The sequence below is a fragment of the Bradyrhizobium sp. Bra78 genome, from assembly GCF_024519855.1.
In the GTDB taxonomy this organism is placed as follows: Bacteria; Pseudomonadota; Alphaproteobacteria; order Rhizobiales; family Xanthobacteraceae; genus Bradyrhizobium; species Bradyrhizobium japonicum_G.
This window is the reverse complement of sequence record NZ_JALJRE010000009.1, coordinates 1-54,619: the sequence shown is the minus strand read 5'-3', so window position 1 is coordinate 54,619 and position 54,619 is coordinate 1. Positions and strand designations below refer to the sequence as shown.

The following is a 54,619-nucleotide window of genomic DNA, read 5'->3' as shown; positions in this document are numbered from 1 at the left end:
CCGCCGAGCTTGGGATCGGCGTTCGGCAGATGGCTGGGCAGGGTACGCAAATCGCCCTCGGCGGTGACGATCTCGTTCAGCCCCGACACCTCGGAAGCCTCGACCGGGACCCGGCGAAGCGCGGGCTCCGCGGCCAGCAGCGCGGCGATCGCCTGCTCGCCCTCTTCGGGTTCCAGCGAACAGGTGCAGTAGACCAGCGTCCCGCCCGGCTTGAGCAGCGAGACGGATTTCTTCAGCAGCCGCTGCTGCAGCGTGGTCAGGGCGGCGATGTCGGACTCCTGCCGTAGCCAGGCCACGTCGGGATGACGGCGGATCGTGCCGGTCGAGGTGCAGGGCGCGTCGATCAGGATACCATCAAAACCTTCGGCAGGGCCGGCCCATTCCGCGGCGTCGGCGACGACGGTCTCGGCCTGGAGCGACAAACGCGCCAGATTCTCGCGCAGCCGCGCCACCCGGGCGGGCGAGCGGTCGATCGCCGTGACATGCGCGCCGGCCTGCGCCAGTTGCGCGGCCTTGCCGCCGGGGGCGGCGCAGAGATCGGCAATGGACTTGCCCTTGATGTCGCCGAACAGCCGGGCCGGCAGCGCGGCGGCGGCGTCCTGCACCCACCATTGTCCTTCGGCAAAGCCGGGCAGCATGGTCACCGACCCATGCAGCAGCATCCGCACCGTCCCGGTCGGCAGTGTCTCGCCGTGCAGGCGGCTCGCCCATTGCGCGGGGTCCGATTTCACGGTGAGATCGAGCGACGGCTCGTGGCCGAGCGCCAGCGCCATGTCCCTTGCGGTCGCCTCGCCATAATGCGCGCTCCAGCGCGCAAGCAGCCATGGCGGCAGGTCCAGCGATTGCGCGGCGACTTCTTCGACCAGCGCCTGGCCCTCGCGCGCGCAGCGGCGCAGCACGGCATTGACGAGGCCAGCATAGCGCGCGGCGCGCCGGTCGGATTGCACGAGGCGAACGGAGAGATCGACGGCGGCGTGATCGGGGACGTCCATCCAGAGGATCTGCGCGGCTCCGATCAGCAGTGCGCTCTGCGCCCGCGGCGCGTCGGAGGGAATGCCCTTGTCGAGCAGGCGGGACAGCACATGGCCGAGCGTGCCGAGCCGGCGCAGCACAGTCGCAACCAGGCGGCGCATCAGCGCACGGTCGCGATCGGCGAGCGTCTTCAATCCGGGATGGGCGCCAGCGCCGTCGAGCTGCTCATCGAGCGTGCGGTGCTTGTGCAGCACGCTGTCGACGATATCGGCGGCGATCCGCCGCGCCGCAAGACCAGGCACTTCGGACGGAGGGGCGAAACGTTGAGATGGCATGCGGCTTAAGGTTCTTAGCGAGCGGCAGTTCCGCCGAAGGGGCGCATGCCTAGACAAATCGATCTCTGGCACGCGAATATGCCAAATGTAAGAATGGTCTCTGGCGTTTACATCCCGTCACGACCATTTCAGCAATTCTTTATTGGACGTCGCGCGCGTTCCGATCCTGCGCTAGGAATCCACACGATGAGTGACCAGCCCTCCGTTCCCGATCGCAAGCAGCTCACGCCGGCCGCCCAGCGCGCGCTGGCCGAAGCCGAGGCGCGCCGGCAGGCCGCGGCTGCGCATGCCAGGGACGGCGCCAAGTCGGCGCCGAAGGAATTGCAGGGACCGAAGGGACCCGAACCGACCCGCTACGGCGATTGGGAGCGCAAAGGCATCGCCTCGGATTTCTGAAGCTTGCTGTTGAGCTGTCTTGCCGGACTGCCCGACTCAGCCCTAGCGTGCGCGGATGTCGCGTTTCGACCCCAGCCATCCCTATCGGCCTTCGTATAGCGGCTCGCCGTTTGGCCGCCGGTTCTCAGGGCTGTTGCCGTGGATGTTCGTGGTCGGAATCGTGGTGGCCGTGGTGTTCGCGTTCCGGCACGGGATGAACTGGCCCTTCCCGCATGCGACCGATGGTCAATCGCGGGATGCCGAAATCATTCTGCAGGCCGATCCGAAAATTCGTCAGCCGGTTGATGTCATTCGCACGATCGACGGCGATACCTTCCTTGCCCGCGTGCGCCAGCGCGATGGACGCGTTCTTGCCGCGCGCGTTCGCCTGCGCGGCATCGATGCGCCGGAAATGAAGGCCTCATGCCGGGAAGAACTCGACAAGGCCGAAGCGGCGAGCGCTGCGCTGCGCGATCTGCTCCGCCAGGGCGATGTCACGATCACCAACCTCGGCCCCGACAAATATGGGCGCATCCTCGCTAACGTCGCAACGAAGCGTACGGCCGACGTATCTGCGGCGATGCTCGCCGGCGGTTACGCGCGGAGCTACAATGGCGGCCACCGCGATGGCTGGTGCGCGCGCAGCTGGCGCTTCTGGTAACGAAAAAGCCGCGTCGAAAGACGCGGCTCTGGTGTCTCGGCTTGTTGATTCCAAAGATCAGCGCGTCACGACCACCGTGGTGCCGACGGAGACGCGGCCATAGAGATCGGTGATGTCGTCGTTGAGCATGCGGATGCAGCCATAGGAGACGAAGCCGCCGATCGAGCCCGGCACGTTGGTGCCGTGAATCGCGTATTCGCCGCCGGCCAGCGTCATCGCCGCAACACCCATCGGATTGCGCGGCGAGCCGCCCGGAATGACGTCGGGGATGGTCGGCTTGTCGCGCTTCACCTCGGCGGGCGGCGACCAGGCCGGATTGCGGTACTTGCCGTCGATGCGGGTGGTGCCGGCCCATTGCTTGCCGGACTTGCCGACACCAACCGGATAGCGCACGGCGTGGCCGTTATCGAGGATCAGATAGAGCCGACGCTCGTTGGTTTTGACCACGATGGTGCCCGGCGAATAATCGGCCAGGTGCGCCCCCACCATTTCCGGCCGCGCCTGCGCCGCCGTCGACATCAAGACCCCAGCCGAAACGGTGGCGGCGACCGCCACAGCAATCCTCATTGACATCGATTTTCCCCTTGCCCCGAACGGACCGTCCAAAATTACGCAAAACCCGGCAATTGGCGCCGCGCCCCGACATTCTTAACCGCGCCTGTTAACCGGATGGTTTCCACGCACGGCCGCCAAGGGCCAGCCAGCAGAGGGAACAAAGGAAATGTTCGAAATAAAGTAAATGACAAGAAAACAACACTCGGCCGGAAAGATGCAGGCGTGCCGCAGAGCGCTCTGACGAATGCGTGAGGATGTGAACGGCCGTTGTCTCGGGGGCTTTGGCGGGGATGCGATTTCGTGTCCCGGACGCGGGGCAGCGCCGTAGGCGCGTTTACGCGAGTCTTCGACGCGCAAGGCAGGTGCAGCGCACCGCTCAAGGAGCGCTGCGCTGCGTCCGGGGCACGAGAGTCCTGCTACGCCGACTTCTTGTTCTGCCGGTTCTTGACGAGATCATCGACCACGGCGGGATCGGCGAGCGTCGAGGTGTCGCCGAGGCTGCCCGGTTCGTCCTCGGCGATCTTGCGCAGGATGCGGCGCATGATCTTGCCGGAGCGGGTCTTTGGCAGACCGGGCGCGAACTGGATCTGGTCGGGAGAAGCGATCGGGCCGATCTCCTTGCGCACCCAGGTGACGAGCTCCTTGCGTAGCTCCTCACTCGGCTCGATGCCGGCCATCAGGGTGACATAGGCGTAGATGCCCTGGCCCTTGATGTCGTGTGGGAACCCGACCACCGCGGCCTCCGACACTTTCTCGTGCGCCACCAGCGCGCTCTCGACCTCGGCCGTACCCATGCGGTGGCCGGAGACGTTGATGACGTCGTCGACGCGGCCGGTGATCCAGTAATAGCCGTCGGCGTCGCGCCGGCAGCCGTCACCGGTGAAATATTTGCCCTTGTAGGTCGAGAAATAGGTCTGCTCGAAGCGGGCGTGATCGCCATAGACCGTGCGCATCTGGCCGGGCCATGACCGCGTCAGGCAGAGATTGCCCGTGGTCTCGCCGTCCAGCACCTTGCCGTCGGCATCGACGATCTCGGGCACCACGCCGAAGAACGGCTGCGTCGCCGAGCCCGGCTTCAATCTGGTCGCGCCCGGCAGCGGCGTGATCAGGATGCCGCCGGTCTCGGTCTGCCACCAGGTGTCGACGATCGGGCAGCGGTCGTCACCGACGACGCGGTGATACCATTCCCAGGCTTCCGGGTTGATCGGCTCGCCGACCGAGCCGAGCAGGCGGAGCGAAGCGCGCGAAGTCTTCTTCACCGGCTCGTCGCCGCTCTGCATCAGCGCGCGGATCGCGGTTGGCGCGGTGTAGAAGATGTTGACCTTGTGCTTGTCGATGACGTTCCAGAACCTCGAATTATCCGGATAATTCGGCACGCCCTCGAACATCAGCGTGGTCGCGCCGTTGGCGAGCGGCCCGTAGAGAATGTAGCTGTGGCCGGTGACCCAGCCGACGTCGGCGGTGCACCAGTAGATGTCGCCGTCGTGATAGTCGAAGACGTATTGATGCGTCATCGCGGCGAACACGAGATAGCCGGCGGAGGTGTGCAACACGCCCTTGGGCTGGCCGGTCGAGCCGGAGGTGTAGAGGATGAAGAGCGGATCCTCGGCATGCATGTGCTCGACCGGGCATTCCGTCGTCACCATCGCCGCCGCCTCGTGATACCAGAGGTCGCGCGTCGGGTTCATGTCGATCTTGCCGCCGGTGCGCTTGACCACGACGACCCAGTCGACGCCGTCGGCCTTGGCGAGCGCCGCGTCGACATTGGCCTTGAGCGGCACCTTCTTGCCGCCGCGCAGGCCTTCGTCGGCGGTGATGATCACCCTGGATTGGCAGTCGTTGATGCGTTGGGCGAGACTGTCGGGCGAGAAGCCGGCGAACACCACGGAGTGGATCGCGCCGATCCGCGCGCAGGCCAGCATCGCATAGGCCGCTTCCGGAATCATCGGCAGGTAGATGGTGACGCGGTCGCCCTTCTTGACGTTGCGGGTGCGCAGGATGTTCGCCATCCGGCAGACCTCGTCGTGCAGCTCCTTGTAGGTGATGTGCTTCGACTGCGAGGGATCGTCACCTTCCCAGATGATCGCGGTCTGGTTGGCGCGCTTGTGGAGATGCCGGTCGATGCAATTGTGGGCGACGTTGAGGACGCCGTCCTCGAACCATTTGATCGAGATGTTACCGGGCGCGAAAGAGACGTTCTCGATCTTCGTCGGCGCGTGCATCCAGTCGATGCGCTTGGCCTGCTCCGCCCAGAACGCATTCGGGTCCGAGATCGAGCGGGCGTACATGTCCTTGTACTTGGCCTGGTCGACCCAGGCACGCTTGGCCCATTCCGCGGGGACGTCGTAGATCTTCTCGGACATGTTTCCCTCCAGATACGGCAAGCCGAGCGCAGGTCACCGGCGAGCCGACTTGATCGTTGATCGATTATGCGTCGGGCTAACCGGGCCCGACAAGGTGCACAAGCTGGACCTTCGGCGAGCCGCCGGCCATGCGGAGGATCAAGGTGCAAAGGCTGGCTGTCGCAAATCTGAAACAGGCTGGGAGGCGGTCTTCGGCTCTTTACCCAGATCTTGGGAATAGGCCTGTGCAGGGCGCCCATGCATCGCAGGCGGTATTTAGAAACCGCTTCTCACCGATTCGGGACTCGCAATGCGGTTCGGAACACCCTAAGTGGCTAACCCGGGTCCCAAGAGACCGTCCAAGCGACCCCTTGGAACAAAAATCAGAACAGCGGCATTGAACGGTAACAGACAGGGCCAAGGCTTAAGACTATGATGGATCAGCAGAATCTCGGGACGATGCGGCCCGCTTCGGCCGATCCTGCTGCCGTCGCGCTGGCCAAGGCCCTCGGACAATGGCCGAAACGGGCCGGTTCCGGCCGTTCCAGCCCGAAAAAACTGTTCGATACGGCGCCTGCGGCGACGGTCGAGGCCCTTGCCAAGGAGCTGGGCCTGCGGCTCGGCGACCAGAACGAGCTGACCATCCGCCGCATCAGGCGCGGCAAGGGCTATTCCTTCGTGCGGCCCAACGGCGCCCACATCCGCGATGCCCGCACCATCCGCCGGCTGCACGCCATGGCGGTACCGCCGGCCTATCGCGAGGTGCGCTATTCGGCTGATCCGAGCTCGCATCTCCAGGCGGTGGGACGCGATGCCGCGGGCCGGCTGCAATACCGCTATCACGCCGATTGGGAGAAGGTCCGCGAGCACCGCAAGGCGCATCGGCTGGAAAAGCTCGTCGGCGCACTGCCAAAGATCCGGCGCAAGGTCTCGGCGTTCCTGTCGGGCGACGAGCCGACGCGTGAATTCGCGCTTTCGGCGGTGATCGAATTGATCGCGCGCACCGCGATCCGTCCCGGCAACGAGTCCTATGCCCGCCTCAATGGCACCCGCGGCGCCACCACGCTGCACAAGTCCAACGTCACGCTGGAAGACGATTGCTTCGTGCTGACGTTCAAGGCCAAGGGCGGCAAGGCGGTGCGCAAGGAATGCGACGCGGCCAAGCTCGTCCGCGCCATCGGCATCCTCAACGGCGTTCCCGGCAAGCGCATGTTCCAGTATCGCGATGCCTACGGCATCGTGCGCGCGGTCAGCACCACGCAGGTGAACGCGTTCCTGCGCGAGATCGCCGGCATCAAGATCTCGCTGAAGGATTTCCGCACGCTGATGGCGTCTGCCGTCGTCGTGGAATCGCTGTCGCGGATCACGCCGGCGACCAGCCAGCGTGGCCGCAAGAAGCAGGTGCTGGAGGCGATCCGCGCCGCGGCCGATCAGCTCTCCAACACGCCGGCGATCTGCCGCAAGAGCTACGTCCACGACACCATCGTCACCGCCTTCGAGGACGGTATCCTCGAGCGCTTCGCCGCGACCATGAAGGGCCAGCGTTCGCAGGCCAGGCGCGAGCAGCTCTTGCAGCAGGTGGTGGCGACCGCGGCGGTTTAGCCTGGGCGTCGTTGCGCCTTGGTGGAAACGCCGTTGTCGGGACCGGGATCGCCGCCTGCGGCTGCAGTCGTGAGCCGTCCCAGATAATGCGCCCATCCCGTTGCGTGCGCGGCAGCCTGCTCCACGGTTGGCAGCCCGCTATGGGTCATGCGCAGCAGCGTGCCGCCGTCGCGTTCGATCAGGTCGATCTCGATCAGGCTCGAGCCGGGCGGCACTTCCTGGCCGCCCTCCCAGCCGAACGTGTAGGCCAGACGATGCACGGGCACGACTTCGCGGAATGCGCCGCGGGCGTCGCCGCCGCGCGGGCCGATGCCCTTGAGCAGATACAGCCCGCCCGGATGCGGCTCCGTGGTGGCGTCGGAGCCCATCCAGCTCAGAATCTTCTCGGGATCGGTCAAATACGCGAAGACGGTGGCGCGCGGGGCTGCGATCTGGGTCTCGCGACGCACTACGAACGGCTCGGTCATTGGCGATCATTCCTGGGCTGACACTGGCACATGGCGGCCCCAAAGCAGCCCGTCAAGGATTGCCCGTGACAAAGACGGCCCATCTTCGCCATCATCGGACAATGCAACTCTCCCCGACCCTCGCCTGGCTTGTCGACGCTGCCTCGGACAGCCCCGGCGCCGACCGCCTGCTCGCGGACCTCGGCGCGCACCTGCTCGCCGACGGCGTGCCGCTTGCGGCAGGCAGCCTGACGCTGGAGGTGCCGCACCCGCTGATCGCGAAGCGGACCTGGCTGTGGCGCGCAGACGGCGGCCGCGTGATCGAGGCGCTCGGCTTCGCGCCGGGGGGCCTTGCGCCCGATCCGCCCAACGATGCCGGCCGCCGCTGGCTGCGCGACATCGCGGACGGCAAGGTGCACGAAGACGCGGTCGGACGGCCCGATGGTCCGTTGCTCGGCTGGATCGGGCCGCGTCCGTTCACCGCGGACGAGATCGAGCAATTGCGCCAGGCCGCGCGTTTCGCCGCGACGCCTCTTGCGGTGCTTGCCGCGCGTGCCACGTTGCGCGCGACGCTCGATGCCTATCTCGGCAAGCGCAGCGCGGAGCGTGTGCTCGCGGCACCCCTGCGGCGCGATCTCGGCGAGACCATTCAGGCCGCGCTGCTCTATGCCGATTTGCGCAACTTCACGCTGCTGTCGGAAACCACACCGCCCGCCGATGTCATCGCGTCGCTCGACGCCTGGTTCGATCGCATCGCCGGCGCGGTCCACGCCTTCGGCGGCGAGGTGCTGAAATTCATCGGCGACGGCGTGCTCGCGATCTTTCCGGTGGTCGAGGCTTCACCGCGCCGCGCCTGCGATTCGGCCCTGCGCGCCGCGGGCGCGGCCGAAGCCGGAATGGTGTATCTCAACGCGGAGCGCCGTGCCCAGGGACTGCCGCCGCTCGCGTTCGGCGCCGCCCTTCATCTCGGCGAGATGCTGTGGGGCAATATCGGCGCTGCCAACCGACTCGATTTCACGGCGATCGGCCCCGCCGTCAATCTCGCCAGCCGGCTCGAAGGATTGTGCAAGCCGCTCGGCAGGACCGTGCTGGTGTCGGGCGCGCTCGCCGCCGAGACCGACATGCCGCTCGTCGCGCTCGGTCCGCATCCGCTGCGCGGCATCGCCGCGCCATGCGAGGTCTTTGCGCTGCCGGAGCCGCAGGCCCGGATAGCGTAGCGAAGATGGAGCGAATTACATTCCGCCCATCTTGCAGACGAGCTTCCACTCCTCCGCCGTCACCGGTTGCACCGAAAGGCGCGAATATTTCACCAGCGCCATGTCGGCCAGCTTCTTCTCGGCCTTGATCGCCGCCATCGTCACCGGTGTCTTCAACGGCTTGTCGGCCTTGATATCGACGCAGACGAATTTGTCGGTCTTGTCGGTCGGGTCGGGGTAGGCTTCCTTGATGATCTCGGCGATGCCGACGATCTCCTTGCCCTCGTTGGAATGATAGAAGAACGCCTTGTCGCCCTTCTTCATGTTCACGAGGTTGATGCGCGCGGTGTAATTGCGCACGCCGGTCCAGGCTTCGCCCTTGGCGCCCTTCGCCACCTGCTGGTCCCAGGACCACACCGACGGTTCGGATTTCACCAGCCAGTACGCCATGTTCATTCCTCTGCCTTGAAGGGGCGCGTCAGCAGCCCCGAGATCGCGGCGTCGATCGTGCTCTTTCCGCTCAGGATCGCCGCGACCGCCTCTGACACCGGCATCTCGATGTTTTGCGAAGCTGCGAGTTCGATTAGCACCGGCGCTGTGAACTCGCCCTCGGCGAGCTTGCCGGCGGGCGGTTGCTCGCCGCGGCCGAGCGCCAGCCCGAGTGCAAAGTTGCGCGACTGCAGGCTCGAACAGGTCAGGATCAAATCGCCGAGGCCGGAAAGACCCATGAGCGTCTCACCGCGCCCACCGAGCGCGCGGCCAAGGCGCGTCAGCTCGGCAAAGCCGCGGGTCGTGAGCGCAGCCTGGGCAGAAGCACCGAGCTTGCGCCCGACCGCGATGCCAACCGCAATCGCCAGCACGTTCTTGGCCGCGCCGCCGATCTCGACGCCGCGCACATCCGTCGTGTGATAGGGCCGGAACGTCGCCGAGCCCAGTGCCTGCACCAGGCGGCTGGCGATGGCTTCGTCCTTCGCCGCCAGCGTCACCGCCGTCGGCAGGCCGCGCGCGACATCGTCGGCAAAGCTTGGGCCCGACAGGATCGCCGGCTGCGCGTGCGGCGCGGCTTCAGCGATGACGTCGGTCATGAACTTATGGGTGCCGTGCTCGATGCCCTTGGCGCAGGCGACGATCGGCACCGGTTTCGCCAGATGCGAGGCCAGCATGTTGACGGCGCCGCGCAGATGCTGCGCCGGCGTCGCAATCAGCAGCATGTCCGCGCGCGCTGCGAGGGACAGGTCGCTCGTGACCATGATCTCCGGTGCGAGCATCACGCCCGGCAGCCGCGGATTGTCGCGGGTCGATGCGATCCGCGTCGCGTGCTCGGCGTTACGCGCCCACAGCGTCACGTTCCGTCCGGCCCGCGCGGCGACCGTCGCCAGCGCCGTGCCCCAGGCGCCGGCCCCGATCACCGCGACGGAGTGGAACGCGGTCATTGCTAGTATCCCGCTCGCGTGTTGCCGTAGCCGGCCGGCGCCGTGGCGTTGGCATCGAGCAGCCAGCGCGCGCGGGGCTGCGCTTCCATCGTGTCGGTCATGCCGAGCGCAAGGCGCTCGGCGCCGGCCCAGGCGATCATCGCGCCGTTGTCGGTGCAGAGTGCGGGCGGCGGCATGATGAGCTGCGTCTTGGCCTGTCGCGCGACGTCATGCAAGGCACCGCGGATCGCCAGATTGGCGGCGACGCCGCCGGCCGCAACGAGCGCGCGCGGGGGACCGAACTTTTCGCGGAAAAGCTTCAGGCCGACGCCCAGCCGGTCGGCCGTCGAGTCCATCACCGCGGCCTGGAAGCTCGCGCAGAGATCGCTGACGTCCTGCGGCGTGATCTCAGTGAGCCGGCTCGCTTCGTTGCGCACGGCCGTCTTCAATCCCGACAGCGAGAAATTCGCGTCGGGGCGTCCCTGCATCGGCCGCGGAAACGCAAAGCGCGTGGCATCGCCGCTCTTCGCCGCCCGTTCGACCTGCGGCCCGCCCGGATAGGGCAGGCCCAGCATCTTCGCGACCTTGTCGAAGGCCTCGCCGATCGCATCATCCACGGTGGTGCCGAGGCGCACATACTGGCCGACGCCGGTGACGGCGACGATCTGGGTATGGCCGCCCGAGGCGAGGAACAGGCAATAGGGAAATTCGAGTGCGTCGGTCAGGCGCGGCGTCAGCGCGTGCGCTTCAAGATGGTTCACTGCGATCAGCGGCGTGTCGTGCACCATCGCGATCGCTTTCGCAGTGGTGAGCCCGACAATGACGCCGCCGATCAGCCCCGGCCCCGCAGCCGCGGCGACGCCATTGAGCTGGGCGAAGCCGATGCCGGCCTCCTGCATGGCGCGGTCGATGATGCCGTCGAGCAAGTCGACATGGGCGCGCGCGGCGATCTCCGGCACGACGCCGCCGAACCGGGCATGTTCCTCGATCTGCGATCGCACGATGTTGGACAGGATCTTGCCGCTGCCGTCAGGCGCGCGCTCGATCACCGCCGCGGCGGTCTCGTCGCAGGTGGTCTCGATGCCCAATACCAGCATTGGCGAATTGTTATCCAATTTGCGGCCTTGCGCTCATTCGTAAAGCAGAGTTCTGGTACGTCCGGTAGCATTCCGGGGTCGGCCTGCGCAATCGTCACGCGCAGCTCTCCTCGTGAATGCGTCACCGCCACGCGGTTCGGGAACACAAGCGATGTCCATTCTTGTCACACGGCCGCATCCCGACAATGAGGCGACGGCGGAAAATCTGCGCGCGCGGGGTCATCTGGTGCTGCTCGCCCCGGTGCTCAAGTTCGAGCCGGTCGCTTTCCACGATGAAAGCGAGGCCGATTATGATGGCATCATCGTGACATCGGCCAACGCGATCCGCGCCGTCGCACCGCAGTTGCAGGACCTCGATCTGTCACAGCTGCCGCTGTTCGCGGTTGGCGAGCATACCGCCGCCGCCGCGCGCGACGCCGGCTTTGCCGAAGTGATCGTCGCCGGCGGCGATGCCGCGGCCTTGCGCGACAAGGTCATGCAGAGCGTGCGAGCCAAGGTGCTGAAGAAGAAGAGTACGCTGCTCTATCTGGCGGGCGCGGATCTGTCGCGCGATCTCGGCGGCGAGCTCGGCGCCGAGGGATTCAACGTCGTCACGCAGACCACCTATCGCATGGCGCCGGTCAAGCTGTTGCCGCGCGAGGTCTGCGAGGGCTTTGCCGCCCATGGGATCGAGGCGGTGCTGCATTACTCCCGGCGCAGCGCGCGCGCCTTCCTGGATGCGGCGCGAGGCGAAGGCGTCGAAATCTCGGCCCTGGCAATTCCGCAATGCTGCCTGTCCGAGACGGTCGCAGGCGTGCTGCGCGAGGCCGGCGCCTCGCAGGTTCTGGTGGCCGCGATGCCGGACGAAAATGCCTTGTTTGAGACCTTGGAGCGTGCTTTGCGGACCCGTTTGGCGTAAGAGAACGGGCCGAATCCGACGCAATCGGGTCCGCTCAGGGCATGTAAGTGTGAGGAACCGTCACGATGGCCGACGACAAGCCTGAAGACACAGGATTGGCTCCCGAGTCCGGCCGTGCCAAGCGCACTCCGCCCACCATCGACCTCGAGGCAACCGAAGTCTCCACCCAGCCGCACGAGGTTGCGGGCGAGCCGGAGGCTCAGCCGGCGACCGGCCAGGCAGGAGATGAGCAGGCCAAATTCGAAGAGGCCAAATTCGAGGAGACCAAGTTCGAGGAGACCAAGGCCGAACCTCAGCCCGAGGCCGCCGAGCGGCCGTCCGTTGCGGCCGCGCCCGTATCGCCTTCGATTTCGCCCTGGGTTATCGCTCCGGTCTCCGGCGCTGCTGCAGCCGCGGTCGTGATCGGGGTCGGCTGGATGCTGGGCTGGCCGGCGGTGCAGGCGCCGCCGGCCGCGCCGCAAGTGACGAGCGCAACCGTGGATGCGCTGAACGGGCGCGTTGCCGCGGTCGAGGCCAAGGCTGGCAAGCCCGCTGCCGATCCGGCCCTGCTGGCGCGGATCGACGCGCTGGAGAAATCCGCAAGCAGCCTGCGCAGCGACATCGCCAGTCTGCGCGCGCAATCCGACAAGACCGCGAGCGCCTTGAACGACGCGAAATCCGCGCCGCGCGATGCTGCTTCCGCCGATCTCGCCAATCGCATCGCGCAGCTCGAGCGCGCCAGCAAGACCGACCGTGCCGAACTCGCGCAGCAAAGCGAGAAGATCGCCGACGCCAGGACGATGGACGACAAGGCGCTGCGCCATGTGGTGGCCGCGGCCCTGCTCGACGTCGCCGTTCGCCACGGAGACGCTTACGGGCCGCAACTGGCCGCGGCGCGGTCGCTCGCGGCCAAACCCGATGGGCTGAAGCCGCTCGACACCTTCGCGTCGTCAGGCATTCCGACGCCGGTCGCGCTGAGCCGCGAGCTCCTCAACATCGTGCCAAAACTGTCGCCACCGGCGGAAGCCCAGAGCGGCGGCGCCGGCATCGTCGAGCGCCTCCAGGCGGGAGCGTCAAAACTCGTCCGCATCGAGCGTACCGACGGGGTCGGCAACGATCGCGGTGCCATCGTCTCACGGGTGACGGCCGCGGCGCTCCGCAACGATTTCGTGGAGGCGCGGCGCGAGCTGAAGTCGCTGCCCGAGGCCGATCGCGCCCCGGCACAGGCCTGGCTCGACAAGACCGATGCCCGCGACGCTGCGCTCGCCGCCTCACGCAAATTCGCCGACGATGCCATGGCGGATCTCGTCAAGCCTGCTCAATAAAGCTTCGCGCAACAATCTGCGCGTATAGGGATCGCCATGCTTCGCATCGTCCTCTTCCTCGTCCTGATCGCGCTGGCGGCGGCCGGCGCGGCCTGGGTTGCCGATCAACCCGGCGAGCTCGTCCTGACCGCGGGCGGTTTCCGCGCCACGACGACGCTTCCGAGATTCGTGTTCCTGCTCGGCCTCTTTGCCGCGGCGGTCGTGCTGGTCTGGAGCCTCGTGACGATGATCTGGCGTGCGCCGGGACGCCTGCGCCGCCGCCGTCACGACAAGCGCCACGCCCGCGGCCGCCATGCCATCACCCACGGCCTGCTCGCGATCGGCCATGGCGACACCGCGCTCGCCCGCCGCCACGCCGATACCGCGCGGCGGCTGGCCGCGAACGATCCGCTCGCGCTGCTCCTGCATGCGCAGTCCGCGCAGCTCGAGGGCAATCGCGACGAGGCGCAGCGCGTCTTCCGCGCCATGGCCGAGCGCGAGGACACGCGCCTGCTCGGCCTGCGCGGCCTGTTCATCGAGGCGCAGCGCGCCGACGATGCGGTCGGTGCCGTGATGATCGCGGAGGAAGCGATCAAGCTGTCGCCGTCCTCGACCTGGGCCTCGCATGCCGTGCTCGGCTTCCGCTGTGCACGCGGCGACTGGAGCGGCGCGCTCGCGATCCTCGATTCGAATCTGTCCTCGGGCCTGATCGACAGGCAGGCCTATCGCCGCCAGCGCGGCGTGCTGCTTGCCGCCCGCGCGCTGGAATTGGAAACGATGGATCGCGACGTCGCACGCGAGAGCGTGATGGAGGCGGTCAAGCTCGCGCCGACGCTGGTCCCGGCCGCAGTGCTCGCCGCAAAATTCGAGAGCGAGGCGCATCAGGTGCGCCGCGCCATGAAGCTGGTGGAAGCCGCCTGGCTCGCCAATCCGCATCCCGATCTCGCGGATGCCTATGCGCATGTGAAGCTCGGCGATTCGGCGCGGCAGCGCTTGCAGCGGGTCGAGACACTCGCCGCCAAGGTTCCTGCCGACAGGGTCGGCCATGTCGAGGGCCAGCTCGCGATCGCGCGCGCCGCGATCGATGCGTCCGAGTTCGCCCGTGCGCGCGCGGTGCTGGCGCCTTACGTCAACGATCCGACCCAGCGCGTTGCGCTGCTGATGGCCGAGCTCGAGCGCACCGAGCATGGCGACAGCGGCCGCGCCCGCGCCTGGACCTTGCGCGCGGTGCGGGCCCGCCACGACCCGGCCTGGACCGCGGACGGCTATGTCAGCGACCGCTGGCGTCCGGTCTCCCCGGTCACCGGCCGGCTCGACGCGTTCCAGTGGCAGACGCCGGTCGCAAGCCTGCCGTCCGGCAAGGGCGACATGATCGAGTCATCGGCCTTCGAGGAAGCCATGCTGGCGGCCCCGCCCCCGAAGCGGGTGACCGCAGTTCCGATCGAAAGCCCCGAGGAACCGCCTGCGACGGCGCCCGATCCAGCGCCGGCGGCACAGGACAATTCGCCTCCCGTTGCCGAGGAAGAGCCCGCGGCCACGCCCGCCGAGCCGGTCCAACCAGCGCCCGAGCCGGCCGAATCATCGCCGGTGGCGGCGACGCCGGTGTTCCGGACCCGCGCCGACCTCGGCAAGCCCTCACCGGCGCCGATTCCCGCCGTCATCCCGATCATCCGCGCCCCGGATGATCCCGGGATCGATGACGAGGGTCCGAGCGATGAATTCACGGAACAAATCGGCACGCCCAGGGACGCTGCAAAGGCCCAGGCCGGCGGCTGGCGCGGATTCTGGTCCCGCTGGGGCGCGTGAGGGGCATTTCGAAGCCGGCGCCACCTTGCCAATTCGGGCCATGCCCGATATCAGGAGCGCGCGTAACGGGACCGGCTTTGCTTGGGTCCCGGCAGGGTTCGCCGCAATAGCTCAGTTGGTAGAGCACGTCATTCGTAATGACGGGGTCGGGGGTTCGAGTCCCTCTTGCGGCACCAGCGCTCCGAACGTCTACTCAGGTTCATCCGATCCTCGCAAGCGCGGCTCCTCGCAAGCCCGGTGTTTTTGCCGGCGCATCCAGCCCGCACGAGTGCACGGTCCAGATGGGTCGCGCAGAGCGCGGCCGTTGTATCACCGTGGGAGCGTTCGAGGTCGCGCAGCGGCCCGGGTGATCGCGATCACATAACTTCAGGCATGACTTCCGTAGTGTCGCGGCCACGCCAACACGGGGAGATTTCATATGCGCAAGATCATTCTGATCACCGCCATGGTCCTGGGTTCCGCGTCTGCCCAGGCAGACGGCGCACGCAGCCTGTCGCTGTCCGCGGCGAGTGAGCGTGCCGCCGCTCCGCAAGCCGCCACGACGGCGGCGACGACCGCCACGACGACGCAAGTCAGCGAGGTCGCGCCGGCCGTCGAAGCTCCGAAATATGTCGATCGTCCGCCGGCAATCCCGGCGCCCGCTCCTGTCCCTGCCCCTGCTCCTGTCCCTGCGCCCGTCGCGACGACAGCTCCCGCCGCGACCACGACGACCGCGTCAGTGCCGGTCAGGACGACCAAGCCCGCGAAGACGGCAAGGGCGGACAAGCCGAAGCACAAGCGCACCTGGACCGAAGGCCGCATCATCAGCGAGCTGCATCGCCACGGCATCTATTGGTAAGCAGGCCGCGTCCCCTTGAAAAGCAAATGGCCGGGCGAAAGCCCGGCCATGCGCGTATTGAAGCGGTGGTCTCGTTACTGCGAAACCGTTTGCACCACGCTTCCGATCGGGCGTGCGCTCGAGGTCGGCACCTTCAATTCCTTGAGCAGCGCTTCGTCATATTCCGGCAGCGTCTGGAAAGTCGTCTTGGCCTTCATCTGCACGATCTTGTAGCCGCCGGCCTTGAGGCGCGCGAGCAGCGCCGGCATGGCTTCGCCGGTGTGCTTCTGGAAGTCGTGCATCAGGATGATGCCCTTGCCGAGCTTGTCGAGCTTGGTCATCACGTTGCTGATGATCTTGTCCGGGGTGGCGCCCTTCCTGAAATCGAAGGAGTCGATGTCGGTCGAGAACATCGCGACGTTGCGGGTGCCGAAATAGGTCACGATCGCCGGATTGTGCTGAAGCTGCGGGAAGCGGAAGAACGGCGCCGGATTGGTGCCGAGCGCGAACTTCACGGCGCTGAAGCCTTTCTCGACCTCGTCCAGGGCCTGCTGCTCCGTCATCTTCTTGCCGTTCAGATTGACGTGCGACCAGGTGTGGGCGCCGATCGTGTGGCCCTGCGCCAGCACCTGGCGCAGGATTTCCGGATGATAGGTCGCGTGCTTGCCGACCGAGAAGAACAGGCCCTTGGTGCATTCGTCCGCGAGCGCCTTCAGCACCGCGGGCGTGTTCACGGGCCAGGGACCGTCGTCGAAGGTCAGCACGACCTCCTTGTCGGTGAGGAAGTCGAACTGCTTGAAATGGTCGAAGCCGAAGCCGGGTCCGCCCGTGGTGTCGATCTCGACCACGCGGGACACGCCCAGCGCGTTCGGATTGGCGCAGACCTGTTTCTGCTGCACCGGCATGGCCGGGGCCGGCACTGGCGCCGGAGCGGGGGCCGACGGCTTGCCGGCGAGTGCGGCGGTGGTCTCGACGTCGTCCTTGGCGGCGAGCTTCGCCGGTGCCGGCAATGGATCGGCGGTACGGGCGGCCATTGTTTTGGGAGCGGCCTGATCGGCGCGCGAGGAATAATAAAACCAACCGCCGGCCGCGATCACGACCGCCGCAAGGACACTGGCCAACATCAGGCCCAACGCATTACGCATCGCTACTCTTTCCAATTACGCAACCAAACCTGCGGAATTTCCCGCGCGACGAGCCATTAATGCGAAGGAGCGGTTAACGTGACACCAACACGACGGCGTTTACGGAGGAATTTCAGATAGGTCGGCTTGTGTGACTGATGTCACAGTGACAGGGGCGCCTGTGACCATCATCACAGTGGAAAGGAGTTTGTTGGAGCATCTTGGGTCCCATCAACAACGGGCCCGCCGAGCGGTGCCAATGGGAGCTTCAAATGACCAACTCGCTGAACACCAAGTCCCTGAGTAGCAAGATCCGCGACACCAGCCTGGCTCTGGGCTTTGCCGCCATCGTTTCGATCGTTTCGACGACATCGAGCTTCGCCTTCTCGTCCGAGGCGCAGCAGCAGTGCACCGGCGACGCCTTCCGCCTGTGCTCGTCGGAAATCCCCAACATCCCGAAGATCACGGCGTGCATGATGAAGCATCGCTCCGACCTGAGCGCCGGCTGCCGTGCGGTGATGGACAAGGATCTCGCCAAGGGCGCGTCACGCAAGGTCGCCGACGCCCAGGACAGCCAGTAAACGCGCAACACAATAATCGTTGCGTCGGTCAGCTCCCCTCGCGATGTGCCCCGGCCACAAGCCGGGGCCACGCGATGGCGCCATTCAGCCTGCCAATAAAGCCGTTGCGGCTAAGGGATCGTCGCACTAGCTTCGCCCGCACATCTTCCGGGTTAGAGGCATTGCGCGATGACCAGATTTCTTTTCGCTATTTCTTTGCTCCTGTGCGCATCGGGCGCATCAGCGCAACAGCAGCCTGGACATGATGCCTGCGCGCGCGACGTCACGCGCTTCTGCCGCGCCGTGATGAACAATGGCGACCAGGCCGTGCTCGCCTGCCTGAAGCAGAATCGTCCGCGGCTGAGCAAGGGCTGTGAGAAGGTGCTGACGGATAACGGGCAGTAATTGTCTTCGCCGGGACGACGGCAGAGTGTTTGACAAAACCTACGTGCTGCTCCCCGCCGCGGTCGCGACCACGGGCAGCACCTCACTTGCAGCCTGGTCCGGCGTCTCCTCCTTCCAGCGCACCGAGCCGAACGGACGTTCCAGCATCCGGCGGATACGCACCGGATCGGGACCGATGTGGAAGGCGATCGCCTCCTGATGCAGTGCGCGTTCGGACTGTGTCGAGCGGTTGCGCTGGCGCAAGTAGTCGAGCCAGGTCGGGCAATGATAGCGCTCGGTCCACAATTCGGGATCGGCGATGTCGCGCGCGATCGACCAGCCATAGGCGCCGTTGCGCTGCCGTGAGAGCTGCACGTCCTGCATCACGTTGTGAAAGGCGCGCGCGTTCTCCTGGGCGACCCGGTACTCGATCTCGACCACCAGCGGCCCGCTGCGCGCCGTGAGCGACAGCTTGACTTCCGGATCGGCCAGCAGATCGGCATCCTCGTTGCGGGCGCCGACGCGCGGCATCGTGAGCCAGAGTCCCAGCAGCGGCGAGATCAGCATCAGGCCGGCGGCCGTCAGCAGCGCGACCTCGACGCCGGCATAGTCGGTGAGATGGCCCCAGCCCCAGGCACCGATCGCGATGCCGCCGGAGATCGAGGCCTGGAACGCCGCGAGCGAGCGGCCCGCGACCCATCGCGGCGCCGAGAGCTGCACGCCGATGTTGAACAGCGCGACGGCGGCCATCCAGACAGCGCCCGCAAGCACCAGCGCAGCCGCCGTCAGCACCGGCTCGGTGCTCACGGCCAGGGCGGCCATCGCGAACGCCATCGTGATGGTGCAGGCGCGGATCGCGGCCTCGCCGCTCATGCGCTTGCGCAATTCGTGGATGTTGAGCGCGCCGACCACGGCACCCATGCCGAAGGCGCCGAGCATGATGCCGTAGGTCTGCGCGCCGCCATGCAGCAGGTCGCGCGCGACCAGCGGCATCAGCGCCATGATGGCGCCGCCGATCAGGCCCATCACCAAGGTGCGCAACAGCACGATCTTGATCGGCGGGGAATTGGTGATGTAGCGGAAGCCCGAGACCATGGCGCGGTTGAGCTTCTCCCGCGGCAGCCGCGAGGGCTCGGTGTTGCGCCGCCACAGCAACAGCACCACCAGCAGCGGCAGATAGAGGATCGCGTTGCAGGCAAAGGCGGCGACAGCGCCGAACGCGGCGACGATGACGCCGCCGACCGCCGGACCGAAGCTGCGCGCGATGTTGTAGCTGATGCCGTTCAGCGCGACCGCCGACGGCAGCGCATCGGGGGGCACCTGCTCGCTGACGGAGGACTGCCAGGCCGGACCGAACAGCGCGTTGCCGCTGCCGACCACGAAGCAGAAGGCGAGCAGCGTTTCCGGGGTGATCAGGTTCAGTCCGGCCAGTACCGTGAGCGCGCTCGCGCCGGTCAGCGCGATCGAGAGCGAGACCAGGGTGACGATGCGGCGGTCATACATGTCGGCGATGGCGCCGGCCGGCATCGAGATCAGCATGATCGGCAGCATCAAGGCGGTCTGCACCAGCGCAACCTTGTCCGCCGAGGCCGCCATCTGCGTCATCGCCCAGGCGGCGCCCACGCCCTGGATCAGCAGGCCGAGATTGGAGAGCAGGCTGGCGAGCCAGATGCGCCGGAACACGGTGTAGCGCAGCGGCGCGGTGATGCCGTCGGCCGCAATTTTCTGACGGTTCGTCTGCTCGGTCATATCCCCTTCCAAATGGGCTGGCAGAAGTGGTCTTAGGGTGATTCCGGCAAGTTCAGTGATGCCCGCGAAAGTCCTTCGCTGTCCAGTGGTTAGGCCGGTATAAGCGGTGCAAAGACGTGGTTTTGCCGGAGGAGGAACAAATGAAGCTGTCGCGACGGACGATCCTGCAAGGTGCCAGCAGCCTGCCTTTCGCGGTTGCGAGCTTGCGGATGGGTGCGCTGGCCCAGAGCGCGCCCGCGGCACAGACGACCGAGGTGCCCCCGATCCTGTTCGTCCACGGCAATGGCGATTACGACGCGCTTTGGATCACCACGATGTGGCGGATGGAATCCAATGGCATCGCCCGAGATCGCATGGCAGCGATCAACTTCACCGATCCGCTGGCGCGCAGCGACGACAAGGTCGAGCAGGCGGGCCGCTCCTCGACCGAGGACCAGCGCCGCGAGCTCGCCGCCGCCATCGCGGATCTGAAGCGCCGCACCGGCGCGTCCCGCGTGGCGCTGGTCGGGAGCTCCCGCGGCGGCTATGCGATCCGCAACGTGATCAAGAGCGGTGGCGCCGGCGATGTCAGCCACGCCGTCCTGTGCGGCACGCCCAATCACGGCGTGTTCGCGACCGACGACCAGCCCAACAGCGAGTTCAACGGCCGCGGCACGTTCTTGCGCGGCCTGAACGAGGGCGAGAGCGAGGTGACCCCGGGTGTTGCCTTCCTCACCTTGCGCAGCGACGGCATGGACAAATACGCGCAGGCCGACGGCCGCTTCATCGGCAAGCCCGGCACCCCGACCGGCGTCACCGTTGAAGGTCCGGAGTTGAAGGGCGCCACCAATCTCGTGCTCGGCGCGCTCGATCATCGCGAGGTGGCGTTCCACCCGCGAGCCTTCCGCGAGATCTACAAATTCATCGCCGGCCGCGAGCCCGCGCGGATCGCGATCGTGCCGGAGCAGAGCGTCAGGCTGAGCGGGCTGGTGACGGGCATGCCGGGCGGCGCGCCGACCAATCGTCCGGTCGCGGGCGCAACCGTCGATGTCTTCCGCGTCGATCCCGAAACCGGAGAGCGCAAGGGCAATGCGGTGTACAGCGCCAAGACCGGCGCCGACGGCCGCTGGGGGCCGGCGCAGGTCGAGCCTTCCTGGTCGCTCGAACTCGTCCTCGCTTCGCCGGGTGCGCCGACGACGCACATCTATCGCTCGCCCTTCCCGCGCTCGTCCGACGTCGTGCATCTGCGCGCCGCGCGCCCGCTCGGGGCCGGGGACAAGGACGCCGGGGCTGTCGTGATCATGTCGCGTCCGCGCGGCTATTTCGGCCTGCCGCGGGACGTGGTGCTGCTCGACGGCAAGCAGCCGGCCGACGTGAAGCCGGGCGTGCCCACGGATTCGGCAGCGACCCTGCGGCTTCCGGCCAGCGAGGTCGGGCGTAACGTCGTGGCTCAGTTCGGCGAAGAACGAATTGTGGCGCGCGCCTGGCCCGCCTCCGAGAACAGGATTGCGATTGCCGAGCTGACTTACTAGCTATTTGCCTGGGTCACATCTGCGGGAGAGAGCAATGAACATCGCCAGCGTGCGTCGGCCCATCATCCCTCCGACCCCGCCGCGTGCGCCCGACGACATGTCGTTCCTCGGCCGGCTCGCTGTCCTCCGGCACAACATGATCGCGACCTGGGGGCAGCGCGCCTACGAGGAAGACATCATCAAGGGCCGCTTCTTCCTCCGCAACAGCTTCATCCTGAACCGGCCGGATGCGATCCGGCATGTTCTGCTCAGCAATTACGAGAATTACACGCGCACGCCGGCGGGGATCCGCATGCTACGTCCCGTGCTTGGCGACGGCCTCCTGATTGCGGAAGGTCATTCCTGGACGTTTCAGCGCCGCACCCTCGCGCCTGCCTTCACGCCGCGCGCCACTGCAAATCTGGTCCCGCACATGACGGCGGTGCTCGACGAAACCATCGCGAAGCTCGACACGCGCACAAGCGAGCCGGTTGATTTGCGTGAGATCATGCAGCGCATGACGCTGGAGATCGCCGGGCGCACCATGTTCTCGTTCGGCATGGACCGGCACGGTCCGACCCTGCGCAACTTCGTCATGGAATATGGCGAGCGGCTTGGCCGGCCCTACTTCCTCGACATGGTGCTGCCCGTGTCCTGGCCGACCCCGATGGACCGTGCCCGGGCGCGCTTCCGCAAGCGCTGGACCGAATTCGTCGCGGTGCTGATCGCCGAGCGCCGCGCGATGGGCAAGAAGGACGGCGCGCCGCCGCGCGACCTGTTCGATCTCATGGACGAGGCGCGCGATCCGGAAACCGGCAAGGGCTTTTCGGACGAGCAGCTCGTCGACGAGGTCGCGACCATGATCCTCGCGGGTCACGAGACCACCGCAACTGCGTTGTTCTGGGCGCTCTATCTGCTCGCGCTCGATCCGGACACGCAGGAGGAGGTGGCGTCCGAGACCCGAGGCGAGCATCTGGACAGCATGGCGGACATCGATCGCCAGAAATTCACCCGCGCGGTGGTCGAGGAGACGATGCGGCTTTATCCGCCCGCCTTCCTGATCGCCCGCGCGGCGCGCGAGAAGGACAACGCGGCCGGCGTCGAGATCGGCAAGGGCGACATCATCATGATCGCGCCCTGGCTGCTGCACCGGCACGAGAAGCTGTGGGATCAGCCCAACGCGTTCATTCCAAAGCGCTTCATGTCGGCGGATGCGCCCGATCGGTTCGCCTATCTTCCCTTCGGGGCGGGTCCGCGTGTCTGCATCGGCGCGCCGTTCGCGCAAGCCGAATCCGTGCTGGCGCTGGCCCGATTGATCGGCGCGTTCCGCGTCGAGCTTGCCGATACGGCAAATCCCGTGATCCCGCTCGGCGTCGTCACGACCCAGCCGGACCATTCACCCATGTTCCGCATCACGCGTCGGTGACAGGCGTTCGCCTGGCCGATCGCGTGATCAACCGAGACAGAGTTGCGCCATGAGCGACATCCAGGCCCAGTTTTCCGTTCTGAAGCAGACCGCCGATGCCAAGGTGGTCGATGCGATTACGCGCCTCATCGAGCACGGCGAGGATCACGCGCTCAACCGCGTCAATGTCCTCGACTTCGCCAGGCAGCACGGCCTCGACGAAGAGCGCGTGATTTCCGCCTTCCTGCATTCGGCACGGCTCGGCCTGTTCGATCTCGGCTGGAACGTGCTGTGCCCGGGCTGCGGCGGCGTGCTGGGGGCGCACTCGACCCTGAAGGCGCTCAAGCCGGGCGACTATCATTGCGCGCTCTGTGCCTGCGGCTACAAGGCCTCGGTCGACGACCAGGTCGAGGTCTCATTCACCGTGAATCCGCGCGTCCGGCGCATCGCCGCGCACGATCCCGACACGCTTCCGGTGTGGGAATATTTCAAGCAGGTGTTCTGGAGCTCCGGCGTCGACTTCAACAAGGATTCGTTCGCGACGCTGGCCAACGAGGTGACGCTGGATACGATGGAGCTGCCGGCCGGCGAGAAGGCGACCATGTCGCTGCAACTGCCGAACGACTTCATCATCATCTTCGAGCCGGTGACGCACGCCGCCCATTTCATCGACGTCCAGGGCGAGCCGACGAAGGACCGCCAGCAATTCGCCATCATGTACAACAAGGTGCAGGCGCCGACGGGTACCACGACGATGCGGCCGGGGCCGCTGCGGCTGTCGCTGGAAAACCAGGCCGGCGTGCGCGTGCTGCCGTCGGTGTTCATCGCGGCCGAGGCGCTCCACCATCTGATCGGCAAGCGCAAGCCATTCCTTACCGCCAAGCGGATGCTGTCGAACCAGACCTTTCGCGATGTGTTCAAGGCGGACAATCTCAGTCTCGACCAGCGGCTCCAGATCACGTCGCTGACCTTCCTGTTCACGGATTTGAAGGGCTCGACCGCGCTATACGAGCGGGTCGGTGATCTCGCCGCCTTCGATCTCGTGCGCGCGCATTTCCATGCGCTGCTCGAGATCATCTCCTCGGAGAAGGGCGCTGTGGTGAAGACCATCGGCGACGCCGTGATGGCGACCTTCGTCCGGCCCGAGCACGCCATCGTCGCCGGCCTGCGGATGCGCGCGGCCATGGACGAACTCAACAAGCAGCGCGGCACCGACGATCTCATCGTCAAGATCGGCATCCATGAAGGCCCGTGCCTTGCGGTGATGCTCAACGAGCGGCAGGATTATTTCGGCCAGACCGTCAACATCGCCGCCCGCGTCCAGAGCCTGTCGACCGCGCAGGAGATCCACATCACCGGCCCGGTGCTCGACGCGCCCGCCGTCGCCGAGGTGCTTCAGCAGCGCGCGATCAAGCCGATCCAGAAGCAGGCCGCGCTGCGCGGCATCGCCGACAAGATGGTGGTGTACGAGATACCGTAGATGCGTCCCGGCATCGAGATTGCCGAAACGTAATGCAGCGCACGGAACTGACGCACGTTGCGCCGGTTGAGTTTACCGCTCATATAATGCTGGTAGCGGCCGCGTCCCCGCGGCGTCATCGATTTCGGTAGGACCTTATGCTCGACGGCCTGCGCCAATTCATCGCCGACATTGTTGCTCCCCATGCCGGAGATCGCGCATTCGACGACAGCGATTATCGGCTGGCGGCGACCGCGTTGCTGGTTCACGTGGTCTCGCTGGACGGTCAGCCGACGGCGGCCGAACAGCGCAAGCTGCACAGCCTGATCGAAAGCCATTTCGGGCTCGATCGCGGCACGGCCGACCGCCTGATCGCGGATGCGACCCAGGTCGAGGGCGAGGCGGTGGACCTCTATCATTTCACCAGCGTCATCATGCGCTCGCTCGACGAAGAAGGCCGCAAGCGCCTCGTCCAGATGATGTGGGAGCTGGTCTATGCCGACGGCCAGGTCAGCGAGTTCGAGGACAACGTGGTCTGGCGCGCCTCCGACCTTCTCGGGATCGCCCAGCGCGACCGGATCGACCTGAAGCACGCGGTCGCGGACCGCGCCGGTGGTCAGGTCAAGGACAACGCCCTCGGCGGCTGACCCTTTTCTACGCGGCCGATTGCCGGTCGTCCGAACCACATGACAAAACTTTAATGTAGCTTCCAGCCGCGCGGGTCCGGGATGCGCCCGTAAATACCCGGGTTTTCCTGTCGTCCTGCCGCCCGCTCAGGCGCCCATGCTGCTGGCGCCGCTTGCCTGTCGCGCACGGCCTATGCTCTCGTTCCGGTATTGCGGGGCCAAAAAGCTTCAATTCAAGAGAATTCGATCGTGACTGAGCGGGTAACGTTGATCACCGGTGCTTCGGCGGGCATCGGCACCGAACTGGCGCGTGTGTTCGCCGCGAATGGACACCGCCTTGCGCTGACGGCGCGGCGCGCGGACCGGCTTGAGGCACTCGCGAACGAGCTCGCCGCCAAGGGCGGCAAGAAGCCGATCGTGATCGTCTGCAATCTCCAGGAGCCGGACGCCGGCGAGAAGATCGCCGCCGCGCTCGCAGCCGAAGGTGTCGAGCTCGATAACCTCGTCAACAACGCCGGCTTCGGCGTGTTCGGTGACGCCATCGAACGCGACCGCGTCGAGCAGGTCGGCATCGTCGACGTCAACGTTCGGGCCCTGACGGATCTGTCGCTACGCTTTGCCGATCAGCTGATCAGGAACAAGGGCGGTCTTCTCAATGTCGGATCGGTCGCCGGCTTTCTGCCGGGACCCGGCATGGCCGTCTACTACGCGTCCAAGGCCTATGTGATTTCCCTCACCGAGGCTTTGCGGGCGGAGCTGGCTCCGCACGGCGTTCGCGTCACGGTCCTTTGCCCGGGTCCGGTGCCCACCGAATTCCAGGCGCGCGCCGGCGTCGGGGCCGGACATGATACGGCCCTTCTCAATGTTCCTGCCGCCGACGTCGCGCAGCAGGCCTATCGCGGCCTGATGGCCAACAAACGGGCAGTGCTCCCCGGTCTCGGCATCAAGATTGTGCCGTTCGCGCTGCGTTTCTTTCCGCGCGGCTTCATCCTGGCTGCCACCAGCCGGTTCCAGAGGCAGCGGCACTAGAGAAAAGCTTGAAGCGTCAGTAGTGGCCCGGAGCTTGCTTCACTATCGGGCGTGTGTGCGCAAACTCACACGATATTAACGATCGCTTAGTTATGCTGGCGGTCTGAACCGATAGCACTTGGAAAGGCGATGTCGTTCCGGACGGACAGGTTTGCTGGCGCAGAAGTCGTGCCCTTCCCCAGAAGGACGCCGAGCATCGCCGCCTCCGAAGACCGGTTGCCGGTGCTGATCGTCCTGCATCAGGAATCCTCGACGCCCGGCCGTGTCGGCAATGCGCTGCGCGCGCTCGGCCATCGCCTCGACATCCGCCGTCCCCGCTTCGGCGATTCCCTGCCCGATACGCTCGAGCAGCATGCCGGCGCCGTAATCTTCGGCGGTCCGATGAGCGCCAATGATCCCGAAGACTACATCCGCCGTGAGATCGACTGGATTGAAATTCCGCTCCGCGAGCAGCGGCCGTTCCTCGGCATCTGCCTCGGTGCGCAGATGCTGGCGATGCAGCTCGGCGCCCGCGTCGCGCCGCATGCGGATTCGCTGACCCAGATCGGCTATTACCCGATCCGTCCGACCGCCGCGGGACGCGCGCTCTGCCCGCACTGGCCGGCACAGGTCTACCATTGGCATCGCGAAGGCTTCGAGCTACCGCTTGGCGCGGAATTGCTGGCGGAAGGCGACGATTTTCCAGTGCAGGCGTTCCGCACCGGCAATGCCTTCGGCGTGCAGTTTCATCCCGACGTGACCTACGCGATGATGCATCGCTGGACCACGCGCGGCTATGACGGCTTCAGCGCACCCGGCGCGCGGCAGCGGCATCATCATTTCGCGGACCGTGCGGTGTACGATGCCGCAGAACGCGCCTGGCTGGATCATTTCATCGACGGCTGGCTGGCGCGCCGGCCGGTGCTGGCGCAAGCCGCCGAGTAATCGCGCCTTCGCCAAGGTCCTTGCCGCAGATCCTTCGCCTAAGTCCTTGGCGCAAGCCCTTGCCTCATCCTCGAATATGCTAGGCTTGCCGCCAACGAGCGCGCGCGAACGCGTGCCGGCGAACAAAGGGAGAGCGCCATGGCCTATGAACACATTCTCTACGACGTCAGCGACAAGGTCGCGACCATCACGCTCAACCGTCCCGATCGCATGAACGCGTGGACGCCCGTCATGGAGCGCGACGTCCGTCATGCGATGGAAGCATCGAGCGCTGATGACAATGTCCGCGTCATCGTGCTCACCGGTGCGGGCCGCGGCTTTTGTGCCGGCGCCGACATGGATGCGCTGAAAGGGCTCGATCCCAGCGACGTCAGGCGCGCGTCGAATCTGCCGCCTTTCGACATGAACCGCCGACCGGACTGGCAGACCCGCTACGGCTTCTATCCGTCGATCAAGAAGCCGATTATCGCCATGCTCAACGGCGCCACGGCCGGCATCGGCCTCGTCCATGCGCTCTATTGCGACCTGCGCTTTGCCGCCGACAACACGGTGTTCACGACCGCCTTCGCGCGGCGCGGCCTGATCGCCGAGCATGGCATCAGCTGGATGCTGCCGCGCATCGTCGGCCACGCCAACGCGATGGATCTGTTGCTCTCGGCAAGGCGTGTGGGCAGCGACGAGGCATTGCGGATCGGGCTGGTCAACCGGCTCTGCTCGCCCGAAAAACTCCGCGAAGAGACCTATGCCTATGCGCGCGACCTCGCCGATTTCGTCTCGCCGAGCGCGATGGCCGTGATCAAGCGGCAGCTCTACGAGGTGCCGTTCCAGACCCTGGCGGAAGCGACGATCGAGGCCAATCGCGAGATGATGGTGGCGCTGAACGGCAGCGATTTCCGGGAAGGCGTGGCGAGCTTCATGGAGAAACGGCCGCCGCGGTTTACGGGGAGGTAGGGGCTTTTCGGAGAGCGTCCGCCGTCGCCCTTCGGGCTATGGCGGGACAGCCTTCGCTTCCTTCGCTACGAAAGTGCTCGGCTGGCTTGCCTAGCCGTAGCTCGCGAAGCGAGTGAAGGCTGGTGGAGCCAGGCGGGATCGAACCGCCGACCTCGTCATTGCGAACGACGCGCTCTCCCAGCTGAGCTATGGCCCCGTTTGCTGGCCGCTCTGGTCAATGCGGCCGACAACCGGGCGCCATTTAAGTCCCCGCCAAGGTCAAGTCAAGGACGGGTGTCACCCGGTTTTAGCCATCCGGGCACCGACTTCCCTTGTTTGCGCCGGGGGGAACCGATATCTAGCAACAGGCGTCAATCCCGATCGCAGCCAGAGTTTTCAAAAGCCAGAGTTCTTAAAAGCCATGCGTGCCGTTCTCGACATCGTCATCATCGTGCTCGACCTCTACGTCTGGCTGCTGATCGCCTCCGCGATCCTGTCCTGGCTGATCGCCTTCAACGTGGTGAACACCCGCAACCAGTTCGTGTCGGCGGTGGCGGAGTTCCTGTACCGGATCACCGAGCCGGTGCTGGCGCCGATTCGCAATTTCCTGCCCAGTCTCGGCGGTCTCGACATCTCGCCGATCATACTGATCCTGCTCATCATGTTCATCGAGCGGGTGATTCTGTATTACATCTACCCGAACGTGATCTGAGCAGGCGGGAGCGCCTTGGTTGCCAAAGACGCTTTCAAGGAACCGTGGCGTTACTCCACCGCGGGCATCAGCATCGCGCTGCGGGTGACGCCGCGCGGCGGCCGCGACGACATCGACGGGATCGAGCAGCTGGCCGATGGCCGCAGCGTGCTCAAGGTGCGGGTGCGCGCGATCGCCGATGGCGGCGAGGCCAACAAGGCCGTTCTGGTGCTGCTGGCGAAATCGCTTGGGGTCCCCAAGGCGAGCGTCAGGCTGTTGTCCGGGGCGACCTCGCGGCTGAAGCAGATCGCAGTCGATGGCGATCCAGCGCGGCTCGGCGAAGCCTTGCGCCAGCTCGCTGCGGCGAAATCCACAGATCAAGGGAACTGACATGACCGCTGAGATCATCGATGGAAAAGTCATTGCCGCGGAACTCCGTGCCCGCGTCGCCGACGAGGTCGCCCGCGTCAAACGCGAGCACGATCTGGTGCCGGGGCTTGCGGTAGTTCTGGTCGGCAGCGACCCCGCCAGCGAAGTCTATGTCCGCTCGAAGCATACCCAGACCCAGGCCGCCGGCATGGCCTCGTTCGAGCACAAGATGCCGGCCGACGTGTCGCAGGCCGACCTGCTGGCCGTCGTTGCAAAACTCAACCGCGATCCCGCCGTGCACGGCATTCTGATACAGCTGCCGCTGCCGAAGGGACTGAACACCGAGGCTGTGATCAATGCCATCGATCCCGCCAAGGACGTCGACGGGCTGCATCCGAACAATGCCGGCCGGCTTGCGGGCGGCTTCGAGGCGCTATCGCCCTGCACGCCGCTCGGCTGCATCATCCTGACCAAGAGCGTCCATGCGTCGCTCGAAGGCATGAACGCCATCGTCATCGGCCGTTCCAATCTCGTCGGCCGGCCGCTGGTGCAATTGCTGCTCAACGAGAACGCGACGGTGACGATCGCGCATTCGCGCTCGCGCGACCTGCCCGGACTCGTGAAGCAGGCCGATCTCGTTTACGCCGCAGTTGGCAGGCCTGAGATGGTGCGTGGCGACTGGCTGAAGCCGGGCGCGACCGTGATCGACGTCGGCATCAACCGGATCCCGAGGGACGACGGCAAGACGCGGCTGGTCGGCGATGTCGCCTATCAGGAAGCGCTCAACGTCGCCGGTGCGATTACGCCGGTGCCGGGTGGCGTCGGCCAGATGACGGTGGCGTGCCTGCTGGTGAACACGCTGCGCGCGGCCTGCGCGATTGCAGGGCTGCCGAAGCCGGCGGTGTAACTGACGCTCGTGCCCCGGCTCAGCGTCGCGTCACACCGGACGGTGCTTCGCATCGCCGGGACATGCCGCGCCGCGTCCGGGACACAAGACTTACGCCTTCTTCTTCTTTTCGCGATCGATGCCTTCGAGGATCAGCTTGTGGGCATCCTCGGGGCCGCCCCAGCGCAAAATCTTCACCCACTTGCCTGGTTCGAGATCCTTGTAGTGCTCGAAGAAGTGCTGGATCTGCTGCAGCGTGATGTCTGGCAGATCGCTGTACGACTTTACCTTGTCGTAGCGCTGCGTCAGCTTCGACGACGGCACCGCCAGAATCTTCTCGTCGCCGCCGGCTTCGTCTTCCATGAACAGCACGCCGACCGGGCGCACGCTCATGACGGCGCCGGGGATGATGGCGCGGGTGTTGATGATCAGCACGTCGCAGGGATCGCCGTCATCCGACAGCGTGTGCGGGATGAAGCCGTAGTTACCGGGGTAACGCATCGGCGTGTAGAGGAAGCGGTCGACGACCAGTGTGCCGGCTTCCTTGTCCATCTCGTATTTGATCGGTTCGCCGCCCACGGGGACTTCGATGATGACGTTGACGTCGTGTGGTACGTTCTTCCCGATCGAGACCGCATCGATACGCATTCAAAGCTCCGTTGTTGCCGAGGGTAAATCGCACCCGGCAGCGATTTTGGCATTGTCATACGCGGGCTTGGCCCGCCTATCCATCGTGTTTTTGTGAAATAATGAATCCAGCGATCACCGGCTCAAGCGGCAGCGGTATCGACGGAAGGGAAACGCTGCCGGCCGGACTTCAGCAGCTCAATTGGTCCAAGCGAAGGCAACCTTGTCGAGCGACTTCGGCCCGAAACGCTCCGAGGAGCGCGCCACCATGCGGCCGCCCAGCGCCCGGTAAAACTCGGTCGCCGGATCGTTGTCCGAGAGCGCCCACACCACCATGCTTTTCAGGCCGCTCTGCATCAAGTCGCGGCGGGCGGATGTGAACAGGCGGCGGCCGAAGCCAAGGCCCTGGAATTCCGGACGCAGATAGAGCTCGTAGATCTCACCGTCGAAGTGCAGGCTGCGGGCGCGGTTGCGGCCGTAATTCGCATAGCCCGCGATCTTGTCGCCGAACACGAGCACGCTGACGCGGCTGCCCTTGCGGATCGCGCTGTCCCACCATTGCGGACCGCGGCGGTTGATCAGCTTTTCCAGTTCGGAGCCGGGAATGATGCCCTGATAGGCCGAGCGCCAGGCTTCGTCATGGGTGGACGCGACCGCAGTTGCATCTGCAGCTTTGGCCGGCCGGACCTCGATCAGGGTTGTGCTCATGGACGCAATCAAACCAAGTCGCCGCGCCGGCGGCAAGACCTATCGTTAATTATCGGTTAACCTGTGGACTTTCTGCATCAGTATTTAACCATGTTGTACCGAAAAAAGACAGGACGCCAATTCGAACGGCACCGGCATGCCAAGCGTCGGTGCAAAACTGCTTTGCGGCAACGAATGAACGGTAATGGCAGCGCAGAAAGTCTGCCGATATTGATTCGTTCCTACTAGTGTGGCCGTCGCTGTTCGTGTCCGCCTCCGGCAATTCATGCGGCTTCTCAACACCCTCGTGCTGCTGGCCTTGATGACTGCGCCGCCTGTGTGCGCCCAGGTCACGTTTGGTCCGTCCGGAGCGGAGGGCGATCCGTTTCGCCGGCAAGAGTGGCGCGTGCCATCGCCGGACAGCGACATTGCCGCGCATGCTCTGCTGTTTCGCCCCTCGGGCGCCGGTCCGTTCCGGCTTGCGGTGATCGCGCATGCCTCGACGCAGAACGGGCTACGTCGAGCGCAAATGCCGCAGCCGGAATACCGCGCGCTGGCAGCGTTCCTCGTCGCGCGCGGCTTCGCCGTGCTGGTGCCGGAACGGCTCGGCCATGGCGCGACCGGCGGCGGCTATGTCGAGGACCAGGGCGGCTGCGATGAGGCGGATTATGCGCGCTCCGGCCGCGTCACTGCCGACGAAATCTTCCGCGCGCTGGACTATGTGCGCATGCAGGATTTCATTCGAAAGGACGCCGCCATCGTGATCGGCCATTCCGCCGGCGGTTGGGGCGCGCTGGCGCTCGCCAATGCCGATCCGAAGGCGATATCGAGCATCATCGTCTTCGCGCCGGGGCGCGGTGGCCATGCCAATGACGAGCCCAACCGGATCTGCGCGCCGCACACGCTTGTTGCGGCGGCGGCTGAATTCGGCAAGGCCGCGCGCATCCCCGTCGTTTGGCTCGTTGCGGCCAACGACAGCTACTTTTCACCGGCATTTTCGAAAGCGTCGGTCGACGCGTTTCGCCGCAGCGGCGGCACGGCCGACTTCCGCACCTTGCCGGCCGTCGGCAGCGAGGGCCACTGGATGATCGAGACCGAGGCGGGCGTCAAAGCCTCAAGCGGCGAGCTCGCGCGCGCGCTGAACCAGCTCAAACCCGCGGCGACCAGGACGCCATGACGCTGTATTTCCTGGTCAAATACCTGCACCTGCTCGGCGCCATCGTCATCCTCGGCACCGGAACCGGCATCGCCTTCTTCATGCTGATGGCGCATCGCACGAACGACGTGGCGTTCATCGCGCGCACCGCTTCGGTCGTGGTGGTCGCGGATGCGATCTTCACGCTGTCGGCCGTGATCCTGCAACCGATCACGGGCGGCTTGCTGATGCTGCTCTCGGCGACCTCGATCACGGAACGCTGGCTGCTGGCCTCGCTGGTGCTGTACGCGATCGCGGGCCTGTTCTGGATTCCCGTCGTCTTCATGCAGATCGAGATGCGCGATCTCGCGCGGACGGCGGCCGAGCAGCGCTGCGCGCTCCCGGCGCGCTATGTCGTGCTGTTCCGCCGCTGGTTCGCATTCGGCTTGCCCGGCTTCGGCGCAACGATGCTGATCCTCTGGCTGATGATCGCAAAACCGTTTTGAGGAAGGTCATGAGCCGGCGAACCATTCTCGTGCTCGGCGCCTCCGGCCTGATCGGCCGCTTCGTCACCGACGATCTTCGCGCGCGCGGCTTTCGCGTTGCCGGTGTGGCGCGCCGCCTGTCGGTCGCGCAGACAATGAGCGCGCTGGACATCGAGCTGCCGATCCTCTCGCTCGATGCGGCGGCTCTGACGCGTCTCCTTGGCGAGCACGCGGTCGATGTCGTCGTGAACTGCCTCGGCGTGCTCCAGGACGGTCCCGGCAGCGATACCAATGCCGTGCATAGCGATTTCGTCGCGCGCCTGCTCCAGTCCATCGGCGACAGCGGCCGCGCGATCCGGCTGGTGCACATCTCGATTCCCGGAAACGCGAGCGAGGATCGCACCGCCTTCGCGACCACCAAGCGCGAGGCCGAACGTCTGATCGCGGCCTCCGGCATTCCCCACACCATTTTGCGGCCCGGCTTCGTGGTCGCCCCGTCCGCCTATGGCGGCAGCGCGATGCTCCGGGCGCTCGCCGCCTTTCCCATCGACTTGCCGAGTGCGGAGATGGCGACGCCGTTCCAGCCCGTCGCCATCGAGGATATCGTCGCCGCCATCGCCTGGCTTGCTGCGCGCGATATCGACGACGCATCGGTGAAGTCCGTGAGCTGGGACCTGATGCAGGCCGAGCCGATCACCATGGCTGGTGTCATCGAGCAGTTTCGACACGCGTTCGGTACCGCCGGCTGGCCGCGCGTCGCGATGCCGTCGTTCATGCTCGATCTCGGCGCCAAAATCGGCGATCTCGCCAGCTATCTCGGCTGGATGGCGCCGATGCGCACCACCGCCATCGCCGAGCTGCGCCGCGGCGTGCGTGGTGATCCCTCGGCGTGGATTGCCGCCACGGGCATCAAGCCGAAGACACTGGCTGAGACGGTCGGGCGCCATCCGGCAACCATTCAGGACAAATGGTTCGCGCGGCTGTTTTTGGTGAAGGCGCTGATCTTCGCGAGCCTGGTCACGTTCTGGCTCGTCTCCGGCTTCATCGCGCTATTCGTTTCTTACCGCGCCGCCGCCGGCATCCTGATCGCGCACAATTTTCCATCCGCGCTGGTCGATCCCGTCACCATCGGTACCAGCCTCATGGACATGAGCATCGGCGTCCTGATCGCCTTCCGCCGCACCGCGGCGATCGGCCTGATCGCAGGCATTTTCGCTTCGCTCGGCTATATGTTCGGCGCGGCGATCCTCACGCCCGACCTGTGGATCGAGCCGCTCGGCGCGCTGGTGAAGACGGGACCGGCGATCGTGCTGATGTTTGTAGCGCTCCTGATGCTGGATAATCGCTGATGGGAAAATGGCCCGACGACGACGTGATCCTGTTCGACGGCGTTTGCATCTTCTGCTCGCGCTGGGTCCGCTTCGTCGCGGCGCGCGACACCGCGAGGCGATTTCGCTTCACGCCGATCCAGTCGGAATATGGGATCCAACTCGCGCGGTCATTCGGCATCGACCCTGAGGACCCCGACACCAATGCCGTGGTCCATGGCGGCGCGGTGTTCATGAAGTCGGACGCTGCGCTGACAGTGCTGTCGCAGCTTCCCGGCTTGGGCTGGACGCGAGCGTTGTTCGCCGTGCCCAAGCCGCTGCGGGACCTGGTCTACAACCTCGTCGCGCGCAATCGCTATCGCATCTTCGGGAAGTATGATTCGTGCTTCGTGCCGGACGCGGCTTTGCGGGCGCGGGTGATCGAGTAGCTCGCTCGCAATGATGGAGTTCGTGGTTACGGCTTGCCCAGAACCCCCAGCACTTCCTTCGCAGCCCGCTCGCCGCTGTCCCGGGCCCCGTGCGCCGTCGTGAAGAAATTCGGCGACGTTGCTTCTCCGGCAAAGAACAGCCGCCCGTCCACCGGCGCCGCCAGCACGGCGCGGTCGCCGGCGTGGCCTGGCAGCGCGTGCGAGTAGGAGCCTCTTGCGAAGGGATCATGTGCCCAGCGCGATTCGTACAGCGGCTTGAGCTTTCGCCTGATGTCGTTGCCGAGGAAGCCCGCGATCTCGTCGATGCTTTGCGCGGCGATGGCGCCGTTGCCGGCGTCTTCCAGCGCCCGGGCAAAGCTGCCGCCGAAAAAACCTTCGATGCAGGGCTGTCCGAACGGGCGGATGTGGTAGGTGCCCATCTCGGTGCGCATGGTGGCGCCGCGCAGATTGCCTTCAATCGGGAAGGCTTCGGCATCGCCGAGCGCCAGCGTCACCTTGTCGTCGACGCCGAGCGGCAGGCCGGCTGCGGCATCGACCTTGGCGGGCAAGGCGGGCGAGAAGCGGATCGCTTGATCGGCGATGAGATTGGTCGGCACGGTGACGATCACCTTGTCAGCGGTCAGCGTGCCCCGCGACGTCTCGATGCGGATGCGCCGGCCGGAATGATCGATCAGCGTCACCTCGCAGGTCAGCGCCACCGGGCAGGGGGCGCCATAGGCCGCGATCAACGCGCCATAGCCGCGGCGGACGCGCCAATTGAGGTCGCTGTCCTCATAGGCGTCCCAGTCGAGCGTCGACATGTCCTTCAGTTCGCAGCCGTTGATGTAGGTCGAGACCGCGTCGATCATGGGATTCCAGCGATTGCCGGGCTCCAGGCTCACGCTCGCGGGTTCGTCCTTGCCGTTTTGCGCGGCCTGCCAGAGACGCTCGTAGAACGCCTCCATGGCGCGCATGAAATCGTCGCGCTGGCTTTGCGGAAATGCGTTGCCGAAGGCACGGTCGCGCCAAGGCGGCAGGTCCTTGTTGACCTCGAAACCGAGCTGCTTTGCGATTCCGACGAAGGAGTTCCGGTCCGCCGAATGCAGCCAGCCGCAGCCGACGTCGAACGTGACCTCGGGCGAGGCCTGCACCGTCCAGGCGCGCCCGCCGAGGCGGTTGCGCGCTTCCAGCACCACCACGGAGAGGCCGGAGCTTTGCAGGGCATGTGCCGCACCGAGGCCGGCGGCGCCGGCGCCGATGATCGCGACATCGACGGAGGAGGGCAGGGAGCTCATGACCGGGCTCTAGCACGTTCGCCGGATGTGCTGAAGCCGGAGAGGCGTGCAGCTATTGTGTCCCGGACGCGCTACGCTGCGTCCGGGACACAAGAGTGGCTTACGCCACCGCTTCCTTGGATTTTTCCGCGCGCTTGCGCTCGTTCGGGTCGAGGTGCCGCTTGCGCAGGCGGATCGACTTCGGCGTGATCTCGACCAACTCGTCGTCCTCGATATAGGCCAGCGCCTTTTCCAGCGTCATGCGGATCGGCGGGGTCAGGCGCACGGCTTCGTCCTTGGAGGTCGTGCGGATGTTGGTGAGCTGCTTGCCCTTGAGCACGTTGATCTCGAGGTCGTTGTCGCGGGTGTGCTCGCCGACGATCATGCCCTTGTAGACCTTCCAGCCCGGCTCGATCATCATCGGGCCGCGATCTTCCAGCTTGAACATGGCGTAGGCCACGGCCTCGCCCTGGTCGTTGGAGATCAAGACGCCGTTGCGGCGGCCCTGGATCTCGCCCTTGTACGGCGCATAGCCGTGGAACAGGCGGTTCATGATCGCGGTGCCGCGGGTGTCGGTGAGCAGTTCGCCCTGGTAGCCGATCAAGCCGCGGGTCGGCGCGTAGAACACCAGCCGCAGGCGGTTGCCGCCGGACGGCTTCATCTCGATCAGCTCGGACTTGCGCTCGCTCATCTTCTGCACGACGACGCCGGAATGCTCCTCGTCGACGTCGATGACGACCTCCTCAATCGGCTCCAGGGTGGCGCCGGTGGCCTCGTCCTTCTGGAACACGACGCGCGGACGTGACACCGAGAGCTCGAAGCCCTCGCGGCGCATGGTCTCGATCAGGATCGCGAGCTGCAATTCGCCGCGGCCCGAGACTTCCATGGCGTCCTTGTCGGAGGCTTCAACCACGCGCAGCGCGACGTTGCCTTCGGACTCGCGCAGCAGGCGGTCGCGGATCATACGGCTGGTCACCTTGTCGCCTTCGGTGCCGGCGAGCGGCGAGTTGTTGACGATGAAGGACATCGACACGGTCGGCGGGTCGATCGGCTGCGCCACGAGCGGCGTATCGACCGACGGATCGCAGAAGGTGTCGGCGACCGTGCCCTTGGTCAGGCCGGCGATCGCGACGATGTCGCCTGCGTCGGCTTCCTCGAGAGGAGTGCGCTCGATGCCGCGGAAGGCGAGGATCTTGGTGATGCGGCCCTGCTCGATCGTCTTGCCGTCGGCGCCCAGCACCTTCACGGCCTGGTTCGGCTTGATCGAGCCTGAGGAGATGCGGCCGGTGATGATGCGCCCGAGATAGGGGTTGGCTTCCAGAATGGTGCCGATCATGCGGAACGGGCCTTCTTCGACGGTCGGCGGCGCGACATGGCGCACGATCAGGTCGAACAGCGGCTGCATGCCGGCTTCCTGAGATCCATCCGGGCTCTCGGCCATCCAGCCCTGCTTGGCCGATCCGTAGAGGATCGGGAAGTCGAGCTGTTCCTCGCTGGCGTCGAGCGCCGCGAACAGGTCGAACACCTCGTTGATGACTTCGGTCGCTCGCGCGTCGGGGCGGTCGACCTTGTTGATGACGACGATCGGCTTCAGACCGACCTTGAGCGCCTTGGAGACCACGAATTTGGTCTGCGGCAGCGGGCCTTCGGCGGCGTCCACCAGCACCAGCGCGCCGTCCACCATGTTCAGGATGCGCTCGACCTCACCGCCGAAATCGGCGTGGCCGGGGGTGTCGACGATGTTGATGCGGGTGTCCTTCCACTGCACCGAGGCCGCCTTGGCCAGGATGGTGATGCCGCGCTCGCGCTCTAGATCGTTGGAGTCCATGGCGCGCTCGGTCACCTTCTGGTTCTCGCGATAGGTGCCGGATTGCTGGAGGAGGCGGTCGACGAGGGTCGTCTTGCCGTGGTCGACGTGGGCGATGATGGCGATGTTGCGAAGGTTCATGAGTGGGCTTCTTTGCAGTCGGACAATGGGTTAAGCGCGATCTCGCCGGTCAGACCGGGACCTCTTCTCGAAACAACGCTGGAAGACTGGAAACGGGGCGCTTTCCGCCCAAAAAGGAAACCCGGCCATATCGACCGGGCACCCTATGCGTTGCGGCGCAATATAGGCAAAAACCGCCAAAAAACAATGCGTTCTTTGGGCCTTGGTTGACTGAATTTTGTCTGGGGATTCCCGGGGGTTAGGCGAAAAGCCCGGCTCAGACGCGCCGGCCCTTGATGGCGGCCCAGATCAGGGCGACCCCGCCCAGCCCCACGACCAGGCCCAGGAAGATCAGGGGCGCGATATCGGAATCGATCCGGCCGCTGTCGGATATTGAAATTCCGCCGAACAACAGCGCGCAGACACCGGGCAGCAGCAGCATGATCCCGAAGATCGCCATCAGCGCGGTCAGGCAGCCGCTGCGCGGCGCGGTCGGAGGCGGAGGCGGTGCCGGTGGCATGCGGTTGGAATCGCTCATGGGTCCCTCGTCGCTCACCGCGGCACCTCCTCCTTCTGCCTTGCTTCCCGATAAGTCTGCCCGGCCAGTGCGGCTCGGATGCTGTCGATCTTCCCGTTGCGGTAGAACAGATTGTAGGTGTCGAAGGGAATGATCGCGCCCTGCGGCGTCACGAAATGGATGCAGCTGCGCTTGACGTTGCCCACGCAGAAATTGAAGCGATCGAGAAACTGCACAATGGTGACGCGGAAGACGTTCTCGTAAGTGAGGCCTTCCGGCACCTCGAAGCTCGGCAGGCAGCACAGCAATTCGCAGACGCGTTCGCTCGTGTTCAGCGGTCCCGAGGATAGCGAAAACAGATCGATGAATTTCTCCCGCAGCGCCGGATGCTTCTCCGGGCTGATCGTATTGGGCAACAATGCGACGAGTTGCTCCTGCGGGATCAGCGAGGTCAGCGGCAGCACCTTTTCGCCATTGCGCAGGCCGTAGCCGATCGAGATGCTTTCGGGGTTGCAGGGTAGGGGAATCATGTCCTTGTCGCCGAACACGCCAGTTTCGACCACGCGCTTGCGGATATCGGACAGCATGATGCGGTCGGTGTTCTTGTCGAAATTCTCGTTGCGGCCGGCGTCCTGCACCGGCTGCAACGTTACGCCGCGCACGCATTTCCAGGTCAGCGCGTGACGAACGATGTCGCCGATCTCGGCATCGTTGACGCCGCGCTTGATGGTGGCCACCAGCGTGGTCGATACGCCAAAATGCTCGAGATTTTCCAGCGCCTGCTGGCGGATCTTGCGCAAATCCGCGCCGCGCAGATTGATCAACGCATCGCGTTCGAGCGAATCGAACTGGAGATAGACCTCGAGCCCGCGCTTGTTCTCGGCGAGCCGCGCCACGAAATCCTTTTCGCGGGCGATGCGCAGGCCGTTGGTGTTGATCATGACGTGGCGGATCGGGCGGGCACGGACGGCATCGAGGATCTCGAAGAAATCCGGATGCAGCGTCGGCTCGCCGCCCGAGATCTGCACCAGATCCGGCTCGCCTTCGCTGGCGACCAGTGCGTCCAGCATCGTCTCGACGGTGGCGAGCGGGGTGAACTGGGTTCGCGCAGGCGAGGATTCCGCGAAGCAGACCGGGCAGGTGAGGTTGCAGTGCTCGGTGATCTCGATCAGCGCCAGGCAGGAATGCTGCTCGTGATCGGCACACAGCCCGCAATCATAGGGACAGCCGAATTCCGTGCGCTGCTGGAATTGCAGCGGCCGGTCGCCCGGCTTGATGAACTCCTTGCACAGGCGCCAATAGGCGGCATCCGTCGATACCAGCGTCGACTGGACGCCATGCTCGTTGCAGCGCTTCTCGTACCAGACCTCGTTGTCGAGGATCTGGATCTTGGCCGGCACCAGCTTCAGGCAGGTCTCGCAAAGTGACTGCGTCTGGCCCCAGAAGACGTAGGGACGCGACTTACGCAACGGCGCGTTCATGCATGGATCTCGCTTTGGGCGCCGTCGCCAGCATGATTGCGGCGTAGAGCAGGATGGACATCGACAGCAGGTGAAACAGCGTGAAGGGGCCGATCAGCGGGCCATAGGGCTTGAGGAATTCCCACAGGAATCGCTGCGCTCCATAATAGGCCAGGACGAGGTAGAAACCATTGGTGATCACAAACGCGTTCCGGTTCAACACCGCCAGCACATAGAGCAGCGCGAATACGGCCATTGCGGCGCTCTCGTAGAGTTGCACGGGATGGCGCGGGACGCCGTCGCCGAAATCATGGCCCCAGGGTAATGCCGTCGGCGTGCCGTAGGTGAAATCGTCGAGGCCGGCGAAATAGCAGCCGAGCCGGCCAATCGCGATGCCGAGCGCCAGCGGCAGCGCAAACCGCGCGCCGGTTCGCACGGTGATCCCCGCGGACCATTTGTAGAGTTCGATCGCCACGATGCCGCCGGCGAGCGCACCTTCCACCGAGCGCGCAATGCCGCTCTGGCCCGACAGCCACAGATTGGCGGAGCCGAACAGGTAGGCGCCGAGGCCCGCACCGAACACCAGCACGGCGACGTAGGGCAGCTCGAAGGATTGCGCCGGAAACCGCAAGCCCCGTCGCGCCAGCCAGTAGAGCGCCGCGGCGGCGGCAAGCCACGCCGCGACATCGAAGAGAGTGTGAAGGAAAGCCCCGCTCATGCGGGATGAGCATAGCACGGCGACCACGGCGTCGCACGCCGACCTCCTCCCCGGGGGCGGATCTATCGGGAGAGCAGGGTGGAGCGATTACCCTGCGTCGCGCGTTTCCTCGGTCGGATAGACCCCGCGCAGCACCTCCTCGAAGTGCATCTTCACGGCGTCGTTGCACAGGCAGGCGCGCAGGCGCAGGCCGTCGCGGTTGCGGACCAGGATCGATCCGCGCCGCGTGTCGAGCACGCCTTCCGCCTTGAACGATTGGAGCACGCGGCTGGCATAGCTGCGGCCGACGCCGAGCAGCGTCGCGAGCTGTTCGTGCGTCAGCGGCACGCTGTTCTCGTCGCCGGTCCGCTCCATCGCCGCCAGGATCCATTTGGCGGTACGTTGCTCGATCGAGTGAATGGCGTTGCAGGCCGTCGACTGGAAGATCTGTGCCAGCAAGCAATCGGCATAGCGGGCAAAGACATTGCGCAGCGACGCCGAGCGCAGCTTGGCCGCTTCCAGCTTGCCGACGTGAATGCGCGCAAACGGCCCGCCGAACTTCACGCAGATCCGGGTGTAGGCCGGCAGAAACCCCTCGCTGACGATGCCGCCCACCGCGCCCTCGCGGCCGACCAGGATGGTCTCGACGTCGCGGCCGTCCTCATTGGGGACGAGAAAGGTCGCGAGCGACGGTCCGCAGGGGAAGTGGACCACCTGAACGTCGTCGCCGGGGTTGTACAGCAGCTCGCTCGCCGCGGAATCCTCGACCGCCACGTGAGGCCCGAGCAGGGCGTAGTCGGCCTGGCTCAGGCGCCTCAGGAGATTGTTTGCCGGCCGGCTCTCGACCTCGGCTGCCCTACCGATCCGCGCATCCATCGTGAATTCCCCATCCTTCCTCTTACATAGCGGGTTCCGCCCGGCGCTTGTGTGCACAAGTGGACAGACTGGAGAACTATGATGTGGTGGGTTTCGTTCCAGGAACCCTTCGATGCGCTAGGTGAGGCGTCGTGGTGCGGCTGTCCCGATCAGAAAACCTCCAAATTCAAGATGAGATCATGACACCCGCACTTTCCGATGACCGAGCCTGGCCGGCCGATGTCCTGATCGTCGAGGACGATCCGATCATCGCGATCGATTTCGAGGATCGGCTGCTCGGATTCGGGGTCAAGGGCGTGCGGACCGTCGGTTCGGTCAGCCAGGCGCTGGACGCCATCGCGAAGCGTGCGCCGGATTTCGCGCTGCTCGACGTCGAACTGATCCGGGAGAAGAGCTTTGCGATCGCCGAGCGGCTGGCTTCCTTGAAGATTCCGTTCGTCTTCGTCACCGGTTACGGCGCCGATGCACGCATTCCGCCGGAATTCGTCAGCCAGCCGCGCCTGCAGAAGCCGTGTTCGACCGACGCGCTCGAGGCCGCGCTCCAGGTCCGCGCGGCCGATTAGCGATGCGGCGTCAGGCCTGCTTCGGATCGAGCGTGGTCGACCACAGCGCGACGTCGGCGCGGTCGCGCAAGGTCACCGTCATCCGGCCGGAGGCGCCGTCGATCTTGACGTGACCGAAGAACTGCATGCCGGCCGATGGCGGCAGGTTCTGGCTGTCCTTGTCCGGCGCCTTGACGAAGCGCACCTCGGGCCCAAAGGTGTTGTCGAGCGCGTTCGGACCGAAGGTGCCCGCATGCAGCGGTCCCGAGACGAATTCCCAGAACGGCTCGAACTCCTGGAATTGCGCCTTGTTCGGATCGTAATAATGCGCGGCGGCGTAGTGCACGTCCGCAGTCAGCCACACCGTGTTGCTGATCGGCGCCATCTTGATGAAGCGCAGGATGTCGGCGATCTCGAACTCGCGGCCGCGCACCGGGCCGTCGCCTTGCGCGAACGCTTCCGAGCCGCCCTTCGGCGTGTCCGCGACGACGAGGCTGAGCGGCATGTCGGAGGCGATCACCTTCCAGGTCGCGCGGGAATTCAAAAGGCCGCGCTTGAGCCAGGCCATCTGGTCCGGGCCGAGGAAGTAGCTGGCCGGCCCGTAAGCGGCTTCGAGATTGGCGCCGTTGGGGCCGCGATAGCTGCGCTCGTCGAGCACGAACACGTCGAGATGCGGGCCGTACGAGATCTGGCGATAGACCCGGCCGGGCTCATTGATGCTTTCGCGCATCGGATACATCTCGTGGAAGGCGCGGCCCGCGCGGGCCGCCAGTAGCGAGATGTCGCGCACCTTGTAGGTCGCGGGCAGCTCCTTCGACAGCGACCAGTTGTTGGTCACCTCGTGGTCGTCCCATTGAACGAAGATCGGCACTTCGGCATTGAAGGCGCGGACATTGTCGTCGATCAGATTGTATTTGTGCGCGGCGCGGTACTCGTCCAGCGTCTCTGCAACCTTGGCCTTTTCCGGAATCGTGACGTTCTTCCAGATCTTGCCGTCGGCGAGCTTCACCTCGGACTGGATCGGACCGTCGGCATAGATGGTGTCGCCGGAATGCAGGAAGAAATCCGGCTTGTGCTTGCGCATCGCGGCGAAGGTGACCATGCCGCCGTCATCGGGATTGATGCCCCAACCCTGGCCGGCGACGTCGCCGCCCCAGACGAAGCTGACATCGCGGCGGTCGGCCGGCGCGGTACGAAAGCGGCCGATCACCGGCTCGCCTTCCACCGCGGTGTGCGAGAGATCGCGAAAACGAACGCGGTAAAAGATATCCTGTCCGCCCGGCAGGTTTTCGATCAGCATCTTTGCGGTAAAGTCGCTCTCGGGCAGCGCCGCGATCGGCGGCAGCGCGCGGGCGTCCTTGAACGATTCCGTCGTTGCCACCTCGACCAGCATCTGCGACGGACGATCGGCGCGCGCCCAGACCACGCCGCCGTCGACGGTGACGTCGCCCGACTGCACGCCGTGGGTCACGGCCGGCCGGTCGGCCGCGCGGGAGAGATAGGGCATTGCGACCGCGCCAAGCGCGCCGGCGCTGGTCGTCAGGAAACGGCGGCGGGAGAATTTGATGTTCATGGGACGGTCTCGATCGCGTGGAGACGGCCGCCCCGGCGGCCGCAACGGTGAAGTCCGATGCTATATTGAGGCAATGTGACGCAGCGATTACGCGCGCAGGCGTCTACCCGTTGCCGGCGGCCCTGAACTGCGGGCCTGCGCGTTGCGGGCTCTGCGGCTGGCTGTACAGCACCGCCTTGCGGTCGGCGACAGCGGCGTGGAACTGGTCGAGCGCGATGTTGAAGGCAGTGAGGGCGCCTTCCTCGATCGCGCCGTGGTCGTAGCAGCGCAGCGTGTCACGCAGGATCTCGTCGGCCTCGGTCTGCATCTGGTCGAGATCTTCGGTGGTCTCGCTCTTCCGTGCGGCGGGGATCATGTCGAGCAGCCGCTCGCGCAGATGGCTGTTGTTGTCGCGCTCGTCCTTCTTCAGATAGCCCGCAAACCAGGCGCCGAGCGAGCCCATGGCGGAGAGCGCCATCAGGGTCCACCAGATGTAATCGCTGTATTTGTCGAGGAAGGTCTTCTCCTCGCCGTCGACGAAGGCGGCCGCGCCCGGATGCGCGGGGATCACCGCATCCTTGTCGGTGTCGGGCGTTTCGATCTTTGCCGTCAGCGGGAATTCCGTTACCAATTGCTGGCGGACCGCGAAAAGCTGGCGCGTGAACGCCGCGATGGTGGTTTCGGACACGGCCTTCCGCGCCACGATGTGGTGCGCGAAGCTGATGGTCTTGACCTCGTCGTCCGGACGAGAGGGCGAGCCGCCATAGGTGCCGGCGGGAATCTCCGATGCTTCATAGACCGGATGATTCTGTGCGATCGCATCCGCCGAATCGATCGCGAGGAAGGCCGGCGTGCCGAAATCCTTGGCGGATGCGGCGATCGCATCCGACGTGATCTTGCTGTTGACGGGGCCGGCCGCGAGATAGGCATCGGCCTTCTGGGCCTTGATCGCCTCGGCGGCTTCATTGGCCGGGAACTGAATGATCTCGACCTTGGCGGGATCGACGCCGTATTGCTGGAGGATCACCTTGAGCAGGTTGACGTTGGCCTGGGTGCGGCCGACCACGCCGACGCGATGGCCGGCGAGCTGCGTGATCTTGGTGATCTTCGCGCCCTTCTTCTTGCCCTTGCCGGGCACGGACCACAGCACCACGACGTTCTTGCGCAGGATTGCGACCGCTTGCGCGTTCTTCGGCACGTCGACGTCGCCGCGCACGATGGCGAGGTCGGCCTTGCCTTCCGCGAGCGCTTCGGCGCTGGCGGTGGCGCCGTCGGTCTGGATCGGGCGCAGCCGCACCTGGCTCTTGCTCTGCGCGAAGGCCTGCGTCAACGCCTGCACGACCTTGAGGTCATCGCTGTTGGCGGGACCGACCGCGATCTTCAGCGTCACCGGACGCATCGCGAAATAATAGCCGCCGGCCAGCGCTCCGACGATCGCAAGCACCAGTGCGAGAGTCACGAGCGCCGTCTTCCGCGCCGCTGATCGCGGCGAAGGCGGGTTGGGCGCTTCGGCCAGGTCCAATCCCCCGGTCATCGATCTCCCGAACAGTCGCTTGAGGCTCAGTTTCATCTTGGCCGGCGATTTACACCCGCAAGTGTAGCAAATTTCTTGTCCAGCGGGGTTACATCTCCGTCATGGTTAGCGGATGGAGCAAATCCCGGATGAACCCGGGGTGTCAGCACGGAGTTAGGGTAAAGTTCCCCTGAAGCAAGGAGGCGAGGATGGCAGAACGGCTTTCGGCGGAGGCGCGCAGGCAGGCGATCGGAGGACTATCGGGCTGGACCGAGATCGAGGGTCGCGACGCGATCGCGAAGACCTTTGTCTTCAAGGACTTCAACGAGGCGTTCGGCTTCATGACCAGGGCCGCGCTGGTCGCCGAGAAGATGGACCACCACCCCGAATGGCGTAACGTCTACAAGACGGTGGAGGTGGTGCTGTCGACCCATGATGCCGGCGGCGTCACCGCGCTCGACATCGAGCTGGCCAAGACGATGAACGCGATCGCCAGGCTGACACCAGGCTGACGTCTTGCAGCGACCGGGGGCATCCTTATCTTGTGGTCAGCACGGGATGCGGCGATCTGCCTCCCCTTGCTGAACCGGGAGTTTTCCGAACATGGCTGCCGAACACAGCGTCGGTTTCGAGCCGGCCGACCGGCTCGCGGAAGATCGCGAGGGCGTACGCCGCCGCTTCTGGCGCAAGCTGAAGCGCGTTGCCGCGCATCTGCCGTTCGCCGAAGACCTGCTCGCCGCCTATTACTGCGCGTTCGACCGGCAGACGCCGCGCCACGTCCAGGCCTCGCTGCTCGGGGCGATCGCCTATTTCATTCTGCCGTTCGACTTCGTTCCCGACGTGATGCCGATCCTCGGCTTCACCGACGACGCCGCCGTGCTCGCCACCGCCATCCGCATGGTCGCCGGCCATATCACGACGGAACATCGTGAGGCTGCGCGTGCTGTTTTGAAGCGTGGGCTGGGTGAGGGGGAAGCGCAGTAGCAGTGCGCTACTTGCACTCCAACGTCGTCCTGGCGAAAGCCAGGCCGACCCGTAGAGGAGTTTGCTATACGCCCTGCATCCTCACGGATGCAGGATCACCTTGCCCATGGCCTGACGTCCCGCCAGCACCTTCAGGGCGTCGGCGGTCTGCGCCAGCGGGAAGGTGCGGTCGACATGCGAGGAGATCTTTCCTTCCGCCGTCCACTTCACCAGCTTCTCGAGATTGGCGCGGTTCTTGGCCGGATTGAGCCGGGTCCAGGCGCCCCAGAACACGCCGCGGATGTCGCAGCCCTTCAACAGCGCGAGGTTCAGCGGCATCTTCGGAATGTCGCCGGCGGCGAAGCCGATCACGAGGAAACGGCCTTCCCAGGCGATCGAGCGCAGCGCCTGCTCGGCATACGCACCACCGACCGGATCGAAGATGATGTCGACGCCCTTGCCGCCGGTGAGTTTTCGCAAGCCTTCCTTCAAATCTTCCTTGCCGTAGTTCAGCGTCAGCTCGGCGCCATGCGCTTTGGCGAATTCGAGCTTCTCGTCCGACGAGGCGCAGGCGATCACCTTCAGGCCCATCAGCTTGCCGAGCTCGCAGGCTGCAAGGCCGGTGCCGCCGGCGGCGCCCAGCACCGCGAGCGTCTCGCCCGGTTTCGGGCTGGCGCGGTCTTCCAGCGCATGCAGCGCGGTGCCGTAGATGATGATGATGCCGGCCGCGCGGTCAAAGTCGAGATTGTCGGGAATCTTCACGATCGATGCCGCCGGCAGCGCGATCTTTTCGCGCGCGCCGTTGTGGCCGCAGGACGCGACGACACGATCGCCGACCTTCAGATCCGTCACGCCGGGGCCGATGCTCTCGATCACGCCGGCGACTTCCGCGGCCGGTGAGAACGGGAACGGCGGCTTGATCTGGTACTTGCCCTGGATCATCAGCAGGTCGAAGAAGTTCAGCGCCGCGGACTTGATCGCGATCACCGCTTCGCCGGGACCTGCCACCGGATCCGGTACGTCCGCGAGCACGAGATCGTCGGGCTGGCAATATTGCGAGCAGAGGATGGCTTTCATGGCGGCACCTTGGGGCGTTTCGAGGTGGAATTATAAGTTGGATCGTTTCTGCCGGATTTAGGCACGGCCGACAATCCGGTTTCTTTGTCTCAGGCAGCGCGAGGGCCTATCCTCGCAATGACGAAACAAGAAGAACAAGGATTCAAACGATGTTTGAAACAGGCCTGCTCAAGGACAAGCGCATCCTCGTCACCGGTGGCGGCTCGGGTCTCGGTGCTGCGATGGCGCGCCGCTTCCTCACGCTTGGCGCCGAGCTCGTGATCTGCGGCCGCAGGCTCGATCGGCTCGATGCGGCTGCGAGCGAGATGCGCGCGCAGACCGGCGGCAAGGTCACGGCGATCGCCTGCGACATTCGCGATGGCGCCGCCGTCGATGCGATGATGGACGCGATCTGGCGCGAGGCACCGCTGGATATTCTCGTCAACAATGCCGCCGCGACCTTCATCGCGCAGAGCGAACATCTGTCGTTCCGCGCCGCCGATGCGATCCTGGCGCCGACGCTGCACGGTGCGATGTATTGCACGCTCGCCGCCGGCAAGCGCTGGATTGAAGCCAGGCATGGCGGCGTCGTGCTCTCGATCCTCTCGACCTCGACCATCACCGGTCGCGCCTTCACCGTGCCGTCGGCGATGGCGAAGTCGGCGGTGCTGGCGATGACCAAAAGTCTCGCGGTCGAGTGGGGCCCGAAGGGAATCCGTACCGTCGCGATCGCGCCGGGACCGTTCCCGACCGCCGGGGCATCGGGGCAGCTCCGCCCCGAGGGCCGTGACGAGGGCTGGACCGCGCGCAACCCGCTGGGGCGCACCGGCGAGCATGGCGAGCTCGCCGACCTCGCCAGCTTCCTGGTCTCGGACGGCGCCGGCTACATCAATGGCGAGATGGTGGTGATCGACGGCGGCGCGCATTTGCGCAGTTCCGGCGCCGAAGACCTGTTGCGCTGGACCGACGCGCAATGGGCCGAACAGCGCGCTGCGCGCATCAAAAGCTAGCTGCTGCGTCCTCCTTAACTGCCTTCCCAAATTGGACTTTCCCGGGTATCCCTGCCGCGGGGACAACGCGCGGCCGGGCCATCTTCCAGTCACAATATTGAGGGAACCACTCCAGCATGTGGCGGGTGCTGAATTTAGCTTTGATGATTGGCGTTGCGGCCTTGGGAATCACCGATTCCGCGCGGGCGCAGACGGCGCAACCGGCGCCCAAGCCTGGACCGAAAGAGCCTGCACCGAAATCAGCCGCGCCGGCGGCCCATGCGACCGGAAAGACGGCCGCAAAGCCCGAGAGCAAGCCGGTGGCCCCGCCCGCGGCGGTTGCGGGCGGCGCCGAGCCGACCCTGATCGGCCAGTTCGGCACCTGGGGCGCCTATTCGGCCGCGCCCAATGGCAAGAAGGTCTGCTTCGCGCTGGCCAAGCCCTCGTCGTCGAAGACCAATCCACCGAATCGGCCGCGCGATCCCGCCTATGCCTTCGTCTCGACGCGGCCGGCGGAGAAGGTCAACAACGAGGTCTCGGTCATGATCGGCTACGCGCTGAAGCCGGGCTCGGAATCCTCGGCCGAGGTCGGCGGCGCCGCCTTCGCCATGTACACGCAGGGCGACGGCCTCTGGATCAAGAACGCGGCCGAGGAGGATCGGATGGTCGAAGCCATGCGCAAATCCGCCGATCTCGTGGTCAAGGGCGTCTCGGCCAAGGGGACCGAGACGACCGATACCTTCTCGCTGAAGGGTCTCGCCCAGGCGCTGGACCGGATCTCGCAGGACTGCCGACGGTAAGACTGCCGACGATAGGACTGCCGGCGTTAAGGCTGCAGGCGGTATCACGGTCGCAATCGGCGGTTCCGGTTGCTATATAAGGCCGGTTCCAGATTTCTTCCGTCATTCCGGGGCGATGCGCAGCATCGAGCCTGGAATCTCGAAGTTCCGGGTCTGGTCATCAGGACCATCCCGGAACGACCAAGCCATTAGGTCCATTCAATGCAACCGACGACCGAGCCGCACAACGCAATCCTGGTGGAGAAGACTCCGCTCGAAACCTATGTGCCGCCGGCCAAGCCGTCTCTGATCGGCCTGTCGCGCACCGAGCTTGCCGATCGCCTCGACGAAATCGGCGTTGCGCCTGCGCAGCGCAAGATGCGCGTGCAGCAGCTCTGGCACTGGATGTATTTCCGCGGCGCCCAGAATTTCGACGACATGACGTCGGTCTCGAAGGGCATTCGCGCCGAGCTCGCGCAGCACTTCACCGTCGACCGGCCCGAAGTCGTGGCCGAGCAGATCTCCAACGACGGCACCCGCAAATGGCTGCTGCGTCTGCCGAGCGGCGACAATGTCGAGAAGGCGCATGAAGTCGAGTGCGTCTACATCCCCGAGACCGATCGCGGCACGCTCTGCGTCTCCTCCCAGGTCGGCTGCACGCTGAACTGCTCCTTCTGCCACACCGGCACGCAGCGCCTGGTGCGCAACCTTACCGCAGGCGAGATCGTCGGTCAGATCATGGTCGCCCGCGACCGCCTCAATGACTGGGCCGATCGCGAGGACGGCACCCGCCGCGTCACCAACATCGTGATGATGGGCATGGGTGAGCCACTCTACAATTTCGATGCGGTGCGCGATGCGCTGCTGATCGTCGGCGACAATGAAGGCATCGGCATCTCCCGTCGCCGCATCACGCTGTCGACCTCGGGCGTGGTGCCGAACATCGTGCGCGCGGGCGAGGAGATCGGCGTGATGCTCGCGATTTCGCTGCATGCGGTGCGCGACGAGCTTCGCAACGAACTGGTGCCGCTCAACCGCAAATATCCGATCAAGGAATTGCTGCAGGCCTGCCGCGATTATCCCGGCGCCTCGAACGCGCGCCGCATCACCTTCGAATATGTGATGCTCAAGGGCGTCAATGATTCGCTCGACGATGCCAAGCTGCTGGTGAAGATGCTCAAGGGCATTCACGCCAAGATCAACCTGATCCCGTTCAATCCCTGGCCGGGTACGGCCTATGAATGCTCGGACTGGGACCAGATCGAAAAATTCTCCGAATATATCTTCAACGCCGGCTATTCCTCGCCGGTGCGCACCCCGCGCGGCCGCGACATCCTCGCCGCCTGCGGCCAGCTCAAGTCGGAGACCGAAAAGCTCTCGGCCCGCGAACGCCAGACGCTGCGCGCCATGGCGATGACGGACTGATAGACAATGCACGCAGTCTCGCATCCTCGTCATTGCGAGCGAAGCGAAGCAATCCAGCGTCTTTCCGCAGAGACAGGATGGATTGCTTCGCTTCGCTCGCAATGACGGGCAGTGAGTTTTCCCAGCATGTCCCTGATCGGCCGCCTCGTCGTCATCTTCATCGGCTTTCTCGCCGCCTGTTTCGTCGGCGGCATGATCGTGGTCGTCGCGCTGCTGTTTCCGGAGTTCGCCGATCTGGGCGCCGGTCCCGTCGATGAGGGCACGATCGACGTCCTGCTCGGTTTCGGCTTCATCTTCGTCTCGGGCTTTGCGCTGGTGCCGGCGGCGGTGATCGTCGCGATCACCGAGGCGCTCTACATCCGCAGCGCGCTGGCCTATGCCGTCGGCGGCGGCCTCGTGGGGCTCGCCTGCTATCTCGGCCTCGTTCCCTTCCACTCCGATACCTTGCAGTTCGAGGGCGTCGTGCGGCGGCATCTGGAGATCATGACGGGCGCGGGCATCGTCGCGGGCGTCGTCTACTGGCTGATCGCCGGCCGCAACGCCGGCGCCTGGCGCAATCCGCCGCTGCCGCGCAAGCCACCTCCGCCGCTGCCGTCGAATTCAAGGCCGGATGCGCACTGATTGTCTTGACCTTCCCCGGGGTTTTCATCTCCGCCCCACTCCGCTAAACCGCGCGCCATGAACCGGACTGGACTCTTCATCGCCCTGGCGCTGTGGCTCGTGATCGGCGTCGTCTTCGGCCTCTATCCCGAGCTCGATCTCAAGCTCGCCGCGCTGTTTTTCGACCCTGAGACGAAGACGTTTCCGCTCAAGCTGAACGACTGGGCGGCCTTCGCGCGCGACGCCGCGATGTGGGTTGCCTGGGCGTTCGTGCTGCCGCCGCTGGTCGCGCTCGTGGTCAAGATGATCCGGCCCGATCGTCCCTTGTTGGTGTCGGGGCGCGCGATCGTGTTCCTGCTGGTCACCATCATCCTGTCGGCGGGCATTTTGACCAATCTCACCTTCAAGACCTATTGGGGCCGGCCGCGTCCGGTGGTGGTGACGCAGTTTGCCGGCGACCAGCAGTTCGTGCCGTGGTGGGATCCGCGCGGCGACTGCGCGCGCAATTGTTCATTCTTTTCGGGCGAAGGCGCGACCGCGTTCTGGACGCTGGCGCCCGCCGCGCTGGCGCCGCCGGCATGGCGGCCGCTCGCCTATGCCGGTGCGGTTGTCTTCGGTGCCGTCACCAGCGGGCTCCGCATGGCCTTCGGCGGCCACTTCTTCACCGATGTCTCGATCGCCGGCTTCGTCACCTTCGTCGTGATCTGGTTTGCCTACGCGCTGATTTACCGCTGGCCGCGGACGCGATTTTCGGACGAGGCGGTCGACGCCGCCCTGACCCGCCTGAACATGCCCGCCTACCGGCTCCGCCAGCGCCTGTTCGGCAGCAAGACGGGCCCCGAGCCGTCGATTTGAGCCATTAAATGCGTGCCGAGGCGTGCGAAATTTGATATTCGCGCGGTCAACTCGCAAACGACATCAGCCCCCTTGAGACCCGATTGGAAGCCCCATGACCACGATCCTGAAAAGCCTGCCCAAGGGCGAGAAAGTCGGCATCGCGTTTTCGGGCGGCCTCGACACCAGCGCGGCGCTGCTCTGGATGAAGCAGAAGGGCGCGCGCTGCTACGCCTATACCGCCAATCTCGGCCAGCCCGATGAAGCCGACTACAACGAGATCCCGCGCAAGGCGCAGGAGTTCGGTGCCGAGAAGGCCGTGCTGGTCGATTGCCGCACGCAGCTAGTCCACGAAGGCATCGCCGCGATCCAGTCCGGCGCCTTCCACATCTCCACCGGCGGCATCACCTATTTCAACACCACGCCGCTCGGGCGCGCCGTCACCGGCACGATGCTGGTCGCGGCGATGAAGGAAGACGGCGTCAACATCTGGGGCGACGGCTCGACCTTCAAGGGCAACGACATCGAGCGCTTCTATCGCTACGGCCTGCTGACCAATCCGGGCCTGCGCATCTACAAGCCCTGGCTCGACCAGCAGTTCATCGACGAGCTCGGCGGCCGCGCCGAGATGTCGGCGTTCATGACCGCGCAGGGCTTCGCCTACAAGATGAGCGCCGAGAAGGCCTATTCGACCGACAGCAATCTGCTCGGCGCGACGCACGAGGCAAAGGATCTCGAAAGCCTCGACAGCGGCATCAAGATCGTCAACCCGATCATGGGCGTGCCGTTCTGGCGCGACGACTGCAACGTCAAGGCCGAGAAGGTCGTGGTGCGCTTCGAGGAAGGCCAGCCGGTCGCGCTGAACGGCCAGACTTTCTCTGATCCCGTCGCACTGTTCCTCGAAGCCAACGCCATCGGCGGCCGCCACGGCCTTGGCATGAGCGACCAGATCGAGAACCGCATCATCGAAGCCAAGAGCCGCGGCATCTATGAAGCGCCGGGCATGGCCTTGTTGCACATCGCCTATGAGCGCCTCGTCACCGGCATCCACAACGAGGACACCATCGAACAATACCGCATCAGCGGCATGCGCCTCGGACGCCTGCTCTATCAGGGCCGCTGGTTCGACTCGCAGGCCCTGATGCTGCGGGAGACCGCACAGCGCTGGGTCGCGCGCGCCGTCACCGGCGAGGTGACGCTCGAGCTGCGCCGCGGCAACGACTATTCGATCCTGAACACCGAGAGCCCCAACCTGACCTATGCGCCCGAGCGGCTCAGCATGGAGAAGGTGGAGGACGCCGCCTTCACGCCGGCCGACCGCATCGGCCAGCTCACCATGCGCAATCTCGACATCGCCGACACGCGCACGAAGCTGAAGCTGTACACGGAGACGGGCCTGCTCTCGGGCAGCGAAGGCTCGCAGATCTTCAGGCTGGAGAACGACAAGGGCCAGCCGTAGCCGGCACTGTTGCCTCATTCGTCATTGCGAGCGAAGCGAAGCAATCCAGAATCTTTCCGCAGCGATAGTCTGGATCGCTTCGTCGCTTCGCTCCTCGCAGCAACGAAAACAAAAATGGCCGGGATCGCTCCCGGCCATTTTGCATTTGGGTGTCGCCTCAGCGCGGCGGCGCGGTGCCGGGCGGGGGCGGCGGCAGCGAGGCCTGGCCGCCGTTGAGCAGCGGCGTGATGTTGCGGACGGTGACCCGCCGGTTGATCACGCTCGGCCCTTGCGTCTGCTCCTTCAGGTACTGCTCGCCATAGCCCTGCGACGTCAGGTTCTCAGCCGGCACACCGAACTGCTGGGTCAGCAATTCGGCCGCGGACTGCGCACGGCGGTCCGACAATGACAGATTGTCGACGTCGTTGCCGACCGCGTCGGTGTGCCCTTCGATCAGGAACACCACGCGCGGGTTGGCCTGGATCGCACGGTTGAGACCATCGGCGATCGACTGGAGCTTCGCCGCCTGGTCCGGCGGGATGGTCCACGATCCCGTCTCGAAGTTGATCGTGTTGACGTCGATGCTCGGCATCTGCATGCGAACATTGGGGCTGTAGCGGATTTCGTCGAGCGTGTAGCGACGGTCGATCCGCTGCACCGGCGGTGCCACCATGGTCTGGTAGATCACATCCGGCGACGCTTCCTGGGCGTCGACGATGTAGCGATCGTAGGGAATGTTGACCACCGGAGGCGGCGCGTCGACATAGAAGCCGCCGATCGACTGCGGATCGCGGTAGCTGTTGTCGATGATGACGATCTCGCGCCCGCGGGGGTCCCTGCGGATTCGCCGCAGCAGCCGACCGTCCGGACTGACCACGGTGATGATCTCGCTGCCGTCGGGACGGATCACGACGGTGCGGGTGTCGCCGCCGACGGTGTCGGTGCGGATGTCGCGGGCGCCGTAGCGGAAGCGATAGAGATCGTTGCCGCGGACGTATGTCTGCCCGCCCGGATCGCGGATGATGATGCGGTCCGGCTCGGTGTAGACGGTGCGGCCGCCTTCGACGGCCTCGCGCCGCTGGCTGTGGAGGTCGGCGATGGTGGCGCCGATCACGGCGCCGGCCACCACGCCCGCACCGATCGCGATCGGTGTCAGGTCACGCTGCGGCGGACGCGGCGCCGGCGGCAGGGGCGTGGTCGTCGTGGGCGCGGCGCGGAAAGCGGGCGCAACCGTCGGCGGAGCATTTTGCGTTCTGCCGGGCGGCGGCGTTGCGGCCGCCGAGCCGGAGACGGTGCTCGGGGCTGCGACGCCGGCGGGAGGAGCCGGCGGCCGGGGCGGGACGCCTGCCTGCGGCTGGGCTGGCGGGGTTCCGGCAGCAGGGGCGCCCGCGGGAGGCACGCCACCCTGACGTCCCGGCGGCGGTGTCACGGCGCCACCGGGCGCCGGCGTCGCAGTCGGGGACGGGGTTGCGCCGGGCGCAGGAGCCGAACCCGGACGGCCGGGTGGCGGCGTCGGAGCGCCACCAGGGGCAGGCGTCGCGGTCGGAGCGGGCGTTGCGCCTGGAGCAGGTGACCCTGCCGCCGGAGGCGCGCCAGGACGTCCGCCAGGGGGCGGTGCACCGGGGCGGCCAGTCGGCGGCGTGCTGCCCGGAGCCGGCGTTGCGGTCGGCGCAGGGGTTGCTGTCGGCGCAGGCGTGGCGGTTGGGGCAGCAGGCGTCGCCGGGCGCGCTGCGGGAGCAGCAGGTGCCGGAGTGGGCGTTGCCGTCGGCGCAGGCGCCGGCCGTCCCGAAGGACCCGCTGCCGGAGGCGGCGGAGGCGTGGGCGCATGCTGCTGCGGAGCCGCGGCGGGCGGCGGTGTGGGAGCCGGGCGTGCCGCGGGCGGTGCCGGAGGCGGAGGCGTGGGCGCGTGCTGCTGTGGGGCCGCGGCGGGCGGTGCGGGAGCCGGGCGTGCTGCGGGCGGTGCCGGAGGCGGAGGTGTCGGCGCGCGCTGCTGCGGAGCTGCTGCCGGCGGCGGCGAAGGCGGCTTCGGGGCGGCCGGCGGCGGTGGGGGCGGCGGCGGCGCCGGACGGGCCGCGGGGGGTGGTG

General features: G+C 65.8%; 54 protein-coding genes and 2 tRNA genes (1 of these 56 cut by a window edge). 34 read left to right on the top strand and 22 right to left on the bottom strand.

The features are described 5' to 3' along the window. Positions 1–1,307, bottom strand: partial view of an RsmB/NOP family class I SAM-dependent RNA methyltransferase gene (locus OC450_RS20510; RefSeq protein WP_256807450.1) — the 5' portion only. 40 nt of this gene lie to the left of the window's left edge; the window shows 1,307 of its 1,347 coding nt (coding positions 1–1,307); the start codon lies at positions 1,305–1,307; its stop codon lies beyond the left edge, outside the window. A 186-nt stretch (positions 1,308–1,493) separates the two neighbouring features. On the opposite strand from OC450_RS20510, the gene OC450_RS20505 reads away from it, so the two are divergent. Beyond that, a complete protein-coding gene (locus OC450_RS20505; protein ID WP_211383720.1) occupies positions 1,494–1,703 on the top strand; it encodes a DUF1674 domain-containing protein in 210 nt (69 codons plus the stop codon). 55 nt (positions 1,704–1,758) lie between these two features. Then, complete coding sequence (locus tag OC450_RS20500) at positions 1,759–2,343, top strand: thermonuclease family protein (RefSeq protein WP_211383719.1); 585 nt, start codon at positions 1,759–1,761, stop codon at positions 2,341–2,343. A gap of 57 nt (positions 2,344–2,400) precedes the next feature. Here OC450_RS20500 and OC450_RS20495 read toward each other — a convergent pair whose 3' ends face one another. Together OC450_RS20495 and acs are read right to left on the bottom strand one after the other, a co-directional pair. After that, the gene (locus OC450_RS20495; RefSeq protein ID WP_211383718.1) at positions 2,401–2,916 is read right to left on the bottom strand and encodes a L,D-transpeptidase; all 516 of its coding nucleotides are present in this window, start codon (positions 2,914–2,916) and stop codon (positions 2,401–2,403) included. 398 nt (positions 2,917–3,314) lie between these two features. After that, the gene (acs, locus tag OC450_RS20490; protein WP_211383717.1) at positions 3,315–5,261 is read right to left on the bottom strand and encodes an acetate--CoA ligase; all 1,947 of its coding nucleotides are present in this window, start codon (positions 5,259–5,261) and stop codon (positions 3,315–3,317) included. Positions 5,262–5,672: 411 nt separating this feature from the next. On the opposite strand from acs, the gene OC450_RS20485 reads away from it, so the two are divergent. Beyond that, positions 5,673–6,842, top strand: coding sequence for a DNA topoisomerase IB (locus tag OC450_RS20485; RefSeq protein ID WP_262048549.1), 1,170 nt, complete (start codon positions 5,673–5,675; stop codon positions 6,840–6,842). Here OC450_RS20485 and OC450_RS20480 read toward each other — a convergent pair. Next, positions 6,839–7,309: an SRPBCC domain-containing protein gene (locus OC450_RS20480; protein WP_262048548.1), complete on the bottom strand. Its 471-nt coding sequence runs from the start codon at positions 7,307–7,309 to the stop codon at positions 6,839–6,841. The two genes, OC450_RS20485 and OC450_RS20480, sit on opposite strands and share 4 nt — an antisense overlap. Before the next feature lie 101 nt (positions 7,310–7,410). Here OC450_RS20480 and OC450_RS20475 point away from each other — a divergent pair, with 101 nt between their 5' ends. Beyond that, entirely contained in the window at positions 7,411–8,505 is a 1,095-nt protein-coding gene (locus OC450_RS20475) for an adenylate/guanylate cyclase domain-containing protein (protein WP_211383714.1), read from the top strand. Between the two features lie 15 nt (positions 8,506–8,520). Here OC450_RS20475 and OC450_RS20470 read toward each other — a convergent pair whose 3' ends face one another. The 3 genes from OC450_RS20470 to tsaD are packed head-to-tail and all read right to left on the bottom strand — an operon-like array spanning position 8,521 to position 10,993. Beyond that, the gene (locus tag OC450_RS20470) at positions 8,521–8,934 is read right to left on the bottom strand and encodes an EVE domain-containing protein (protein ID WP_256807446.1); all 414 of its coding nucleotides are present in this window, start codon (positions 8,932–8,934) and stop codon (positions 8,521–8,523) included. A 2-nt stretch (positions 8,935–8,936) separates the two neighbouring features. Next, positions 8,937–9,917: an NAD(P)H-dependent glycerol-3-phosphate dehydrogenase gene (locus OC450_RS20465; protein WP_262048547.1), complete on the bottom strand. Its 981-nt coding sequence runs from the start codon at positions 9,915–9,917 to the stop codon at positions 8,937–8,939. Positions 9,918–9,919: 2 nt separating this feature from the next. Beyond that, the gene (gene tsaD / locus OC450_RS20460) at positions 9,920–10,993 is read right to left on the bottom strand and encodes a tRNA (adenosine(37)-N6)-threonylcarbamoyltransferase complex transferase subunit TsaD (RefSeq protein WP_262048546.1); all 1,074 of its coding nucleotides are present in this window, start codon (positions 10,991–10,993) and stop codon (positions 9,920–9,922) included. A 151-nt stretch (positions 10,994–11,144) separates the two neighbouring features. Between tsaD and OC450_RS20455 the strand changes: the two genes are divergently transcribed. The 5 genes from OC450_RS20455 to OC450_RS20435 all read left to right on the top strand — a co-directional run bounded on the left by OC450_RS20455 (position 11,145) and on the right by OC450_RS20435 (position 15,818). Further along, positions 11,145–11,891, top strand: a complete 747-nt coding sequence (locus tag OC450_RS20455; RefSeq protein ID WP_262048545.1) for a uroporphyrinogen-III synthase — start codon at positions 11,145–11,147, stop codon at positions 11,889–11,891. 65 nt (positions 11,892–11,956) lie between these two features. Next, positions 11,957–13,195, top strand: coding sequence for a COG4223 family protein (locus OC450_RS20450; RefSeq protein WP_262048544.1), 1,239 nt, complete (start codon positions 11,957–11,959; stop codon positions 13,193–13,195). 36 nt (positions 13,196–13,231) lie between these two features. Beyond that, complete coding sequence (locus OC450_RS20445; protein ID WP_262048543.1) at positions 13,232–14,980, top strand: heme biosynthesis protein HemY; 1,749 nt, start codon at positions 13,232–13,234, stop codon at positions 14,978–14,980. A gap of 100 nt (positions 14,981–15,080) precedes the next feature. Then, positions 15,081–15,156, top strand: a tRNA-Thr gene (locus OC450_RS20440). 242 nt (positions 15,157–15,398) lie between these two features. Further along, complete coding sequence (locus OC450_RS20435) at positions 15,399–15,818, top strand: hypothetical protein (RefSeq protein ID WP_211383707.1); 420 nt, start codon at positions 15,399–15,401, stop codon at positions 15,816–15,818. Between the two features lie 74 nt (positions 15,819–15,892). Here the strand turns inward: OC450_RS20435 and OC450_RS20430 are convergent, their stop codons facing one another. Continuing rightward, a complete protein-coding gene (locus tag OC450_RS20430) occupies positions 15,893–16,942 on the bottom strand; it encodes a polysaccharide deacetylase family protein (protein ID WP_262048542.1) in 1,050 nt (349 codons plus the stop codon). 251 nt (positions 16,943–17,193) lie between these two features. Between OC450_RS20430 and OC450_RS20425 the strand changes: the two genes are divergently transcribed. After that, positions 17,194–17,502: a hypothetical protein gene (locus OC450_RS20425; RefSeq protein WP_211383705.1), complete on the top strand. Its 309-nt coding sequence runs from the start codon at positions 17,194–17,196 to the stop codon at positions 17,500–17,502. 168 nt (positions 17,503–17,670) lie between these two features. Continuing rightward, the gene (locus tag OC450_RS20420; protein WP_262048541.1) at positions 17,671–17,886 is read left to right on the top strand and encodes a hypothetical protein; all 216 of its coding nucleotides are present in this window, start codon (positions 17,671–17,673) and stop codon (positions 17,884–17,886) included. A gap of 39 nt (positions 17,887–17,925) precedes the next feature. On the opposite strand, the gene OC450_RS20415 is transcribed toward OC450_RS20420, so the two are convergent. Then, entirely contained in the window at positions 17,926–19,614 is a 1,689-nt protein-coding gene (locus OC450_RS20415; protein WP_262048540.1) for an MFS transporter, read from the bottom strand. A 140-nt stretch (positions 19,615–19,754) separates the two neighbouring features. On the opposite strand from OC450_RS20415, the gene OC450_RS20410 reads away from it, so the two are divergent. The 7 genes from OC450_RS20410 to OC450_RS20380 all read left to right on the top strand — a co-directional run bounded on the left by OC450_RS20410 (position 19,755) and on the right by OC450_RS20380 (position 27,498). Next, a complete protein-coding gene (locus OC450_RS20410) occupies positions 19,755–21,125 on the top strand; it encodes a hydrolase (protein WP_211383702.1) in 1,371 nt (456 codons plus the stop codon). Between the two features lie 34 nt (positions 21,126–21,159). Next, positions 21,160–22,530 (top strand): cytochrome P450, encoded by a 1,371-nt coding sequence (locus OC450_RS20405; RefSeq protein ID WP_211383701.1) that lies wholly within the window; start codon positions 21,160–21,162, stop codon positions 22,528–22,530. A 49-nt stretch (positions 22,531–22,579) separates the two neighbouring features. Next, complete coding sequence (locus tag OC450_RS20400; RefSeq protein ID WP_211383700.1) at positions 22,580–23,989, top strand: adenylate/guanylate cyclase domain-containing protein; 1,410 nt, start codon at positions 22,580–22,582, stop codon at positions 23,987–23,989. A gap of 137 nt (positions 23,990–24,126) precedes the next feature. Then, a complete protein-coding gene (locus OC450_RS20395; protein ID WP_211383699.1) occupies positions 24,127–24,615 on the top strand; it encodes a TerB family tellurite resistance protein in 489 nt (162 codons plus the stop codon). Positions 24,616–24,843: 228 nt separating this feature from the next. Beyond that, positions 24,844–25,623 carry an SDR family NAD(P)-dependent oxidoreductase gene (locus OC450_RS20390; protein ID WP_211383698.1) on the top strand — a complete coding sequence of 260 codons (780 nt, stop codon included), beginning with the start codon at positions 24,844–24,846 and terminating at the stop codon, positions 25,621–25,623. Positions 25,624–25,752: 129 nt separating this feature from the next. Further along, a complete protein-coding gene (locus OC450_RS20385) occupies positions 25,753–26,547 on the top strand; it encodes a glutamine amidotransferase (protein WP_211383697.1) in 795 nt (264 codons plus the stop codon). Positions 26,548–26,685: 138 nt separating this feature from the next. Beyond that, positions 26,686–27,498 (top strand): enoyl-CoA hydratase, encoded by an 813-nt coding sequence (locus tag OC450_RS20380; protein WP_211383696.1) that lies wholly within the window; start codon positions 26,686–26,688, stop codon positions 27,496–27,498. 120 nt (positions 27,499–27,618) lie between these two features. Here the strand turns inward: OC450_RS20380 and OC450_RS20375 are convergent. Beyond that, a tRNA-Ala gene (locus tag OC450_RS20375) sits at positions 27,619–27,694 on the bottom strand. 204 nt (positions 27,695–27,898) lie between these two features. On the opposite strand from OC450_RS20375, the gene OC450_RS20370 reads away from it, so the two are divergent. From OC450_RS20370 to folD, 3 genes are read left to right on the top strand one after another with little or no spacing between them, the layout of a single operon-like run. After that, positions 27,899–28,189, top strand: coding sequence for a YggT family protein (locus tag OC450_RS20370; RefSeq protein ID WP_007598721.1), 291 nt, complete (start codon positions 27,899–27,901; stop codon positions 28,187–28,189). A gap of 15 nt (positions 28,190–28,204) precedes the next feature. Continuing rightward, positions 28,205–28,558 carry a DUF167 domain-containing protein gene (locus OC450_RS20365; protein WP_211383695.1) on the top strand — a complete coding sequence of 118 codons (354 nt, stop codon included), beginning with the start codon at positions 28,205–28,207 and terminating at the stop codon, positions 28,556–28,558. Position 28,559: 1 nt separating this feature from the next. Then, on the top strand, positions 28,560–29,444 hold the full coding sequence (gene folD, locus OC450_RS20360; protein WP_262048539.1) for a bifunctional methylenetetrahydrofolate dehydrogenase/methenyltetrahydrofolate cyclohydrolase FolD: 885 nt from the start codon (positions 28,560–28,562) through the stop codon (positions 29,442–29,444). A gap of 90 nt (positions 29,445–29,534) precedes the next feature. Here the strand turns inward: folD and ppa are convergent, their stop codons facing one another. Next, positions 29,535–30,071 (bottom strand): inorganic diphosphatase, encoded by a 537-nt coding sequence (ppa, locus tag OC450_RS20355; protein ID WP_007604168.1) that lies wholly within the window; start codon positions 30,069–30,071, stop codon positions 29,535–29,537. A 177-nt stretch (positions 30,072–30,248) separates the two neighbouring features. Beyond that, a complete protein-coding gene (locus OC450_RS20350) occupies positions 30,249–30,758 on the bottom strand; it encodes a GNAT family N-acetyltransferase (protein ID WP_211383693.1) in 510 nt (169 codons plus the stop codon). A gap of 265 nt (positions 30,759–31,023) precedes the next feature. Here OC450_RS20350 and OC450_RS20345 point away from each other — a divergent pair, with 265 nt between their 5' ends. The 4 genes from OC450_RS20345 to OC450_RS20330 are packed head-to-tail and all read left to right on the top strand — an operon-like array spanning position 31,024 to position 34,113. Next, positions 31,024–31,914, top strand: coding sequence for a dienelactone hydrolase family protein (locus tag OC450_RS20345; RefSeq protein ID WP_262048538.1), 891 nt, complete (start codon positions 31,024–31,026; stop codon positions 31,912–31,914). Beyond that, the gene (locus tag OC450_RS20340; RefSeq protein WP_262048537.1) at positions 31,911–32,378 is read left to right on the top strand and encodes a DUF2269 family protein; all 468 of its coding nucleotides are present in this window, start codon (positions 31,911–31,913) and stop codon (positions 32,376–32,378) included. Before OC450_RS20345 ends, OC450_RS20340 begins: the two co-directional genes overlap by 4 nt. Positions 32,379–32,386: 8 nt before the next feature. Further along, positions 32,387–33,706 carry an SDR family oxidoreductase gene (locus OC450_RS20335; RefSeq protein ID WP_262048536.1) on the top strand — a complete coding sequence of 440 codons (1,320 nt, stop codon included), beginning with the start codon at positions 32,387–32,389 and terminating at the stop codon, positions 33,704–33,706. Further along, positions 33,706–34,113 carry a thiol-disulfide oxidoreductase DCC family protein gene (locus OC450_RS20330; protein WP_262048535.1) on the top strand — a complete coding sequence of 136 codons (408 nt, stop codon included), beginning with the start codon at positions 33,706–33,708 and terminating at the stop codon, positions 34,111–34,113. Before OC450_RS20335 ends, OC450_RS20330 begins: the two co-directional genes overlap by 1 nt. Before the next feature lie 26 nt (positions 34,114–34,139). On the opposite strand, the gene OC450_RS20325 is transcribed toward OC450_RS20330, so the two are convergent. From OC450_RS20325 to OC450_RS20300, 6 genes are all read right to left on the bottom strand, one after another. Beyond that, entirely contained in the window at positions 34,140–35,387 is a 1,248-nt protein-coding gene (locus tag OC450_RS20325; protein WP_262048534.1) for a flavin monoamine oxidase family protein, read from the bottom strand. 100 nt (positions 35,388–35,487) lie between these two features. Then, a complete protein-coding gene (gene typA, locus OC450_RS20320; RefSeq protein WP_211383687.1) occupies positions 35,488–37,314 on the bottom strand; it encodes a translational GTPase TypA in 1,827 nt (608 codons plus the stop codon). Between the two features lie 256 nt (positions 37,315–37,570). Next, positions 37,571–37,831: a hypothetical protein gene (locus tag OC450_RS20315; protein ID WP_262048533.1), complete on the bottom strand. Its 261-nt coding sequence runs from the start codon at positions 37,829–37,831 to the stop codon at positions 37,571–37,573. Between the two features lie 14 nt (positions 37,832–37,845). Further along, on the bottom strand, positions 37,846–39,291 hold the full coding sequence (locus OC450_RS20310; RefSeq protein WP_256807425.1) for a radical SAM protein: 1,446 nt from the start codon (positions 39,289–39,291) through the stop codon (positions 37,846–37,848). Then, positions 39,272–39,988: a prolipoprotein diacylglyceryl transferase gene (locus OC450_RS20305; RefSeq protein WP_211383684.1), complete on the bottom strand. Its 717-nt coding sequence runs from the start codon at positions 39,986–39,988 to the stop codon at positions 39,272–39,274. Before OC450_RS20305 ends, OC450_RS20310 begins: the two co-directional genes overlap by 20 nt. An 87-nt stretch (positions 39,989–40,075) precedes the next feature. After that, positions 40,076–40,843, bottom strand: a complete 768-nt coding sequence (locus OC450_RS20300) for a Crp/Fnr family transcriptional regulator (RefSeq protein WP_211383683.1) — start codon at positions 40,841–40,843, stop codon at positions 40,076–40,078. A gap of 179 nt (positions 40,844–41,022) precedes the next feature. Here OC450_RS20300 and OC450_RS20295 point away from each other — a divergent pair, with 179 nt between their 5' ends. After that, positions 41,023–41,406 (top strand): response regulator, encoded by a 384-nt coding sequence (locus OC450_RS20295; RefSeq protein WP_211383682.1) that lies wholly within the window; start codon positions 41,023–41,025, stop codon positions 41,404–41,406. 10 nt (positions 41,407–41,416) lie between these two features. Here the strand turns inward: OC450_RS20295 and OC450_RS20290 are convergent, their stop codons facing one another. Next, positions 41,417–42,958, bottom strand: coding sequence for an alkaline phosphatase D family protein (locus OC450_RS20290; RefSeq protein ID WP_211383681.1), 1,542 nt, complete (start codon positions 42,956–42,958; stop codon positions 41,417–41,419). Positions 42,959–43,061: 103 nt separating this feature from the next. Next, the gene (locus tag OC450_RS20285; RefSeq protein ID WP_211383680.1) at positions 43,062–44,507 is read right to left on the bottom strand and encodes a TAXI family TRAP transporter solute-binding subunit; all 1,446 of its coding nucleotides are present in this window, start codon (positions 44,505–44,507) and stop codon (positions 43,062–43,064) included. A gap of 152 nt (positions 44,508–44,659) precedes the next feature. Here OC450_RS20285 and OC450_RS20280 point away from each other — a divergent pair, with 152 nt between their 5' ends. Both OC450_RS20280 and OC450_RS20275 read left to right on the top strand, forming a co-directional pair. Continuing rightward, entirely contained in the window at positions 44,660–44,962 is a 303-nt protein-coding gene (locus tag OC450_RS20280) for a 4a-hydroxytetrahydrobiopterin dehydratase (RefSeq protein ID WP_211383679.1), read from the top strand. Positions 44,963–45,053: 91 nt separating this feature from the next. Next, positions 45,054–45,434: a YkvA family protein gene (locus OC450_RS20275; protein WP_211383678.1), complete on the top strand. Its 381-nt coding sequence runs from the start codon at positions 45,054–45,056 to the stop codon at positions 45,432–45,434. Positions 45,435–45,515: 81 nt separating this feature from the next. Here OC450_RS20275 and OC450_RS20270 read toward each other — a convergent pair whose 3' ends face one another. Then, positions 45,516–46,490, bottom strand: a complete 975-nt coding sequence (locus tag OC450_RS20270; protein WP_211383677.1) for an NADPH:quinone oxidoreductase family protein — start codon at positions 46,488–46,490, stop codon at positions 45,516–45,518. A gap of 149 nt (positions 46,491–46,639) precedes the next feature. Between OC450_RS20270 and OC450_RS20265 the strand changes: the two genes are divergently transcribed. From OC450_RS20265 to argG, 6 genes are all read left to right on the top strand, one after another. Beyond that, positions 46,640–47,479 carry an SDR family oxidoreductase gene (locus tag OC450_RS20265; RefSeq protein WP_211383676.1) on the top strand — a complete coding sequence of 280 codons (840 nt, stop codon included), beginning with the start codon at positions 46,640–46,642 and terminating at the stop codon, positions 47,477–47,479. 116 nt (positions 47,480–47,595) lie between these two features. Beyond that, positions 47,596–48,258 (top strand): invasion associated locus B family protein, encoded by a 663-nt coding sequence (locus OC450_RS20260; RefSeq protein WP_256807420.1) that lies wholly within the window; start codon positions 47,596–47,598, stop codon positions 48,256–48,258. A 201-nt stretch (positions 48,259–48,459) separates the two neighbouring features. Continuing rightward, a complete protein-coding gene (gene rlmN / locus OC450_RS20255; protein ID WP_262048532.1) occupies positions 48,460–49,662 on the top strand; it encodes a 23S rRNA (adenine(2503)-C(2))-methyltransferase RlmN in 1,203 nt (400 codons plus the stop codon). A 126-nt stretch (positions 49,663–49,788) separates the two neighbouring features. Further along, positions 49,789–50,283 (top strand): hypothetical protein, encoded by a 495-nt coding sequence (locus OC450_RS20250; protein WP_211384207.1) that lies wholly within the window; start codon positions 49,789–49,791, stop codon positions 50,281–50,283. Positions 50,284–50,340: 57 nt separating this feature from the next. Next, a complete protein-coding gene (locus OC450_RS20245; protein ID WP_262048531.1) occupies positions 50,341–51,117 on the top strand; it encodes a phosphatase PAP2 family protein in 777 nt (258 codons plus the stop codon). Between the two features lie 94 nt (positions 51,118–51,211). Next, on the top strand, positions 51,212–52,555 hold the full coding sequence (gene argG, locus OC450_RS20240; protein ID WP_211383672.1) for an argininosuccinate synthase: 1,344 nt from the start codon (positions 51,212–51,214) through the stop codon (positions 52,553–52,555). A gap of 157 nt (positions 52,556–52,712) precedes the next feature. Here argG and OC450_RS20235 read toward each other — a convergent pair. Next, positions 52,713–54,619 (bottom strand): OmpA family protein (locus OC450_RS20235; RefSeq protein WP_262048530.1); only part of this gene is annotated, 1,907 nt, incomplete at its 5' end.

What these genes read in the sequence shown, in the direction of transcription:
- OC450_RS20505 (WP_211383720.1), top strand. Translation starts at nt 1,494, where the DNA reads ATGAGTGACCAGCCCTCCGTTCCCGATCGCAAGCAGCTCACGCCGGCC.
- OC450_RS20500 (WP_211383719.1), top strand. Translation starts at nt 1,759, where the DNA reads ATGTCGCGTTTCGACCCCAGCCATCCCTATCGGCCTTCGTATAGCGGC.
- OC450_RS20495 (WP_211383718.1), bottom strand. Translation starts at nt 2,916, where the DNA reads ATGTCAATGAGGATTGCTGTGGCGGTCGCCGCCACCGTTTCGGCTGGG.
- acs (WP_211383717.1), bottom strand. Translation starts at nt 5,261, where the DNA reads ATGTCCGAGAAGATCTACGACGTCCCCGCGGAATGGGCCAAGCGTGCC.
- OC450_RS20485 (WP_262048549.1), top strand. Translation starts at nt 5,673, where the DNA reads ATGATGGATCAGCAGAATCTCGGGACGATGCGGCCCGCTTCGGCCGAT.
- OC450_RS20480 (WP_262048548.1), bottom strand. Translation starts at nt 7,309, where the DNA reads ATGACCGAGCCGTTCGTAGTGCGTCGCGAGACCCAGATCGCAGCCCCG.
- OC450_RS20475 (WP_211383714.1), top strand. Translation starts at nt 7,411, where the DNA reads ATGCAACTCTCCCCGACCCTCGCCTGGCTTGTCGACGCTGCCTCGGAC.
- OC450_RS20470 (WP_256807446.1), bottom strand. Translation starts at nt 8,934, where the DNA reads ATGGCGTACTGGCTGGTGAAATCCGAACCGTCGGTGTGGTCCTGGGAC.
- OC450_RS20465 (WP_262048547.1), bottom strand. Translation starts at nt 9,917, where the DNA reads ATGACCGCGTTCCACTCCGTCGCGGTGATCGGGGCCGGCGCCTGGGGC.
- tsaD (WP_262048546.1), bottom strand. Translation starts at nt 10,993, where the DNA reads ATGCTGGTATTGGGCATCGAGACCACCTGCGACGAGACCGCCGCGGCG.
- OC450_RS20455 (WP_262048545.1), top strand. Translation starts at nt 11,145, where the DNA reads ATGTCCATTCTTGTCACACGGCCGCATCCCGACAATGAGGCGACGGCG.
- OC450_RS20450 (WP_262048544.1), top strand. Translation starts at nt 11,957, where the DNA reads ATGGCCGACGACAAGCCTGAAGACACAGGATTGGCTCCCGAGTCCGGC.
- OC450_RS20445 (WP_262048543.1), top strand. Translation starts at nt 13,232, where the DNA reads ATGCTTCGCATCGTCCTCTTCCTCGTCCTGATCGCGCTGGCGGCGGCC.
- OC450_RS20435 (WP_211383707.1), top strand. Translation starts at nt 15,399, where the DNA reads ATGCGCAAGATCATTCTGATCACCGCCATGGTCCTGGGTTCCGCGTCT.
- OC450_RS20430 (WP_262048542.1), bottom strand. Translation starts at nt 16,942, where the DNA reads ATGCGTAATGCGTTGGGCCTGATGTTGGCCAGTGTCCTTGCGGCGGTC.
- OC450_RS20425 (WP_211383705.1), top strand. Translation starts at nt 17,194, where the DNA reads ATGACCAACTCGCTGAACACCAAGTCCCTGAGTAGCAAGATCCGCGAC.
- OC450_RS20420 (WP_262048541.1), top strand. Translation starts at nt 17,671, where the DNA reads ATGACCAGATTTCTTTTCGCTATTTCTTTGCTCCTGTGCGCATCGGGC.
- OC450_RS20415 (WP_262048540.1), bottom strand. Translation starts at nt 19,614, where the DNA reads ATGACCGAGCAGACGAACCGTCAGAAAATTGCGGCCGACGGCATCACC.
- OC450_RS20410 (WP_211383702.1), top strand. Translation starts at nt 19,755, where the DNA reads ATGAAGCTGTCGCGACGGACGATCCTGCAAGGTGCCAGCAGCCTGCCT.
- OC450_RS20405 (WP_211383701.1), top strand. Translation starts at nt 21,160, where the DNA reads ATGAACATCGCCAGCGTGCGTCGGCCCATCATCCCTCCGACCCCGCCG.
- OC450_RS20400 (WP_211383700.1), top strand. Translation starts at nt 22,580, where the DNA reads ATGAGCGACATCCAGGCCCAGTTTTCCGTTCTGAAGCAGACCGCCGAT.
- OC450_RS20395 (WP_211383699.1), top strand. Translation starts at nt 24,127, where the DNA reads ATGCTCGACGGCCTGCGCCAATTCATCGCCGACATTGTTGCTCCCCAT.
- OC450_RS20385 (WP_211383697.1), top strand. Translation starts at nt 25,753, where the DNA reads ATGTCGTTCCGGACGGACAGGTTTGCTGGCGCAGAAGTCGTGCCCTTC.
- OC450_RS20380 (WP_211383696.1), top strand. Translation starts at nt 26,686, where the DNA reads ATGGCCTATGAACACATTCTCTACGACGTCAGCGACAAGGTCGCGACC.
- OC450_RS20370 (WP_007598721.1), top strand. Translation starts at nt 27,899, where the DNA reads ATGCGTGCCGTTCTCGACATCGTCATCATCGTGCTCGACCTCTACGTC.
- folD (WP_262048539.1), top strand. Translation starts at nt 28,560, where the DNA reads ATGACCGCTGAGATCATCGATGGAAAAGTCATTGCCGCGGAACTCCGT.
- ppa (WP_007604168.1), bottom strand. Translation starts at nt 30,071, where the DNA reads ATGCGTATCGATGCGGTCTCGATCGGGAAGAACGTACCACACGACGTC.
- OC450_RS20350 (WP_211383693.1), bottom strand. Translation starts at nt 30,758, where the DNA reads ATGAGCACAACCCTGATCGAGGTCCGGCCGGCCAAAGCTGCAGATGCA.
- OC450_RS20345 (WP_262048538.1), top strand. Translation starts at nt 31,024, where the DNA reads ATGCGGCTTCTCAACACCCTCGTGCTGCTGGCCTTGATGACTGCGCCG.
- OC450_RS20340 (WP_262048537.1), top strand. Translation starts at nt 31,911, where the DNA reads ATGACGCTGTATTTCCTGGTCAAATACCTGCACCTGCTCGGCGCCATC.
- OC450_RS20335 (WP_262048536.1), top strand. Translation starts at nt 32,387, where the DNA reads ATGAGCCGGCGAACCATTCTCGTGCTCGGCGCCTCCGGCCTGATCGGC.
- OC450_RS20330 (WP_262048535.1), top strand. Translation starts at nt 33,706, where the DNA reads ATGGGAAAATGGCCCGACGACGACGTGATCCTGTTCGACGGCGTTTGC.
- OC450_RS20325 (WP_262048534.1), bottom strand. Translation starts at nt 35,387, where the DNA reads ATGAGCTCCCTGCCCTCCTCCGTCGATGTCGCGATCATCGGCGCCGGC.
- typA (WP_211383687.1), bottom strand. Translation starts at nt 37,314, where the DNA reads ATGAACCTTCGCAACATCGCCATCATCGCCCACGTCGACCACGGCAAG.
- OC450_RS20315 (WP_262048533.1), bottom strand. Translation starts at nt 37,831, where the DNA reads ATGAGCGATTCCAACCGCATGCCACCGGCACCGCCTCCGCCTCCGACC.
- OC450_RS20310 (WP_256807425.1), bottom strand. Translation starts at nt 39,291, where the DNA reads ATGAACGCGCCGTTGCGTAAGTCGCGTCCCTACGTCTTCTGGGGCCAG.
- OC450_RS20305 (WP_211383684.1), bottom strand. Translation starts at nt 39,988, where the DNA reads ATGAGCGGGGCTTTCCTTCACACTCTCTTCGATGTCGCGGCGTGGCTT.
- OC450_RS20300 (WP_211383683.1), bottom strand. Translation starts at nt 40,843, where the DNA reads ATGGATGCGCGGATCGGTAGGGCAGCCGAGGTCGAGAGCCGGCCGGCA.
- OC450_RS20295 (WP_211383682.1), top strand. Translation starts at nt 41,023, where the DNA reads ATGACACCCGCACTTTCCGATGACCGAGCCTGGCCGGCCGATGTCCTG.
- OC450_RS20290 (WP_211383681.1), bottom strand. Translation starts at nt 42,958, where the DNA reads ATGAACATCAAATTCTCCCGCCGCCGTTTCCTGACGACCAGCGCCGGC.
- OC450_RS20285 (WP_211383680.1), bottom strand. Translation starts at nt 44,507, where the DNA reads ATGAAACTGAGCCTCAAGCGACTGTTCGGGAGATCGATGACCGGGGGA.
- OC450_RS20280 (WP_211383679.1), top strand. Translation starts at nt 44,660, where the DNA reads ATGGCAGAACGGCTTTCGGCGGAGGCGCGCAGGCAGGCGATCGGAGGA.
- OC450_RS20275 (WP_211383678.1), top strand. Translation starts at nt 45,054, where the DNA reads ATGGCTGCCGAACACAGCGTCGGTTTCGAGCCGGCCGACCGGCTCGCG.
- OC450_RS20270 (WP_211383677.1), bottom strand. Translation starts at nt 46,490, where the DNA reads ATGAAAGCCATCCTCTGCTCGCAATATTGCCAGCCCGACGATCTCGTG.
- OC450_RS20265 (WP_211383676.1), top strand. Translation starts at nt 46,640, where the DNA reads ATGTTTGAAACAGGCCTGCTCAAGGACAAGCGCATCCTCGTCACCGGT.
- OC450_RS20260 (WP_256807420.1), top strand. Translation starts at nt 47,596, where the DNA reads ATGTGGCGGGTGCTGAATTTAGCTTTGATGATTGGCGTTGCGGCCTTG.
- rlmN (WP_262048532.1), top strand. Translation starts at nt 48,460, where the DNA reads ATGCAACCGACGACCGAGCCGCACAACGCAATCCTGGTGGAGAAGACT.
- OC450_RS20250 (WP_211384207.1), top strand. Translation starts at nt 49,789, where the DNA reads ATGTCCCTGATCGGCCGCCTCGTCGTCATCTTCATCGGCTTTCTCGCC.
- OC450_RS20245 (WP_262048531.1), top strand. Translation starts at nt 50,341, where the DNA reads ATGAACCGGACTGGACTCTTCATCGCCCTGGCGCTGTGGCTCGTGATC.
- argG (WP_211383672.1), top strand. Translation starts at nt 51,212, where the DNA reads ATGACCACGATCCTGAAAAGCCTGCCCAAGGGCGAGAAAGTCGGCATC.